The 57,533-nt window shown below is 63.9% G+C and carries 48 protein-coding genes and 3 pseudogenes (1 of these 51 only partly in view); 29 read left to right on the top strand and 22 right to left on the bottom strand.

All coding sequences use genetic code 11. From position 1 onward, the window contains the following. The 5 genes from AB6806_RS05010 to AB6806_RS04990 all read right to left on the bottom strand — a co-directional run. A protein-coding gene (locus AB6806_RS05010; RefSeq protein WP_142020820.1) for an amino acid ABC transporter permease crosses the window boundary here: on the bottom strand, positions 1-299 show its beginning. Its footprint begins 370 nt before the window's first position; the window shows 299 of its 669 coding nt (coding positions 1-299); the start codon lies at positions 297-299; its stop codon lies beyond the left edge, outside the window. A gap of 111 nt (positions 300-410) precedes the next feature. Further along, the gene (locus AB6806_RS05005; RefSeq protein WP_142020819.1) at positions 411-1,172 is read right to left on the bottom strand and encodes a 3-ketoacyl-ACP reductase; all 762 of its coding nucleotides are present in this window, start codon (positions 1,170-1,172) and stop codon (positions 411-413) included. 1 nt (position 1,173) lies between these two features. Then, positions 1,174-1,947: an enoyl-CoA hydratase/isomerase family protein gene (locus AB6806_RS05000; protein WP_142020818.1), complete on the bottom strand. Its 774-nt coding sequence runs from the start codon at positions 1,945-1,947 to the stop codon at positions 1,174-1,176. Beyond that, complete coding sequence (locus AB6806_RS04995) at positions 1,944-3,536, bottom strand: acyl CoA:acetate/3-ketoacid CoA transferase (protein WP_142020817.1); 1,593 nt, start codon at positions 3,534-3,536, stop codon at positions 1,944-1,946. Before AB6806_RS04995 ends, AB6806_RS05000 begins: the two co-directional genes overlap by 4 nt. 21 nt (positions 3,537-3,557) lie before the next feature. After that, complete coding sequence (locus AB6806_RS04990; protein WP_142020816.1) at positions 3,558-4,625, bottom strand: LacI family DNA-binding transcriptional regulator; 1,068 nt, start codon at positions 4,623-4,625, stop codon at positions 3,558-3,560. Between the two features lie 165 nt (positions 4,626-4,790). Here AB6806_RS04990 and AB6806_RS04985 point away from each other — a divergent pair, with 165 nt between their 5' ends. Next, a complete protein-coding gene (locus AB6806_RS04985; RefSeq protein WP_142020815.1) occupies positions 4,791-5,954 on the top strand; it encodes a dihydrodipicolinate synthase family protein in 1,164 nt (387 codons plus the stop codon). A gap of 11 nt (positions 5,955-5,965) precedes the next feature. Next, positions 5,966-7,114, top strand: coding sequence for an acyl-CoA dehydrogenase family protein (locus tag AB6806_RS04980; RefSeq protein ID WP_370954216.1), 1,149 nt, complete (start codon positions 5,966-5,968; stop codon positions 7,112-7,114). Positions 7,115-7,135: 21 nt separating this feature from the next. On the opposite strand, the gene AB6806_RS04975 is transcribed toward AB6806_RS04980, so the two are convergent. Further along, a complete protein-coding gene (locus tag AB6806_RS04975; protein ID WP_142020814.1) occupies positions 7,136-8,494 on the bottom strand; it encodes a sensor histidine kinase in 1,359 nt (452 codons plus the stop codon). Further along, positions 8,487-9,152, bottom strand: a complete 666-nt coding sequence (locus tag AB6806_RS04970) for a response regulator transcription factor (RefSeq protein WP_038367741.1) — start codon at positions 9,150-9,152, stop codon at positions 8,487-8,489. The genes AB6806_RS04975 and AB6806_RS04970 overlap by 8 nt, the downstream gene beginning before the upstream one ends. A gap of 107 nt (positions 9,153-9,259) precedes the next feature. On the opposite strand from AB6806_RS04970, the gene AB6806_RS04965 reads away from it, so the two are divergent. From AB6806_RS04965 to AB6806_RS04950, 4 genes are all read left to right on the top strand, one after another. Beyond that, positions 9,260-10,039, top strand: coding sequence for an ABC transporter ATP-binding protein (locus AB6806_RS04965; protein WP_142020813.1), 780 nt, complete (start codon positions 9,260-9,262; stop codon positions 10,037-10,039). A gap of 16 nt (positions 10,040-10,055) precedes the next feature. After that, positions 10,056-10,922: an ABC transporter permease gene (locus AB6806_RS04960; RefSeq protein WP_142020812.1), complete on the top strand. Its 867-nt coding sequence runs from the start codon at positions 10,056-10,058 to the stop codon at positions 10,920-10,922. A gap of 152 nt (positions 10,923-11,074) precedes the next feature. Next, positions 11,075-12,091 carry an ABC transporter substrate-binding protein gene (locus tag AB6806_RS04955; RefSeq protein ID WP_142020811.1) on the top strand — a complete coding sequence of 339 codons (1,017 nt, stop codon included), beginning with the start codon at positions 11,075-11,077 and terminating at the stop codon, positions 12,089-12,091. A 141-nt stretch (positions 12,092-12,232) separates the two neighbouring features. Beyond that, positions 12,233-14,572, top strand: coding sequence for a xanthine dehydrogenase family protein molybdopterin-binding subunit (locus tag AB6806_RS04950; protein ID WP_370954215.1), 2,340 nt, complete (start codon positions 12,233-12,235; stop codon positions 14,570-14,572). Positions 14,573-14,699: 127 nt separating this feature from the next. Here AB6806_RS04950 and AB6806_RS04945 read toward each other — a convergent pair whose 3' ends face one another. The 6 genes from AB6806_RS04945 to AB6806_RS04920 all read right to left on the bottom strand — a co-directional run bounded on the left by AB6806_RS04945 (position 14,700) and on the right by AB6806_RS04920 (position 22,091). After that, positions 14,700-15,791, bottom strand: a complete 1,092-nt coding sequence (locus AB6806_RS04945) for a hypothetical protein (protein ID WP_370954214.1) — start codon at positions 15,789-15,791, stop codon at positions 14,700-14,702. Position 15,792: 1 nt separating this feature from the next. Continuing rightward, the gene (locus tag AB6806_RS04940; RefSeq protein ID WP_370954213.1) at positions 15,793-17,328 is read right to left on the bottom strand and encodes an AMP-binding protein; all 1,536 of its coding nucleotides are present in this window, start codon (positions 17,326-17,328) and stop codon (positions 15,793-15,795) included. Positions 17,329-17,338: 10 nt separating this feature from the next. Beyond that, positions 17,339-19,102, bottom strand: coding sequence for an ABC transporter permease subunit (locus AB6806_RS04935; RefSeq protein WP_370954212.1), 1,764 nt, complete (start codon positions 19,100-19,102; stop codon positions 17,339-17,341). Next, positions 19,099-20,157, bottom strand: a complete 1,059-nt coding sequence (locus AB6806_RS04930; RefSeq protein ID WP_038368714.1) for an ABC transporter ATP-binding protein — start codon at positions 20,155-20,157, stop codon at positions 19,099-19,101. The genes AB6806_RS04935 and AB6806_RS04930 overlap by 4 nt, the downstream gene beginning before the upstream one ends. A 23-nt stretch (positions 20,158-20,180) precedes the next feature. Next, the gene (locus AB6806_RS04925; protein ID WP_370954211.1) at positions 20,181-21,248 is read right to left on the bottom strand and encodes an ABC transporter substrate-binding protein; all 1,068 of its coding nucleotides are present in this window, start codon (positions 21,246-21,248) and stop codon (positions 20,181-20,183) included. Between the two features lie 69 nt (positions 21,249-21,317). Then, complete coding sequence (locus tag AB6806_RS04920) at positions 21,318-22,091, bottom strand: enoyl-CoA hydratase/isomerase family protein (RefSeq protein WP_112762081.1); 774 nt, start codon at positions 22,089-22,091, stop codon at positions 21,318-21,320. A gap of 120 nt (positions 22,092-22,211) precedes the next feature. On the opposite strand from AB6806_RS04920, the gene AB6806_RS04915 reads away from it, so the two are divergent. From AB6806_RS04915 to AB6806_RS04900, 4 genes are all read left to right on the top strand, one after another. After that, the gene (locus tag AB6806_RS04915; RefSeq protein ID WP_370954210.1) at positions 22,212-23,036 is read left to right on the top strand and encodes an IclR family transcriptional regulator; all 825 of its coding nucleotides are present in this window, start codon (positions 22,212-22,214) and stop codon (positions 23,034-23,036) included. 93 nt (positions 23,037-23,129) lie between these two features. Beyond that, positions 23,130-23,462 carry a (2Fe-2S)-binding protein gene (locus AB6806_RS04910; protein WP_142020804.1) on the top strand — a complete coding sequence of 111 codons (333 nt, stop codon included), beginning with the start codon at positions 23,130-23,132 and terminating at the stop codon, positions 23,460-23,462. Next, positions 23,455-24,819, top strand: coding sequence for an FAD/NAD(P)-dependent oxidoreductase (locus AB6806_RS04905; protein ID WP_142020803.1), 1,365 nt, complete (start codon positions 23,455-23,457; stop codon positions 24,817-24,819). The genes AB6806_RS04910 and AB6806_RS04905 overlap by 8 nt, the downstream gene beginning before the upstream one ends. Next, a complete protein-coding gene (locus AB6806_RS04900; protein WP_142020802.1) occupies positions 24,816-25,970 on the top strand; it encodes an NAD(P)/FAD-dependent oxidoreductase in 1,155 nt (384 codons plus the stop codon). Before AB6806_RS04905 ends, AB6806_RS04900 begins: the two co-directional genes overlap by 4 nt. Before the next feature lie 54 nt (positions 25,971-26,024). Here AB6806_RS04900 and AB6806_RS04895 read toward each other — a convergent pair whose 3' ends face one another. Genes AB6806_RS04895 through AB6806_RS04885 form a run of 3 tightly spaced genes read right to left on the bottom strand, consistent with a single transcriptional unit; the run spans position 26,025 to position 28,900 of the window. Next, entirely contained in the window at positions 26,025-27,329 is a 1,305-nt protein-coding gene (locus tag AB6806_RS04895; RefSeq protein WP_142021066.1) for a TRAP transporter large permease, read from the bottom strand. 9 nt (positions 27,330-27,338) lie between these two features. After that, positions 27,339-27,860, bottom strand: a complete 522-nt coding sequence (locus tag AB6806_RS04890; RefSeq protein ID WP_133564057.1) for a TRAP transporter small permease — start codon at positions 27,858-27,860, stop codon at positions 27,339-27,341. Between the two features lie 53 nt (positions 27,861-27,913). Then, positions 27,914-28,900: a TRAP transporter substrate-binding protein gene (locus AB6806_RS04885; protein WP_113253068.1), complete on the bottom strand. Its 987-nt coding sequence runs from the start codon at positions 28,898-28,900 to the stop codon at positions 27,914-27,916. Positions 28,901-29,103: 203 nt separating this feature from the next. On the opposite strand from AB6806_RS04885, the gene AB6806_RS04880 reads away from it, so the two are divergent. The 8 genes from AB6806_RS04880 to AB6806_RS04845 all read left to right on the top strand — a co-directional run bounded on the left by AB6806_RS04880 (position 29,104) and on the right by AB6806_RS04845 (position 42,906). Then, a complete protein-coding gene (locus AB6806_RS04880) occupies positions 29,104-30,021 on the top strand; it encodes a LysR family transcriptional regulator (protein WP_142020801.1) in 918 nt (305 codons plus the stop codon). Between the two features lie 129 nt (positions 30,022-30,150). After that, positions 30,151-32,277, top strand: a complete 2,127-nt coding sequence (locus tag AB6806_RS04875; protein WP_370954209.1) for a hydantoinase/oxoprolinase family protein — start codon at positions 30,151-30,153, stop codon at positions 32,275-32,277. Beyond that, positions 32,270-33,979 (top strand): hydantoinase B/oxoprolinase family protein, encoded by a 1,710-nt coding sequence (locus AB6806_RS04870; protein WP_191123538.1) that lies wholly within the window; start codon positions 32,270-32,272, stop codon positions 33,977-33,979. Before AB6806_RS04875 ends, AB6806_RS04870 begins: the two co-directional genes overlap by 8 nt. Positions 33,980-34,088: 109 nt before the next feature. After that, positions 34,089-34,853 carry an HpcH/HpaI aldolase family protein gene (locus tag AB6806_RS04865; RefSeq protein ID WP_112762074.1) on the top strand — a complete coding sequence of 255 codons (765 nt, stop codon included), beginning with the start codon at positions 34,089-34,091 and terminating at the stop codon, positions 34,851-34,853. A 1,235-nt stretch (positions 34,854-36,088) separates the two neighbouring features. Next, positions 36,089-36,877 (top strand): ABC transporter permease, encoded by a 789-nt coding sequence (locus AB6806_RS04860; RefSeq protein ID WP_370954208.1) that lies wholly within the window; start codon positions 36,089-36,091, stop codon positions 36,875-36,877. 7 nt (positions 36,878-36,884) lie between these two features. After that, complete coding sequence (locus AB6806_RS04855) at positions 36,885-37,640, top strand: ABC transporter ATP-binding protein (protein WP_370954207.1); 756 nt, start codon at positions 36,885-36,887, stop codon at positions 37,638-37,640. Positions 37,641-37,818: 178 nt separating this feature from the next. Further along, on the top strand, positions 37,819-38,658 hold the full coding sequence (locus AB6806_RS04850) for a rhamnan synthesis F family protein (protein WP_370954206.1): 840 nt from the start codon (positions 37,819-37,821) through the stop codon (positions 38,656-38,658). Positions 38,659-38,901: 243 nt separating this feature from the next. Further along, entirely contained in the window at positions 38,902-42,906 is a 4,005-nt protein-coding gene (locus tag AB6806_RS04845) for a glycosyltransferase (RefSeq protein ID WP_370954205.1), read from the top strand. A 17-nt stretch (positions 42,907-42,923) separates the two neighbouring features. On the opposite strand, the pseudogene AB6806_RS04840 reads toward AB6806_RS04845, so the two are convergent. Beyond that, positions 42,924-43,699: pseudogene (locus AB6806_RS04840) on the bottom strand (IS3 family transposase); the annotation flags it as partial. Positions 43,700-43,757: 58 nt separating this feature from the next. Between AB6806_RS04840 and AB6806_RS04835 the strand changes: the two are divergent. From AB6806_RS04835 to terL, 6 genes and pseudogenes are all read left to right on the top strand, one after another. Further along, positions 43,758-44,156, top strand: a complete 399-nt coding sequence (locus tag AB6806_RS04835; protein ID WP_370954204.1) for a transposase — start codon at positions 43,758-43,760, stop codon at positions 44,154-44,156. Next, positions 44,153-44,500, top strand: coding sequence for an IS66 family insertion sequence element accessory protein TnpB (gene tnpB / locus AB6806_RS04830; protein WP_370954203.1), 348 nt, complete (start codon positions 44,153-44,155; stop codon positions 44,498-44,500). The genes AB6806_RS04835 and tnpB overlap by 4 nt, the downstream gene beginning before the upstream one ends. A 48-nt stretch (positions 44,501-44,548) precedes the next feature. After that, positions 44,549-45,739 (top strand): annotated as a pseudogene (gene tnpC / locus AB6806_RS04825) (IS66 family transposase); the annotation flags it as partial. Continuing rightward, the gene (locus tag AB6806_RS04820; RefSeq protein ID WP_370954310.1) at positions 45,690-45,923 is read left to right on the top strand and encodes an IS66 family transposase; all 234 of its coding nucleotides are present in this window, start codon (positions 45,690-45,692) and stop codon (positions 45,921-45,923) included. The pseudogene tnpC and the gene AB6806_RS04820, both read left to right, overlap by 50 nt. After that, a complete protein-coding gene (locus AB6806_RS04815; RefSeq protein WP_370954202.1) occupies positions 45,913-46,188 on the top strand; it encodes a transposase domain-containing protein in 276 nt (91 codons plus the stop codon). Before AB6806_RS04820 ends, AB6806_RS04815 begins: the two co-directional genes overlap by 11 nt. Before the next feature lie 69 nt (positions 46,189-46,257). Then, a complete protein-coding gene (gene terL / locus AB6806_RS04810; RefSeq protein WP_370954201.1) occupies positions 46,258-46,602 on the top strand; it encodes a phage terminase large subunit in 345 nt (114 codons plus the stop codon). A gap of 29 nt (positions 46,603-46,631) precedes the next feature. Here the strand turns inward: terL and AB6806_RS04805 are convergent, their stop codons facing one another. The 5 genes and pseudogenes from AB6806_RS04805 to AB6806_RS04785 form a co-directional block, all read right to left on the bottom strand. Next, a complete protein-coding gene (locus AB6806_RS04805) occupies positions 46,632-46,793 on the bottom strand; it encodes a peptidoglycan-binding domain-containing protein (RefSeq protein WP_370954200.1) in 162 nt (53 codons plus the stop codon). A 243-nt stretch (positions 46,794-47,036) separates the two neighbouring features. Beyond that, on the bottom strand, positions 47,037-48,230 hold the full coding sequence (locus tag AB6806_RS04800; protein WP_370954199.1) for an acyltransferase family protein: 1,194 nt from the start codon (positions 48,228-48,230) through the stop codon (positions 47,037-47,039). Positions 48,231-48,369: 139 nt separating this feature from the next. After that, positions 48,370-48,657: a hypothetical protein gene (locus AB6806_RS04795; protein ID WP_370954198.1), complete on the bottom strand. Its 288-nt coding sequence runs from the start codon at positions 48,655-48,657 to the stop codon at positions 48,370-48,372. 152 nt (positions 48,658-48,809) lie between these two features. After that, a complete protein-coding gene (locus tag AB6806_RS04790) occupies positions 48,810-48,971 on the bottom strand; it encodes a peptidoglycan-binding domain-containing protein (RefSeq protein ID WP_370954197.1) in 162 nt (53 codons plus the stop codon). After that, a pseudogene (locus tag AB6806_RS04785) lies at positions 48,964-49,268 on the bottom strand (transposase); the annotation flags it as partial. The gene AB6806_RS04790 and the pseudogene AB6806_RS04785, both read right to left, overlap by 8 nt. Before the next feature lie 247 nt (positions 49,269-49,515). On the opposite strand from AB6806_RS04785, the gene AB6806_RS04780 reads away from it, so the two are divergent. The 5 genes from AB6806_RS04780 (at position 49,516) to AB6806_RS04760 (ending at position 57,353) form a co-directional block, all read left to right on the top strand. Beyond that, entirely contained in the window at positions 49,516-50,484 is a 969-nt protein-coding gene (locus AB6806_RS04780; RefSeq protein WP_370954196.1) for a UDP-glucuronic acid decarboxylase family protein, read from the top strand. A gap of 95 nt (positions 50,485-50,579) precedes the next feature. After that, the gene (gene galE, locus AB6806_RS04775) at positions 50,580-51,554 is read left to right on the top strand and encodes a UDP-glucose 4-epimerase GalE (protein ID WP_370954195.1); all 975 of its coding nucleotides are present in this window, start codon (positions 50,580-50,582) and stop codon (positions 51,552-51,554) included. A gap of 85 nt (positions 51,555-51,639) precedes the next feature. Further along, positions 51,640-54,828, top strand: a complete 3,189-nt coding sequence (locus AB6806_RS04770) for a glycosyltransferase (protein ID WP_370954194.1) — start codon at positions 51,640-51,642, stop codon at positions 54,826-54,828. A 218-nt stretch (positions 54,829-55,046) separates the two neighbouring features. Next, complete coding sequence (locus AB6806_RS04765; protein ID WP_370954193.1) at positions 55,047-56,360, top strand: UDP-glucose dehydrogenase family protein; 1,314 nt, start codon at positions 55,047-55,049, stop codon at positions 56,358-56,360. 255 nt (positions 56,361-56,615) lie between these two features. Next, positions 56,616-57,353 (top strand): class I SAM-dependent methyltransferase, encoded by a 738-nt coding sequence (locus AB6806_RS04760; RefSeq protein WP_370954192.1) that lies wholly within the window; start codon positions 56,616-56,618, stop codon positions 57,351-57,353. The last annotated feature ends 180 nt before the right edge of the window (positions 57,354-57,533 follow it).

Here is a 57,533-nt window from a genome sequence, read left to right as displayed (position 1 = left end):
TTGACGACCAGGGCCAGCAGCGCCGCCCCGTTGGAGGAGAACTTCAGGCCCAGGGACGGTAATCCGAAATAGATCATGAAGATCTGGATCAGGAACGGGGTATTGCGGATCAGCTCTATATATTCGTCGATGATCCGGACCAGCCATTTCGGCCCCGAGGTCTTGCCGAGCGCGCCGGCGACCGAAACCACCATGCCGATCGCCATCGCCAGTGCCGACAGCACCAGCGAATTGAGCAGCCCCTGCAGCAGCTCGGGCCATGCCGAGAAGACATCGGCGAAATCGAATTCATAGCTCATGCGGGCCGCCCGTTCCGGGTGGCGAAAGCAGGGCTGCCTTCATATGCCTTCCTCATCAATCCTCCCGGCCGGCCGGGCCGCCGGTTCTCGCCCGGGGCCGCAGCAGAATCCCTACAATCGCGGAATCAGCAAGCCGCCATCGGCGTTGATCACTGTTCCAGTCGCATAGGCGAACTGTCCACCCGTCAGGGCAGCGACGACCGCTGCGACATCTTCGCCCTCGCCCCAGCGGCCGGCGGGAATCAGCCCCTCGGCGATGCGCGCATCGTATTTGGCAGCGACCTTCGCGGTCATCTCGGTGCGGATCACGCCCGGCCTGACCTCGAAGACCGGAATCCCCTCCGGCGCGAGCCTGACGGCGAGCGCCTTCGCCCACATCGAGAGGCCGAGCTTGGAGACGCAGTACTGCGCCCTGTCGATCGAAACCAGCTCGGTCGAGGCCGAGGTGATGAAGACGATGGCCGGGCGCTCCGGCCTGTCGGCGAGCATGGCCTTGGCCACCTCCTGGCTCAGGAAGGCGGCGCCGCGCAGGTTGACGTCCATGACGACGTCGAAACTCTGCGGCGTGATCTCCAGCATGTCACCGCGCACCGGCGCACCGATGCCGGCATTCGAGACGAAAACATCGAGCCGGCCGCATCGCTGTTTGACGTTCGCCACGAGGTCGGCATGGCTCGCGACGGCCGCGACATCGTGCCTGAAGAACCGAGCCGCAGCGCCCGCCGCCTCGAAGAGCTTCAATGCTTCGTTCGCAGCCTCGTCCTCGACGATGTCGGTGAAGGCGATGTCATGGCCCGCCTTGGCGAGCGCGACGCCGATGGCGCGGCCGATGCCGCGCCTTGCGCCGGTGATCAGGGCGACGGGACGGCTCATCTCATTCTCCCCGGTATTGTGGCGTGCGCTTCTGCTGGAAGGCCGCGACGCCCTCCTTCACATCCTCGGTGTAGGAGACGAGTGAACTCGCCAGCGTCTCCATGATCGCAGCGCTGTCCTCGCCCTCGGCCGCATTGATGAGCTGCTTGACGACGAGGTTCGCCACCGGCCCGCGCTGGCAGACGCGCTCGGCCATGGCCTGCGCGGCCGCGAGCGCCCCGCCCTTCTCCACGACCTGATCGACGATCCCAAGCGTCAGCGCCGTCTCAGCCGTGACGATCTCGCCGGTCAGCGCGAGGCGGCGCGCGACCTGCCCGCCGAGCCGCCTGACCAGACGCTGCGTGCCGGACCAGCCGGGAATCATGCCGAGCCCGCTCTCGGGCAGGCCGATCTTGGCCTGCGCCTCGCAGATGCGGATATCGGCGGTAACGGCGAGCTCGAGCCCGCCGCCGAGCGCGTGGCCATTCATCGCGGCAATGACCGGCGGCTTCATCCGCGCGAGCTTGTCGAAGACGCGATGGCCGGAGCGGACCCAGCCCTGCCCCATCTCCAGCGGCGATAACCCGCCCCAGGCGACGATGTCGCCGCCGGCGCAGAAGGCCTTGCCCTCGGCCGTCAGGATGACGGCACGGACCGAGCGGTCGGCGTCAATGGTGTCAGCAAAGCGGCCGAGCAGGCCGACCATGACGTCGTCGAGCGCGTTGAGCTTTTCGGGCCGGGCGAGCGTGATCGTCGCAATGCCCGAGGCGATGTGGAGGCGGACGGGATCGCTCATGCCGCCCTCGCGGGGAGTTCGAGGCCGATCAGCGCCTCGTCGAAGAGCGCGGCGTCCATCAGCTTCGGCGGCTTCGGGACCAGCAGCGGGAATTCGCTCTGAGCGAGAATGTCGCGCTCAAGATCGACGCCGGGCGCGATCTCGGTGACGGCGATGCCGTCCGCCGTCAGCTTCATCACGCAACGCTCGGTGATGTAGGTCACGTCCTGGCCCTGGGCGACGGCACGAGGGCCGGAGAAAGAAATATGCTCAACGGCTTCGACCAGCTTCTTCACCTTGCCCTCCTTCTCGATGACGAGCTTGCCCTCAGTGATGGCAAGCTTGGCCGCAGCGCTGAAATAGCCGGAGAAGACGATGCGCTTGGCCCGGGCGGTGATGTCGATGAAGCCGCCGGCGCCAGCGGTGACATGCGGACGCACGCCAAGCTTGGAGACGTTGACGCAGCCCTGCCTGTCGATCTGCAGGAAGGAGAGCAGCGACATGTCGAAGCCCGCCCCCTGGAAATAGGTAAACTGGTAGGGCGAAGGCACGATCGCCTCGGCATTGGAGGCGCAGCCGAACTGGAATTCGAGCAACGGCACGCCGCCGACGGCGCCCTGCTCGATCACCCAGGTGACGGCGCCGTGCTGGCCTTCCTCAATCAGGATGCGCGGGACATTGGCCGAGATGCCGAAGCCGATATTGACCGCGTCGCCGTAACGCAGTTCCTGCGCGACCCGACGCGCGATCACTTTGGCGACGTCGAAGGCCGGCGTCTCGAAGCTCGACAGCGGCCGGCGCACCTCGCCGGAAATGGCGGGATCGTAGACAGTCTGCGTGGTCTGCATCTGGTCTGGCGCGACCACGATGGCATCGACCAGAATGCCGGGCACGAAGACGGCTTGCGTGTTGAGGCTGCCGGCCTCGACCACGCGCTTCACCTGCGCGATGACGATGCCGCCATTGTTGCGCACGGCCAGTGCCTGATCGAGCGGGCCGAGCAGGCCGCCTTCATGCTCGTAGGAGAGATTGCCGCGCTCATCGGCGGTGGTGGCGCGGATGATCGCGACTTGTGGCACGATGCTGCGGAAATAGAGCCAGTCCTCGCCGTCGAACGCGACGCGGCTGACGATCGGCTCGGCCATGGCGCGCGCGTTCATGGCGCAGCCCTGGTGCTTGGGATCGACGAAGGTGTCCATGCCGATCTTGGTCAGCACGCCCGGCCGCTTGGCGGCGGCTTCGCGGTGCATGTCGAATAGGATGCCGCTCGGGATATTGTAGGCCGGGATCTCATCGCCCGTGACCATCTTCCAGATCGCAGGCGGCTCGGCCGAGGACGGGCCGGAAGGATAAGAACCGCCCATGATCCGGGCGAGCAGGCCGGGCTTGGCGATGTGATCGACGCCCTTGACGCCCCACATGTCGCCGGCCGCGATCGGGTGCAGCGTCGTCAGGTTGCGCGGGTGACCGGAGGCGTCGAAGCGCCGGCCGATGGCTGCAAGCACCGCATCAGGGCAGCCGAGGCCGGAGGAGGAGGAGACCGTGACGATCGCCTCATCCGGGATCAGGGCGGCGGCTTCGTCGGCGGAGAGGATGCGGGGAAAAGCCATGTTTCTTATCTCTTCGAGGTCTCAGCCGGCGGCGGCGAGCGCGCGCTGATAGGCGCCGCAGGATTCACGGATGACGAGGTTGGCGGGGCCGATGAAGCTTTCGGGCTCCGCGGCGGGGTCATTGATCTGCTTCAGCAGCAGCGCGGCGGCGCGCTCGCCCAAGCCCACGGGATCGACGGCGACGGTGGTCAGCGCCGGCGAGACATGGCGCGCCTCGCTAGTGTCGTCGAATCCGACGATGGCGATATCGCGCCCGACGACGAGGCCGTGGCGCGCCACCGCCAGCATCGCGCCGATGGCGGTGACGTCGTTGTAGCAGACCACCGCTGTCGGCCGGTCGGCGAGCGAGAGCACGGCGCTCATCGCGCCGAAGCCGCCATCGCGCGTCGGCATGCTTTCGAGGTTGAGCGCCGGATCGACATTGCGCCCGGTCGCCTCCATCGCAGCGAGGAAGCCGCCATGCCGCTCCTGCCGCACCACCATCGAATGCATGCCGCCGAGAAAGGCGATGCGCTCATGGCCGAGATTGATGAGATGGCGGGTGATGCGGCTCGCCCCCGCCAGATTTTCCGGCACGACATGGCTCACAGCCACATCCGGCAGGCGGCGGATCGCCACCAGCAGGGCGGTACCGGCAGCCCTGACCCAGTCGAGATGCTCAGGCCGCGTATCCAGCGCCGGGCAGAGGATGATGCCGCCGGCGCCGTGCTCGCGCATCATCCGCATCACCTGCTCCTGGCGCACCACGCTTTCGGCGGTGTTGGCCATGAAGGCGACATAGCCCGCCATCTGCAGGACCTTCTCCACGCCGATCGCGAATTCGGCGAAGAACGGGTTGGAGAGATCGTTGAGGACGAGCCCGACGATGCGAGACTGCGCGTTGCGCAGATTGGCGGCGCCGCGATTATAGACATAGCCGAGCCGGTCCATCGTCTCGAGGACGTGCTGGCGCGTCTCGGGCTTGACCGCGCCGCGGCCGGTGAGGACGAGCGAGACCGTCGATTTCGAGACGCCGGCGGCGTCCGCGATCTCGATGATCGTCACCTTCTTCTTGGTATCTTGGCCCTTGCTGCCCTGCGGCTGCGGCATCGTTTCGTCCCGGGGCGCATCGCACTGTTCTTTTCTTGGAACGTTCCATTATCAGTGAATGAGAAGCGAAGCAATATCCCCTTTCAAAGGATTTATGCCGGCTGTATAAGGCTCGAAACACGTTTCTAAAATTGGAACGTTCCAATAAACGATTTGGAGGAAGCGATGGCCGAGATCACCCTGCCCCGCTCGGACGGCAGCAGCGAGCGCTACAGGCTTTCGCCGCCTTCGCCGTTCCCGCAGACGGCAAAGCCCAACGGCATCCGCACCGTCTATGCCGCCGCCCATGTCGTCGCCGCCCCGCTGAAGCAGCAGGAGCCCTGGCGCGTCCCGGCCGTGGATTGGGATGCGACGCTCGCCTTCCGCCGCCATCTCTGGGGCCTCGGCTTCAAGATCGCCGAGGCGATGGACACCTCCCAGCGCGGCATGGGGCTGGACTGGCCCAACGCCGCCGAACTGATCGCCCGCTCGCTGGCCGAGGCCAAGGCGACGCCGGGCGCCGATCTCGCCTGCGGCGCCGGCACCGACCAGCTTGACCCCAACACCGTGCGCAGCCTCGACGACGTGATCCGCGCCTATGAGGAGCAGGTCGGCCATATCGAGAAGCACGGCGGCAAGATCATCCTGATGGCGAGCCGCGCGCTCTGTCGCGTCGCGAAGGGACCGGACGACTATCTCGCCGTCTATGGCCGCCTGATCCGGCAGTGCCGCGGCAAGGTGATCCTGCACTGGCTCGGCGAGATGTTCGACCCGGCGCTCGCCGGCTACTGGGGCAACCGCGATTTCGAGCCGGCGATGGAGACGGTGCTCACCCTGATCCGCGAGCACGCCGACAAGATCGACGGCATCAAGATCTCGCTGCTCGATGCCGGCAAGGAGATCGCGATGCGCCGCCGCCTGCCGGAAGGCGTGGTCATGTATACCGGCGACGACTTCAACTATGCGGAGCTGATCGCCGGTGACGTGCAAGGCTTCTCGCACGGTTTGCTCGGCATCTTCGATCCGATCGCAGCGGCCGCAGCGGCTGCCTTCGCGAAGCTGGAAGCGGGCGACCGCGCCGGCTTCCACGCGATCCTCGATCCCACGGTCGCGCTCTCGCGCCGGCTCTTCGAGGCGCCGACGCAGCATTACAAATGCGGCGTCGTCTTCCTCGCCTGGCTGAACGGCTTCCAGAGCCATTTCCGCATGGTCGGCGGCGCCGAATCCGCGCGCGGCATCCTGCACTATGCCGATCTTTTCCGCCTCGCCGATCAGTCCGGGCTGTTCTTCGAGCCGGAATTGGCAGCGCGCCGCATGGCACATCTTTGCGCCCTCAACGGCGTCGCCTGAGGAGGAAAGCCATGCACGCCCCCTTGCTCGACGCCGAAATCTACGACCAGATCCGTGAGACCGCCCGGCGCTTTGCCGAGGAAGTCGTCAGGCCCGCCGCCAACGATCTCGACCGCGACGAGACCTTTCCCGCCGAGATTTACCGCCAGATGGGCGCGCTCGGCCTGTTCGGCATCACCGTGCCGGAGGCACATGGTGGTGCCGGCCTCGACACCTACGCCTATGCCATCGTGATGGAGGAATTGTCGCGCGGCTATGCCTCCGTCGCCGACCAATGCGGTCTCGTCGAGTTGATCGGCACGCTGCTGACCCGCTACGGCACGCCCGTGCAGCTCAAGCACCTGCCCGACATCCTCGCCGGCAAGACGCGCGTCGCCTATTGCCTGACCGAGGCCGAGGCCGGTTCCGACCTCTCGAACGTCCGCACCACCGCGCGCGAGACCGCAGAGGGCTATGTCATCGACGGCGGCAAGCTCTGGATCCACAACGCTCCCGTCGCCGATCTCGGCTTCGTGCTGGCCTCGACCGATCCGGCCGCCGGCCATCGCGGCATGAGCATCTTCCTGGTCGACCTGCATGCGCCGGGCGTCTCGCGCGGGCCGAAGGAGCACAAGATGGGCCAGCGCGCCAGCCAGGTCGGCGCGCTCAATTTCGACGGCGTCGTGGTGCCGCGCGAAGCCCTGCTCGGCCCCAAGGGGCGCGGCTTCCACATCATGATGAGCGTGCTGGAGAAGGGCCGCGTCGGCATCGCCTCGCTGGCGGTCGGCATCGCGCAGGCGGGGCTGGAGGCCGCTCTCGGTTATGCCCGCGACCGGCGCCAGTTCGGCAAGCCGATCCTCGACAATCAGGGTCTGCAATGGCTGCTGGCCGACATGGCCAAGGACATCGCCGCCGCCCGCGCGCTGGTCGAGCGCGCCGCCTTGCTGATCGATCATGAGAAGCCTGCGACATCTGCCTCCTCGATGGCAAAATGCTTCGCCAGCGACACGGCGGTGGCGCAGACGGCGAACGCCGTGCAGGTCTTCGGCGGCTCCGGCTATATCCGCGGCTTCGAGGTCGAGCGGCTCTATCGCGACGCCAAGATCACGCAGATCTACGAGGGCACCAACCAGATCCAGCGCACCATCATCGCCAAGGAATTGATCAAGAACGGCGCCTGACGCTTCGGCGCCGCGACAGGGTCAGGAACGCGCGAGAATCAGGCGGATGCGCGTCATGGTACTGTCGCGGGACAGCGCCAGCTCGCCCTTGTGAGCCATCGCCACCTCGGCGGCGATGGAGAGGCCGAGCCCCGAGCCGCTCGACTCCGGCCCCTTGGCGAAGGGACGCGTGAACTCGGCCAGCGGCGCGGCAAAGCCGTCGCCGTCATCGGCGACCTCGATCCAGGCGGCGTCCCCATCGGCGCCCACCGTCACGACGAGCCGGCTGCGGGCGCCATGCCGCAAGGCGTTGTCGATCAGGTTGCTCAGCGCCTCGCGCAGGCTGACGGCGTCGCCGGAGACGATCGGCGCCTGCTCCGCCGGCACGAAGGCGATGTCGACCTCGCGCGGCAACGACAGCGGAACCGCCTTTGCCAGAACGCCCTTGGCGAGCTGGTTGAGATCGACGGCGGCCGCAACCGCGACATCCTTGCGGTGGATCACCATCGCATGGTCGAGGAGCTGCCCGGTGAGACGGCCGAGCTCAGCCGTCCGTTCATGGATGCGCTTGACGGTATCCGCCTTGCGCCGCGATGCGGGGGTGCCGATCAGGATTTCGACTTGCGCGTCGAGCGCCGCCAGCGGCGTACGAATCTGATGGGCGGCATCGGCGATGAAGCGCTGCATGATCGCCATCCGCTCTGAGAGGCGCCGCATGAAGTCGTCGATGGCCTGAACGAGATTGCGGATTTCAAGCGGCGGCTCCGCTTCGATCGGGCGCAGGTCGTCGGGGCGCCGGCTCGCGATCTCGCGCTCGATGCGGGTCAGCGGCTTCAGCGCCAGCGTCACCGCATAGGCGGCCGCCAACAGCGCGAGCACGCTCATCACGGCGATGACGCCGAGCGCCTTGAGCGTCAGGTCGCGAGCCAGCGCGCGCCGGGCGTCGGTCGTCTGGGCCACGACGATCGTCGACCAGTTGTTGGTTCCGGGCATGTCGATCTGCCGGGCAAGCGTCGCGATCCGTACCGGCTGGCCCTGATAGGTGCCGTCTTCGAGAACGACGCCAGCGCGGGTCTCCACCGGATCGGCGTCCGATACGAGATCCTCGTAGCCGGCGACGACGATGCCGCGCGGATCGACCACCTTGTAGAAGACGAGATCGTAGTCGGCGAGCGTCGCAATCGTGGAAACCGGCGGTTCGACCGTGACGACCCCGCCCTGGACATAGACGTTCTCGGCGATCTGCACCGCGCCGCCGCGCAGCAAGCGGTCATAGGCCTGCTGGGCCGCGAGCGAGGACGAATGCCAGGCGGCAGCCCCCAGCACGACCGCGCCCGCCGCCAGCACCGCCGTGAGCACGGCAATGATGCGGAAGCGCAGCGACAGGCGAAGGTCAGACAACCGCAAGCTGATAACCCAGTCCGCGCAGGGTCCGGATCTCCACCGGGGCGTCGGCCAGCTTGCGCCGCAGCCTTGCGACGAACTGCTCGACGGCGTTGGGGCTCGCCTCCTGGTCGAAGTTGAAGAGCTGCTCGATCAGCTCCTCCTTGGGCACGATCCGCTCCGGGCGCGCGGCGAGGATCTCGAGCACGGTCAATTCGCGGCGGGTCAGGTTGAGGGGTCTGTCGCCGACGCTCGCGACCCGCCCCGCCCGGTCGATGGCCAGCGGCCCGACGCGCAGCATGTTGTCGGATTGTCCGGCGCTGCGCCGCAACAGCGCCCGCGCGCGGGCTTCGAGCTCGCCATAGTCGAAGGGCTTGACCAGGTAGTCGTCGGCACCGAGGTCGAGCGCCCCGATGCGTTCGTCCACGGCGGAGCGCGCCGTCAGGACCAGCACGGGCGTCGCCAGCCGGCGGGCCCGCATCTGGCGCAGGATGGAGAGGCCATCCTGCCCCGGCAGGCTGAGATCGAGGATGACGAGGTCATAGGCCTGCACCGCCAGCAGCTCGGCGGCGGTGGTGCCGTCCTGCTCCCAGTCGACGGCATGGCCGATCTTCTCGAGCCGCATCACCACGGCTTCGGCGATGTCGGCGGTGTCTTCCACGACGAGCACGCGCAAGCGGATCGGCCTCTGGTTATCGAGTCAGGCTGGAGTCAGTCCCGCAGGCTATCACTGTCGGCAAGCGCCCATAAGTGCGCTCGGGAAACGAAAACAAGGGACGGTGCATGTTAGCCCCATTTGACGCCGCATCCGCGACTCCGCTGCTCTCGGTGGAGGGTGTGACGCTGCAATACAAGACGCCGGACGTGGTGGTGACCGCGACGCGGCGCGTCTCCTTCGACGTCTACCCGTCCGACCGCTTCGTCCTGCTCGGCCCGTCAGGTTGCGGCAAGTCGACCCTGCTCAAGGCGATCGGCGGCTATCTGACGCCGGTCGAGGGAGAGATCAGCCTGAAGGGCCGCAAGATCTCAGGCCCGGGCCCCGACCGGATGATGGTGTTCCAGGAATTCGACCAGCTCCTGCCCTGGAAGACGGTGCGCGAGAACGTGGTCTTCGCGCTGACCGCCTCCGGCCGGGCGATGCCGTCCGAGGCCGGGGAGCGCGCCCGCTCCTATATCGACAAGGTCGGCCTGACCAAGTTCATCGACAGCTATCCGCATATGCTCTCCGGCGGCATGAAGCAGCGCGTCGCCATTGCGCGCGGCATGGCGATGGAGCCCGACGTTCTGCTGATGGACGAGCCTTTCGCCGCGCTCGACGCGCTGACGCGCCGCAAGATGCAGGACGAATTGCTGCGGCTCTGGGACGACACGAAATTCACCGTGCTCTTCGTCACCCATTCGATCGAGGAAGCCATCCGCATCGGGACCCGCATCCTGCTGCTCTCGCCGCATCCCGGCGAGGTCAAGGCCGAGCTCAACAGCGTGCCGGCCGCGGAGATGGGCACGGGCACGCAGGCCGCGCTCGAAACCCGCATCAACGACATGCTCTTCGCGCATCATTGAACCGGAGGTGACCGACATGACCGATCTCGTCAGCTTCCGCCCGGAAATCATCCGCGACGTCCATTCCAGCGACGCGCCGGTCGTCGCCAAGACCATCGGCCTGGCCGAGCGCATCTATCGCCTCGGCTTCGTCCGCAAGGCGGTGATCCTCGCGGTGCTCGCCGTCGCCTGGGAGCTCTATGGCCGCTGGCTCGGCAATCCCCTGCTGTTCCCGACCTTCGGCCAGACGGTCGCGGCCTTCGTCGAGAACATTGTCAGCGGCGTCATCCCGCAGCGCACGCTGGTCTCGCTGCAGACGCTGGTGATCGGCTACGGCATCGGCATCGTGCTGGCGGCCCTGCTCACGACGCTGGCCATCGGCTCGCGCATCGGCGCCGACCTGCTCGAGACCCTGACCTCGATGTTCAACCCCCTGCCCGCCATCGCGCTCCTGCCGCTGGCGCTGATCTGGTTCGGGCTCGGCACCGGCAGCATCATCTTCGTGCTCGTCCACTCGGTGCTCTGGGCGATCGCGCTCAACACCCATGCGGGCTTCCGCTCGGTCTCGAACACGCTGCGCATGGTCGGGCAGAATTACGGGCTGCGCAGCCTGAAGCTGGTGCGGCTCATCCTGATCCCGGCCGCCTTCCCGGCGATCCTGACCGGACTCAAGGTCGGCTGGGCCTTCGCCTGGCGCACGCTGATCGCGGCCGAACTGGTCTTCGGCGTTTCGTCTGGCGCCGGCGGCCTCGGCTGGTTCATCTTCGAGAACCGCAACCAGCTCGAGACGGCCAACGTCTTCGCCGGCCTGTTCACCGTGATCCTGATCGGCCTTTTCGTCGAGAACGTCATCTTCGCCACCATCGAGCGCAAGACGATCCGGCGCTGGGGCATGCAGCACTGACGACCCGGAGCATTTCCGCCTTCTTCTGAAACGCGGGAATGCTCCATTTTCCTGGCTTTATCGCATTTTCTTCACGCGAACCGGCATCCGCTTCGCTCGAAAATGCACTGGTTCCACAAGGCCGAACGGCCGTCACTCGGAGGGAAACACCCATGGCATTCAAGACTTTCCTGCGCACCGCCTTCACGGCCGTGGCACTGGGCGCCGCACTCGCCGCCCCGGCCCGCGCCGAGGTCAGCGAGGTCCGCATCTCCAAGGGCTTCGGCATCCTCTATCTGCCGCTCTTCGTGATGCAGGACCAGCAGTTCCTCGAGAAGCGCGCCAAGGCCGCCGGCCTCGGCGACATCAAGGTGACCTGGCTGATGCTCGACGGCGGCAACGTCATCAACGACGCGATGATGGCCGGGACGCTCGACTTCGCCGGCACCGGCGCGCCGGGCTTCGTCACGCTCTGGGCCAAGGCCAAGGGCATTCCGGGCGTCGAGGTCGTCGGAGTCTCCGGCATGAGCTCGACCTCGCTGTGGCTGATGTCGAACAAGCCGGAGCTGAAGTCGCTCAAGGACTTCACCAGCAGCGACAAGATCGCCCTGCCCGGCATCAAGACCTCGCTCGCCGCCGTCGTGCTGCAGATGATCGCCGCCAAGGAGTTCGGCGACGCGAACTACGCCAAGATGGATCCGATGACGGTGAGCCTGCCGCATCCGGAGGCGCTGGCCGCGCTGATCGGCGGCAAGACCGAGATCAAGGCGCATTTCACCTCGCCGCCCTTCCAGTACATCGAGGCGAAGAGCCCGGGCATCAACCGCGTGCTCAACTCGGTCGACTATCTCGGCAACCTGACGCTCGACGTCACCTTCGCGCCGAAGAAGTTCGTCGATGCCAATCCGAAGATGACCCAGGCCTTCATCGACGCGATGGACGACGCCACCGCCCTGATCGCCAAGGACAAGAAGTTGGCGGCCGAGATCTTCGCCAAGGCCTCGAAGGTGAAGATCGACGCCGCCGAGGTCCAGGAGATGATCGAGGACAAGGACGCCCGCTTCACCGCCACGCCCGAAGGCGTGATGCAGTTCGCCGAATTCATGCACAAGGCCGGGTCGATCAAGGTGAAGCCGACGAAGTGGAGCGACATGTTCGTGCCGCAGCTCGCCGGCCGCTCGGGAAGCTGAGCGCATCCCGAGCCCCAACGGGTTTTCAGATGCAAAAGGGCGCGGTCTCCTCTGGGGCCGCGCCCTTTTGCATGGTAGCCATGGTCGCTGGCTCGAAAATTGAAACCGGGCCTCGATGCGCGACGGAAGAGTGACGGCCTGATGCATGCGAGAATTCCCGGACACCGGGCAGAGACGCTCGGCCCGGCGCTGACACCGACAGATCCGCGCTCGCTGCGCCGTTTCGAGGATGAGCGCTTCCTGACGGGACAGGGCCTTTATCTCGACGACGAAGCCGTCCCCGATGCGCTGCACGCCATGGTGCTGCGCTCGCCGCATGCCCATGCCGCGATCCTCTCCATCGACGCCGAAGCGGCGCGGGGCCTGCCCGGCGTCCACGCCGTCTACACCGCTGCCGAGATCGCCGATCTCGCGCCCCTGCCCTGCTCGCTGGCGATCGCGGGCGAAGCGCCGCTGATCGTGCCGCCCCGATCGCCTCTGGCCGGCGAACGGGTCCGCCATGTCGGCGATCCCGTCGCCTTCATCGTGGCCGAGACGGCTGAGCTTGCCCGCGAGGCCAGCGAGTTGATCGCGGTCGATTACGACATCCTGCCCTCGGTCACCGAGCTTGCCGCCGCCAGCGCCCCCGACGCTCCCGAAATCTGGCCGCAGGCGCCCGGCAACCTCGCCCTGCGCTATCGGCTCGGCGACGGGGCGGCCGTCGCCACCGCCTTTGCGCAGGCCGCCCATGTCGTGACCTGCCGGGTCGTCAACAACCGGATCGCGGCAGCGGCACTCGAACCGCGAGCGGCACTCGGGCGCTTCGACAAGGCGAGCGGCCGCTACCGGCTCTCGCTCAGCGGCGCCTCGGTGCACGACATCCGCCGGGAACTCGCGGCTGTGCTGCGCATCGCACCTGAACGGATCGACGTCGCCTGCCCCGATGTCGGCGGCGGCTTCGGCATGAAGAACGTCACCTATCCGGAATATGCGCTGGTGCTCGTCGCGGCCGAGCGCCTCGGCCGGCCGGTGCGCTGGCTCGCCGAGCGCATCGAGGATTTCTCCGGTGGCGTCCATGCTCGCGACAATCTGACCACCGGCAAGCTCGCCCTCGACGCCAAGGGCCGGTTCCTGGCGCTTCAGGTCGAAACCTCAGCCAATCTCGGCGCCTATGTCTCCTCGCTCGGGCCGGGCAGCGCGACCACCGCGCCGACGCCCGCGATGGGCGGGCTCTACGACATTCCCGCGATGACGATGGATGTCCGCTGCGTCTTCACCAACACCGTCCCGATCGACGCCTATCGCGGCGCCGGCAAGCCGGAAGCGAACTATCTGATCGAAAGGCTCGTGGAGGCGGCGGCCAACCGCTTGCGGATCGACTCCGCCACCTTGCGCAAGCGCAACTTCATCCGCCGCTTCCCCTATCGCAAGCCCTTCGGCGCCGTACTCGATTGCGGCAGCTTCGGCAGCAATCTCGACCAGGTTCTGGCTGCGGCCGACCGCGCCGGCTTCCGGCGCCGCAGGGCGGAATCCCGCCGACGCGGCAAGTTGCGCGGCTTCGGCATCGGCTGCTTCCTGGAAACCTCGCGCGGCGCGCCAAACGAAGATGCCTGGCTGTCGTTCCGCGCCGATGGCGGCATCGACATGACGGTCGGCACCCAATCGAACGGCCAGGGTCACGAGACGAGCTTCGCCCAGCTTCTCGCGAGCCGGTTCGGCCTGCCGGTGGAGCGTTTCCGCCTCATCCAGGGCGATACGGCGCGCGTCCCCAGCGGCGGCGGCCATGGCGGCGCCCGCTCGCTGCATATGGGCGGCGGCGCGCTGGCACTGGCGGCCGATGCGCTGATCGAGAAGGCAAGGCCCGCAGCCGCCGAACTGCTTCAGGCGGCAGCGGAAACCGTCAGCTTCCACAACGGCCGCTTTCTCGCTCCGGGCGCCGGCGAAGTCGATCTCGGCAGCGTCGCGCGCCATGTCGCGGAGACGACCGGCAAACCCCTCGCCAGCCATGGCGCCCGCCGCGATGCGCCGCTCACCTTTCCCAACGGCGCGCAGGCCGCCGAGGTCGAGGTCGACCCGCAAACCGGCGAAGTGACCCTGCTGCGCTATGTCGCCGTCGACGATTACGGCACGCTGATCAACCCCTTGCTGACCGAGGCACAGGTCCATGGCGGGCTGGCGCAGGGCATCGGCCAGGCGCTGATGGAGGAAGCCCGCTACGACCCCGATGGCGGCCAGCTCCTCAGCGCGACCTTCATGGACTACGCCATGCCGCGCGCGATGGACCTGCCGGCTTTCGAATTGTCGATGGTGGAATTGCCGACGCAGGCCAACCCGCTCGGCGCCAAGGGGGCGGGACAGGCCGGCTGCATCGGCGCGCCGCAGACCGTGATCCACGCGATCCTCGATGCGCTGCGGCCCCTCGGCGTCACGCATCTGGACATGCCGGCCACTCCGGCGCGGATCTGGCGCGCGATCCGGGAGGCGCAGCAGGCCAAAGATTGAGGAGTCAGCGCTTTCCCGAGGCCCCGGCTAAAGCCTGCTGACTTTGCGCAGAACCACGTCGTCATCCCGGCTCTCCGCTTCGCTCCGGCCGGGATGGACTCACGTTTCGATGAAAACGCAGCAGGCTCTAACTCTGCGGCTGCCCCATCAACCTATCGCGCAGGCGGAGCAGCTCCTCGCAGACCGCTTCCAGCTCCAGCACCGCGAAGCCCTCGCGCAGAGCGGGAACATGCTCGCCGAGCCTGGCGCCGAGGACGCCGGTGAAGCCGGCCCGGCCCTCGGCCGAAACGACGAGCCCGTTCTGCGCCTCGAAGGAGGCATTCCAGGCGACCGCCTCGGCTTCCGATAATCCGGCGGGAAGGTCGAGTTCGAGGACGCCATCCGTCGTCAGCCGGACCGGGTAGCCGCCCGGCAGGCCGTTCGGCCCCGGTACATGTCCGTGCCAGACGCGGCCGGAAGCCATGGCGAGCAGCATGGGGACGCCGCTCGCTCCCGAGATCTCGATCACCGGCTCGGGCGTGAGCTGGATATCGGCGAAGCGTGCGTAGACATCCCCGACCTCGACGCCGTCGAGCCAGACGCGCGGCGGCCGCCCGCCCCGCTCCTCCGGCCGTCGGCGCCAGGCGGCGAGGTTCTGGTAATGGGCGAGAACCTTGACCTCGGCCCCCAGAGGCGTGGCGGCCGAGCCAGCGAAGACGTTCGACAAGATCGCGACATTGCCCATGCCGCAGACGACGTCATGCCCCAGCGCGCGGATCATGCCGTTGACCACGTCGGGGAAGCCGCAATTGACCAGCGTGACCGCCCTGCCGCTGCGCGTGATCGCCGCGGCGACGCGGGAGGAGAGCAGCGCCTGGAAGACCGCCGTGGCGCTCAGGCCGCCTTCGGCGACAAGCTGCGTCCAGGCGTTGCCGGTCTGGGCGATGACCTGCGAGGTCTGGATCGAGGCGGCCTGCACGACGATGCGCGGGCCGGTCGCCGCGAGCATCTCGTCCGAGGCGTTCGGGGCGAGCAGATCGACCGCATGGGTGGTAAAGCGCGCCTTCTTGCCGAACAAGGCGGCGCGGGCGTTGGCGGCCGTGCGCAGCCAGTTAAGCCGCTCGCGGTTGCGGCCGGCGATGACGACCGCGACGGGCTCCTCCGCCGTCGCGGCGATGTCGAAGGCGATGCGCGCGGCGAAGCCGCCGGTGCCGGAGATGAGGATGTCACAGCCGGCCATGTTAGCGCCCCGTCGCCATCGCCGCGCGGTCCCAGCAATCGTCGAGTCGGGGCGAGAGCTTGTGCTTCATGATGCGCTGGCTCGCGGTGCGCTCGAATTCGTCGACGACGGCGATGTAGCGCGGGTTCTGGTAGGGAGCGAGGCGCTGGCCGAGCCAGCCGGACAAGGCCTGCGGATCGATGATCACGCCATCGCGCGGCTTGACGAAGAGCTTGATGTCCTGCTCGCCGACATCGGCGGCGACGCCGATCATGGCGCAATCCTCGACCGCCTCATGCTCGGCCGCGACATGCTCGACCTCCCAGGCCGAGACGTTCTCGCCCCGGCAGCGCACGCTGTCGGTCATGCGGCCGTGGAAGTAGAGGTTGCCATCAGCGTCGAGGGAGCCGAGATCGCCGGTGTGGAAGCCGTCCGCGCGCAGGGCCTTCGCGGTCGCCTCGGGATTGTCGAGATAGCCCGGGAAGATCGCACCGGGGATGCTGGTCTCGATCACGATCTCGCCGCGCTCGCCGGCCGGCACCGGCCGACCCTCCGTATCCTGGAGCTTCACCGTGAACCAGGGCATCGGCCGGCCCACCGAGCCGACCACGCCGCTGACGTTGCAGGTCGTGAGGCTGGAGGCTTCCGTCATGCCGTAGCATTCGCGGATATCGATGCCGAAGCGGTCGCGGAACTGCGGCCAGATATCCGCCGGGCAGCCTCCACCCCAGGCGATGCGTACGCCGTGCTCGCGATCGCGCGGCGATGGCGGCTGCTTCAGCAGGATCTGGAGGATGCCGCCGAGATAATGGATATGGCTCGCGCCTTCCTCTCTGACCTGATCCCAGAAGCGGCTGGCGCTGAAGCGCTCGACCATGGCGAGCGTGATTCCGCTGATCATCGGCAGGGGCAGAAGCTGCGCGCCGCCGATATGGTAGAGCGGCTCCCAGACGAAGAAGACGTCACCCGGCCCGGCATCGGAGAGCCGCACCACGCTCTCGGCCGCAAGCCGCAGCATGCGGTGCGAGACGATCACCCCCTTGGGCCGCCCGGTCGTGCCGGAGGTGTACATGATCGCGAAGACGGCATCTGGCGACGGAGCCGGTTCTGAAAAGAGCTCCCTGCCTGACAGGATCGCATCGAGTTCCCCGCTCGGTGAATGGGTTAGCAGCGGCAGCTCCGCCCCCTGTCCCATCGCCTCGGCGATCTGCGGCGCAAGCTCCGCGTCGGCCACAACGAGGCGCGGCTGCGAATGGGTCAGCAGGTAGCGCAGCCCTTCGCCGCGCTGCTGCGCGTTAACCGGCACCCAGGCGACACCCGCCCGCGCGAGACCGAAAACCACCGCGATGGTCGCGATCGAATTGCGCATCATCACGGCGACCCGGTCGCCAGCCACGATGCCGTGCGCTCTCAAATGCGCGGCGAAGGCGGCCGAACGCCGCTCGATCTCGGCATAGGTCACGGGCTCGCCGCAGAAGCGCGCATAGACGCGCTCCGGCTCAGCCGCGGCGCGTGTCGTCAGAAGGCTCACGAAGCCAGCGTCGTCGAAGGAGGTCATCGTCGTCGGTTCAGTCGAGTCGGGAAGAGGAGCGGAAACGTTCCGCGATGAGCAGCATCGCCGTCACCACGATGAAGACGACGACCGAGACGGCCGCGAGCGTCGGGTTGAGCTGCAGGATCATGTCGTCCCACATCTGCTTCGGCAGCGTCGTCTTGAGGCCGCCGGAGACGAAGATCGCAATGGTCAATTCGTCGAAGGAGGTGATGAAGGCGAAGAGAAAGGCTGCGACGAGGCCGCCCTTGACCAGCGGGATGGTGACGCCGGTCAGCGTCCGCACCCGGTTGGCGCCGAGGGTCGCCGCCGCCTGGTCGAGGCGCTGGTCATAGGTCTTCAGCACGGCGGCGATGGTGACCAGCGTGAACGGGATCGCCAGCACGGTATGGCCGATGACGAGGCCGAGATCGGTCGCGATCAGCCCCAGCCGGGCGAAGAGATAGAACAGCCCGACCGCGATGACGATGCGCGGCACGATCATCGGCGCGAGGAAGAAGGCGAAGATCAGCCCGGCCCAGCGCGTGCGGCTGTTTGCCAGCGCCAGCGCCGCGAACCCGCCGATCGCCGTCGCCGCAAAGGCGGTGACGAAGGCGACCGCGAAAGAGCGGATCGTCGCCTGGATCCAGAGCGGCGATTCGAAATAGGTGCGGAACCAGCTCAGCCCGTAGCCCGGCGGCGGGAATTCGAGGAACTGCGACGATGTGAAGGCGAGCGGGATGACGAGCAGCGTCGGCAGCACCAGGAAAGCGATGACGAGCCAGCAGAAGCCGGGCAGCAGCAGCGCGCAGACGCGCTTGCCGAGCAGGGATCGCGTGACCGCCCCGAGACGCGCGGCGGCCGCCGCGATGAGGGAGAGGATCGCCAGGCCGAGATCGCGGATACGGCCGGTGCCGACCTGCCCGGAGCCGCCGGCGATGGTCGAGAGCCCGAAGATCCGGTCGTAGACGACGCATGAAACCAGCGCGGCCAACAGCATCATCGCCGACAGGGCTCCCGCGAAGGACCAGTTCAGCAGCTCCTGGACCTGGGTGATGATGAGCTGCGCCAGCATCGTCTCCTGCCGCCCGCCGAGGAAGGCCGGCACGATGAAGAAGCCGAGCGAGGAGATGAAGACGAGCAGGCCCGCCGCCGCGACGCCAGGCAGCGAGAGCTTGAAATAGACCAGCCAGAAGGCGCGCGCGGGCGCTGCACCCAGCGTCTGCGCCGCCTGGACGAGCCGCCGGTCGATGCCGGTCATCACCGGCAGCATGGTCATCACCGCCAGCGGCACCATCGCATGGACCATGCCGACCATGACGCCGAACTGGTTGTTGATCAGCGAAAGCGGCTGGTCGACGACATGCGCGCCGGTCAGCAGGGAATTGATCACGCCGCTGCGGCCGAGGATCAGCATCCAGGCGAAGGTCTTGACGAGATAGCTCGTCCAGAACGGCACCATGACGAAGAGCAGCATCCGGCCGCGGAACAGATCCGGCAGGCGCGCCAGCCAGTAAGCGAGCGGATAGCCGATCAGCAGCGACCACAGCGCCGTCCAGCCGGCGATGCGGAAGGTGATGCCGAGCACGCGCAGATAGACGTCGGTCGCGGCGATGCGCTGGTAGGAACTCGCCGAGAAGGCTCCATTGTCCGGATCGACGACGCTCAGGCCCAGAAGCTGCGCGACCGGCCAGACGAAGAAGACCGCGAGGAACAGGACGCCGGGCACCGCCAGCCAGAGCGCGTTGAGGCGCAGCCTGCCCGCACGCGCCGGCGCGCTCGTGACGCTTACGGCGCTCATGCGACCAGCACCGCCTTGTCGCGCGGCCAGCCGGCGACGATGGCCTCGTCGATGGCCGGCACCGCATCGTCGGGGCCGAGGCGCAGCACGAGCTGGCTGCCATCCTCGAGCGCCGCGATGACGCGCGTCTCCGAGCCGGCATAGACGATTTCGCTGACGCGGCCGTTCACGGCGTTGCCGTCCTGCGCGCCGAGGCGCAGGTTCTCGGGCCGGATCACGAGGGCCGCGTCCCGGCTCTCGCAATGCGCGCCGTGCGGCAGGGCGAAACGGCCATGTGCGGTCTCGAGCGAGCCGTTGCCGTCCCAGCGGCCGCGGAAGATGTTGGAGATGCCGATGAAGTCGGCGGCGAAGGCGGTGCGCGGGCGCTCATAGATCTCGCGCGGCGTGCCAAGCTGCTCGATCTTCGCGTGATTCATCAGGCAGATGCGGTCGGACATGGCGAGCGCCTCCTCCTGGTCATGCGTGACATAGACGATGGTCGAGCCGCTCTCGCGGTGCAGCCGCTTGATCTCGATCTGCATGTGCTCGCGCAGCTTCTTGTCGAGGGCGCCGAGCGGCTCATCCATCAGGATGATCGAGGGCTGGTAGACGAAGCAGCGCGCCAGCGCGACACGCTGCTGCTGGCCGCCGGAGAGTTCGCGCGGGAAACGCCCGGCGAGATGGCCGAGATGCACCATCGCCAGCGCATCGGAGACGCGCTTGGCGACCTCCGCGCCCGGACGACCGCGCATCTTGAGCGGAAAGGCGATGTTCTCCGCCACGGTGAGGTGCGGGAACAGCGCGTAATGCTGGAAGACGAGGCCGATATCGCGCTGGTGGACGGGCGTCGCCGACTGGTCGCGGCCGTCGATGACCACCCTGCCCTCGCTCACCTCGACCAGCCCGCAGATGAGCTGGAGCAAAGTGGTCTTGCCGGAGCCCGAAGGCCCCAGCAAGGTCAGGAACTCGCCCTCGGCAACGCTGAGCGAGCTCGGCTCGAGGGCCGTGGTCGCGCCGTAGCGCTTGCACAGCCCCTCGACCACGAGCTTCGCCGGTTTTGCTTCGGTCACGGTCATCCCGGCGCTCGTCGCCATCGCCATCAGGTCAGGAGCCAGGAATTGAAGCGCTCGGTGACCTTGGCGCGATTCTCGCTCCACCAGCTCTCATTGGCGATCGCCATCTGCTTCAGGTTTTCCGGCGAGGTCGGCAGCAGCTTGGCGCGCTCGGGCGAGATCGTCTGGTAGGCGTCCAGATTGGTCGGGCCATAGGCCAGCGCCTCGGTATAAACCGCCTGCTGCTTCGGGTCGGAGCAGAAGCGGATGAACTGGCGCGCCACCTCGGCCTTCGGACCGCCCTTGGGCAGACCCCAGCCCTCAATAGAGTAGAGTCCCTGATTCCAGATGATCCTGGCCGGCGCGCCGCCGTCGATGGCAGCCTGAAGGCGGGCGTTCCAGCCGGTGGTCATGTCGACCTCGCCGCTTTGCAGAAGCTGCGTCGACTGGGCCCCACCCGTCCACCACACCGAGATATGCGGCTTGATCTTGTCGAGGACCTTGAAGGCACGCTCGACATCGAGCGGGTAAAGCTTGTCGAGCGGCACGCCGTCGGCAAGCAGCGCCTGCTCGATGCTGTCGATCGGGTTCTTGCGCATCGAGCGGCGACCCGGGAACTTCTCGACGTTGAAGAAGTCGGTCCAGCTCTCCGGGGCGTTCTTCACCTTGTCGGTCCGGTAGGCGAAGATCGTCGAATAGACGTCCGTGCCCATGAACTCGGGCGAGATCGCCTCCGGCATCAGCTTGGGCACATCGGCATGCGAAAAGCCGATCGGGTCGAGCAGGCCTTGCGCCTTCAGGATGTCGCGCGCCGACAAGGTCAGCGTGCACACGTCCCAGGTATAGGACTTGGTCTCGACCATCGCCTTGAACTGCGCGGTCGGCTCGGCCTCGCGGGCGACGTTGACGACCTTGTTGCCGGTCGCCTTTTCGAACGGATCGTAGAAGGCCTTGCGGAAGGCGGGGCCGAACGGACCGCCGGGATCGGCGACCGTGATCTGCGTCGCGGCGCGCGCCGTACCGATGAGATAGGGCGCGGCGACCGCTCCGGCGGCGACGCCGCCGGCCAGTTGCAGCAGGGTACGCCTCGTCGGATTCGTGGTTCTGCTCGTCATCGTCTTCTCCCCTTCAAGCGGTTTTCCGCATTTCCCCGTGGGTGATCAGATCGTCAGGCGCTCTGAGTTTCAGGCGCTTTTGCGTGCCGCGCGCTGGGCGAGAAACGCCTCCATCATCCGCGCCGGCTCGCCGGTGGCGTAGGCTTCGCGCTGGGTGCGGATGCCGGCGGCCAGGCACTCGCGGAAGCTCGCCTCGGTCACCTCGCGGAAGCGGGCCTTGTTGAGCCGCATGGCGACGGGCGCCTTGGCGGCGAGCTCTTCCGCCAGGGCGAGCGAGGCTTCCATGACCTTCTCCTTCGGCACGATCCGGTTGATCAGGCCGATGCGGAACGATTCCTCGGCATCCATCATCCGGCCCGTCAGGGTGAGGTCGATGGTGCGGGCGATGCCGATCATCTCCTTCATGATCCAGGGACCGGTCACCGAGGCGATGCCGGAATTGATCTCGGGCTGGCCCATGGTGACGCCGTCATGGCCGATTCGCAGGTCGCAGAGCAGCGCGACCTGGAAGGCCGAGCCCGCCGCGACGCCGTTCAGCGCCGCGATCAACGGCTTCGAGAGCGAACGGATGCGGTCATAGAGACGCTCCCATTCATGCATCCAGGCCTCGGCGCGATCGGGATCGAAGGTCTTGGTCTCGTTGAGGTCCTGGCCGGCGCCGAAGGCGCGTTCGCCTGCCCCGGTGAGGATGATAGCGCGCACCGCCTCGTTCGCCTCCAGCTCGTCGAAGCACTCGACCAGCCGCGCGCGCATCGGCGCGTTCCAGGCATTGAGAACCTGCGGGCGGTTGAGGGTCACGATGCCGACAGCACCGCGCACCTCGATCAGAACTGAATCCTTCATACCGCCCTCCGATGGCTATTTATCACAATGCGATAAATTCTATTGAACATTCTGCGCGAATGGCCCAGCTTGTCAAGGCAGCCGGCCACGGCCATTGATCGAGCGAGGAGAGCAGGTCCGATGACGATGCCCGAGACGCGACAGAACGGCCGCAAGAGCGCGGCACCGCCAGCCGACCGGCCGGGGCGCAAGGACGATGCGCTGATGGTCAATTCCGTCGAAAAGGCGTTCCGGGTGCTGTCCGCCTTCGGCCGCCAGCACCAGACGCTCAACCTGTCGCAGGTGGCGTCCGAGACCGGCATGGATGTCAGCGCTGCGCAGCGCTTCACCCACACCCTCACCAGGCTCGGCTATCTCCACAAGGATGCGCAGACCAAGCGCTTCGAGCTGACCGCGAAGACGCTCGATCTCGGCTACCATTTCGTGCGCAGCAGCCGCCTGCTCGACCGGGCGATGCCCTATCTGATGCATCTGAGCAAGGAGACCGAGGAGACGGTCAACCTGACGGTGCGGGACGGCACGGAGATCATCTTCGTCTCGCGCTTTCTCAGCCGGCATGTGCTGAACACCGACGTCATCATCGGCACGCGGATGCCCGCCTATTGCACGGCGCCGGGCATCGCGATGCTGTCGCGCCTGCCGGAGGAGGAGGCGATGGCAATCATCGACGCCTCGGACCTCAAGGCGCACACCCCCTCGACGACGTGGCAGCGTGACGCGCTGCGCGAGAAGCTGCGCCAGGCCGCGGCGCAAGGCTACGCCACGGCCTTCGAGGAGGTCTATATCGGCGACGCCTCGATCGCCGCGCCGATCGTCGACCATCACGGCCGGCCCGAGGCGGCCGTCAACATCGCCACGTCGACCTCGCGCTTCAGCCATGCCGAGGTGGTCCAGCGCTTTTCCTCGCTCGTCATCGCCACCGCGCACGCCATCTCGCGGGTCTGAGCCGCAAGTGCGCGGCTCGCTTGACAAGCCACGTCGCGCTTTATCAAATTACACGAATAGTTATCGTATAGAGATAAAACTCAGAGAGTGCGCATGGAGCCTCCGAAAGCCCAGTTCCGCCGCGTGGCTGTCCGTACCGGGCAACTGGCGACGCTCAGCTTCGATGGCGCACCCATTCGCGCGACAGCGGGCGACAGCGTTCTCGCTGCGCTCCTGGAAAACGGCGCCCTGCTCCGCCGCCTCGAATTCGGCGGCGAGCCGCGCGCCGGCTTCTGCCTGATGGGTGCCTGCCAGGATTGCTGGGTCTGGAGTGCGGAAGGCGGCCGGATCAGGGCCTGCACCACGCCCGTCGCCGACGGGATGGCGCTGTTCACCGAGCCGCAGCCTCCGATCGACAGCCAGCCCATGGACCGCAATCATGGCTGACATCGTCATCGTCGGCGCCGGCCCGGCCGGCATCGGCGCAGCCGAAGTGCTTTGCGCGGAGGATCTGAAGCCCGTCCTCATCGACGAGGGCGCGCGGGCCGGCGGCCAGGGCTATCGCCGGCCAGCGGAGAATCTCGCCCTCGACATGAACAGGTTGATGGGGTCGGAGGCGACGAAATACGCTTCGCTCCACCGGCGCTTCCAAGCCCTGCTGCCGCGCATCGACTATCGCCCCGGCACGCTGGTCTGGGCGATCGATGGCAACACGCTGCATCTGCTGCGCGACGGGCGGGCGGAGACGCTCGCCTTCGACAAGCTCCTGATCGCCACGGGGGCGATGGACCGCATCGCACCGCTGCCCGGCTGGACCCTGCCCGGCGTGTTCACGCTCGGCGGCGCGCAGGCCGTTCTGAAGGATCAGGGCTGCCTGATCGGGAACCGCGTCGCGTTTCTCGGCTCCTCGCCGCTATTGGCGCTGGCCGCCAAGCAATATCGCGACATGGGCGCCGAGATCGCGGTGATCGCCGATACGACGCCGTTCGCCGCCAAAGCGGCGGCAACGCCTGCGCTGCTGCGGGCGCCGCGCACGCTGTTCCGGGGGCTCTGGTATATGGGCGCCTCGCTGCGGGCTGGAACCGAGATGCTGCACGGGGTGACGCCCGTCGCGGTCGAAGGGAGCACCCATGTCGAGGCGCTGGTCCTGCGCGACGCCCGGGGCCGCGAGCGCCGCTTCGCATGCGACGCGGTGGCGCTCGGCTATGGGCTGAAGCCGGAGACGCAGCTTGCGGACCTCGCCGGGGCCGCCTTTGTCTATGACGCCGACTTCAGGCTGTTCCTGCCCAGGATCGACGGCATGGGCCGGGCGCGGCCGGGGCTCTATCTCGCCGGCGACGGTGTGCGGATCGGCGGCGCCGATGCCGCCGAGGCCAGCGGCGCGCTCGCCGCCCACGCGATCATCGCCGATCTCGGCCGGGCGCAGGACATCGAGGCTACGAGAGCACTGGCCCGGCAGGTCCAGCGCCTGCGCGGCTTCCAGCGCGGGCTGGCGCGCGCCTTCGCCTGGCCGAAGACGCAGATCGCCGCCTTGCCGGATGCGGTGATGCTGTGCCGTTGCGAGAACGTGACGGTCGGCGAAGTCCGCGCCGCGATGGCGAAGGAGCTCGGCCCGGTCGAGGTCAACCGGGTCAAGGCGATGACGCGCTGCGGAATGGGCCGTTGCCAGGGCCGCGTCTGCGGCCCCGCCTTGCAGGAGATCGTCGCGGCAAAGGCCGGGGGCGACGGCGCCGCCGCTGGGCGGTTGCGCGGCCAGGCCCCGGTCAAGCCGATCGCACTCGCGGCAGCCGGGGACGGCGCATGAGCGGCCGCACCACGGATGTCGCCATCGTCGGCGGCGGGCTGATCGGCGCCTGGACCGCCTTCTTCCTCGCCCGGCGCGGCCAGCGCGTCACCCTGATCGAGAAAGGCGTCGTCGGCGCGCAGTCGAGCGGCGTCAATTTCGGCAATCTGCGCCTTCAGGGGCGCTTTCCCGGCCAGTATCCGCTGTCGCTGCGGTCGCAGGCACTCTGGGAGGATTTCGACGCGCTGATCGGCGAGGATTGCGAGTTCGAGCAGACCGGGCACCTCTATCTCGCCTATGACGAAGAGGAGCACGCCAGGCTCGAAGGCTACGCCAAGGTTTCCGAATCCTACGGCCTCGCCATCGAGCGCGTCGGCCCCGCCGATCTCGGGCGGCGCTGGCCCTGGCTCGGCGAGCGGGCCGTCGCCGCGACCTTCTCGGCCCGCGACGCCACCGCCAATCCGCGCCTCGTCACGCCCGCCGTGGCCCGCGCCGCCGCGCGGCTCGGCGTCGATATCCGCGAGAACACGCGCGTCGCCGCGGTCGATCGTTCGGGAGACGGCTTCACGCTGACCCTGGCGGATGGAGTCACACTGAGCTGCGGCACGCTCGTCAACAGCGCCGGCGCCTGGGCGCTGGAGATCGCCGAGCGCTTCGGCGAGACGGCTCCGGTCTTCCCCGCCGGCCCGCCGCAATTCGTGACCGAGCCGTTTCCCTACCTGATCGGCCCGTCCGTGCAGGCCATCGACGGCTCGGTGATCTTCCGCCAGATCCCGCGCGGCAACATCATCCTCGCCGGCTATCCGCGCACGGCGGCCGATGCGCAGGCCAACCGCGCGCCGGTCCCCCCTCTGAAGACCCTGGCGGCGATGAAGGCGCTCGCGCGCGTCGCGCCGATGCTGGCGCAGTGCCATGTCATCCGCGTCTGGTCCGGCATCGAGGCCTATCTGCCCGACATGATCCCGGTCATCGGCCCGAGCGAGACGACGCCCGGGCTCTTCCACGCCTTCGGCTTCTGCGGCCACGGCTTCCAGATCGGGCCCGGCGTGGGCCTATGCCTCAGCGAGATGATCCTCGACGGGGCGACGCCGACACCGCTGGAGCCGTTCGCGATCGGGCGTTTTCGTTCGGCCACGACCGTGAGCGAGAAGTTCCGCAAGGAATTCGATTGAAGGCGCCCAGCGCCGACCGATCCGGCCGGCGCTGGAAGCGGACAGGTCTTGCCCCTACCCCGTCATCATCTTCGGCAGCGCCGTGACGATCTGCGGGAACAGCGTGATCAGCACCAGCAGCAGCATCAGCACGAAGAAATAGGGGATCGCCGCCTTCGTGACCGTCAGGATGTCCTTTCCGGTGATGCTCTGCAGCACAAAGAGGTTGAAGCCCACCGGCGGGGTGATCTGCGCCGCCTCGATCAGAATCACCACGAAGATGCCGAACCAGAGCAGGTCGATGCCGGCCGCCTGCACCATCGGCAGCATCACGGACGAGGTCAGCACGATGATCGAGATGCCTTCGAGGAAGCAGCCGAGGATCAGCATGAAGATCGCGAGCACCGCCAGCAGCGCATAGGGCGACAGATGCATGGCATCGACCCAGCCCGCCAGCGAGCGGGGAATATCGACGAAGGCGACGGCGATGGTCAGGCAGGCGGCGCAGGCGATGATGAAGGAGATCATGCAGGAGGTCCGCATGGCCGCCATCAGCCCGTCCATGAAGCTCGCGCGCGTCAGACCGCCGCCGACCGCCGCCAGGATCAGCGCCCCGATCACGCCGATGGTCGCGGCCTCGGTCGGCGTGGCGATACCGCCATAGATCGAGCCAACGACCGAGCCGATCAGCAGCGCCACGGGGATCAGCCGGCGCGAGCGGTAGACCTTCTCCAGGAACGGCACCGCCGGCTCGGCCGGCGGCATCTTCTCAGGGTTGAGCAGGCTCCAGATCGCCGTATAGCCCATGAACAGCGCCATCAGCAGGATGCCGGGCAGGACTCCCGCAATGAACAGCCGCGCGATCGAGACCTCCGCCGTCACGCCATAGACGATCATGATGATCGAAGGCGGGATCAGCAGGCCGAGCGTGCCGGAGCCGGCGAGCGTGCCGATGGTCATGTTGAGCGGGTAGTTCCGCTTCTCCAGCTCGGGCACGCTGATGCGGCCGATCGTGGCGCAGGTCACCGCCGAGGAGCCGGCGACCGCCGCCATGATGCCGCAGCCGAGCACGTTGACATGGAGCAGCCGGCCCGGCAGCCGCGACACCCAGGGCGCCAGCCCCTGGAACATGTCGGCCGACAATTTCGAGCGGAACAGAATCTCGCCCATCCAGATGAAGAGCGGCAGCGAGGTCAGCGCCCAGCCCCAGCTCGAATCCCAGAGCGTCGAGGCGATGAGCGAGCCCATCGGCGCGGTGGTGAAGAGCCCCATCATCACCATGCCGACGGTGAGGAGCGAGAGCGCCACCCAGACGCCGCTGGCGAGCAGCAGGAGCAGGGTCCCGGCGAGGACCAGCGAGGCGAGAACGATCGTATCCATCATTGGCCCCTATGCCACCGGCCGGTCGAGCTCGACCTCATCGGGCGTCTCGTAACGATGCTCGCCGCCGCCGATGAGCCAGAAGAGTTCGTCGATGAAGGCAATCGCGAGCGCCGTCACGCCCACCGCAACGCCGGCCTGCGGAATCCAGAAGGGCATGGCGAGCAGGCCCGGGCTGACGTCGTTGAATTCGCGCGATTGCAGCGCCAGCGACGCGACATGCCAGGCGAGGAACGACACCACCACCGCGCCGAGCAGGCAGTTGAAAAGCTCGACGCCGCGTCGCCAGCGCTTGGGGAGCCGGTCGACGATCAGGTTGATGCGCACATGCGCGCCGCGCCGGAAGGTATGGGCGAGGCCGAAGAAGGTCGACGCCGCCAGGCACAGGCCCGCAGCCTCGGTGGCGTCGAGCGTGACGCCACGCATGCGACCGACGATCTGCGTGACGATGGCCAGCCCGATGCCGACCAGGAAGGCCGCGGCGAGATAGCCGCATGCCTCATAGAATTTCTCCAGAACTCCACGTATCACCGGTCACTCCGCTGGCCATGGTTCATGTGAAAGGGCGGCGTGCGGAAGGCCGGTTAGTTGAGGCTCTTCTGGTAGGTCTCGTAGACGGCCTTTTCCTCGGCGCTGGCCGTGGCCAGCCAGTCGGCCACCATGCCCTTGCCCGCGGCCTCGATGGCGTCGAGAACGTCCTTCGGCGACTGGGCGATCGTCACGCCGTGGTTCTTGAGCACGGCCTCACGCTCCTCGCCCGCCTTCCTGGAAAGCTCCCAGCCACGCTTCGTCGCGGCCTCGCCGGCTTCCAGCACCACCTTCTGCGTCGCCGGGTCGAGCTGGCGGAAGGCGCGCTCATTGACGAGGATCGCGTTCTTGTTGTGCATCGTGCCGGTATAGGTGAAGTGCTTGACGTAATCCCAGATCTGCACGTCGGTTCCGGTCTGCGCGCTGGTCCAGAGCGACTGGATCATGCCGGTCGAGAAGGCCTGCGGCACCTCGGCGAAGGGCAGGATCAGCGCCTCCATCCCGAGCTTCTCGCCCATGATCTGGGTCTGCTTGGAATAGATGCGCAGCTTCTGGCCCTTGAGGTCGGCAAGCCCCGTCAGCGGCGCCTTCGTGTAGAAGCCCTGGCCCGGCCAGGCGACGTAGCTGATGGCGCGCATGCCGGCCTTCTTGAACATGGCGTCGAAGAACGGCGCCTGAGCCTCAGTCAGCTTGGTCGCCTGCTCGTAATTGCTCGCGACGCCGGGAATGTTGTCGAGATTGTACATCGCGCCTTCGTTGCCATAGACGCCGAGGCGGATCTCGCCGATCTGGATCTGGCCGGACTGGACGGAGCGCTTGACCGCATCGAGTTTGATCAGGCTGTCGTTGGAGCGCAGGTCGATCTTGAGCTTGCCGCCGCTCTTCTCCTCGATCTCCTTGATCATCTGCCGGATGTTCTGGGTGAAGAAGCTGCTCTCCGGATAGCCCGAGGCCATGGTCCAGTTGGTCTGGGCAGCGGCAGGAGCGGCGAGCCCGATGCTCAGGGCAAGGGCGGCGGAGGCGATCAAAGCTCTACGGTTCATGGTTCCCCTCGTTCTTGTCGCGCTGCGGAGAGACCGTGCGCGTTTAGGAGCCGGAGCCGTGCCGAAGCCCGATCGACGGCCAAGGGTCAGTCCATCGCGTTATCGCGATAGCATCCAATTGAATTTATCTGTTGTTGCGATAGATTTTGTTTATCGGCCCGCAAAGCGGCCCAAAAATTGCTTGTCTGAGGGTGCGGGAGCCGATGCCGAACTGGACGCTGAAGCAGCTCGAAAGCTTCGTCTGGGTCGCGAAGCTCGGCAGCTTCCGGGCGACGGCGGAGCGCCTGAATACGACGCAGCCGAATATCTCGGTGCGCATCTCCCAGCTCGAATCCGTCCTCGGCGTGCGGTTGTTCCACCGCGACTCCGGCTCGGTCGCGCTGACACCGATCGGGCATTCGCTGCTGGGGCAGGCCGAGCGGGTGCTGCAAGCGTCCGAGGAATTCTCGCAGCAATCGATCCGCTCGGACCAGCAGGTCGGCGTCCTCAGGCTCGGCGTCGCCGAGCTCATCGCCCAGACCTGGCTGCGCGACTATCTGCTCGACCTGCGACAGGTCTTCCCCAATGTCGATGTCGAACTCAGGGTCGATCTGACGATCAACCTGCGCGAGGAGCTGGTTTCGCGGTCGCTCGACCTATGCCTGCTGAACGGCCCGATCTCCAACTTCAACATCAGCAATGTCGATCTCGGTTCCGTGCCCTATCTCTGGGTGGCCTCGCCTCGGCTTGGGCTCACCGATTCCGACCTTGCGACGATGGCCTCGCATACGATCCTGACCCATGCGCGCAATACGCGCCATTTCGTCGAGCTCTCGGCGCATTTCCGCGACAACTGGGAGAGGCCGGTTCGGATCGTGCCGTCGAGCAGCCTCGCCGCCAGCCTGCAGATGACTCTCGACGGGCTGGGCATCGCACCGATGTCGCGGACGCTGGTGGAAAAGTACCTGGACGCCGGAGAGCTCGTTGAATTCCCCTATGAATGGAAGCCCAGCCCTCTGATTTTCACGGCATCCTACGCCCACACGCCGGCCAGCTTCCTGCTCAAGCGGGCGGCCGAACTGGCGGGGGAGCGGGCCGCGCAACAGCATCGCGGCAACATCGTCGAGCCGATGACACAATAGCCCGGCGGCAGCGTGCAGAAGCGTTGTGTCGATAAACATTCTATATCGAATAGTATTGAAAATAATAATTCGACGACATCGACGCCGCGTTCCATCCTCCGCCTCTCGAACAACGGAGGCGCGTAAGCCATGTCCATTCTCGGGGCCCGCCTGGGCGTCGATATCGGGGGAACCTTTACGGATGTCGTGCTTGAGCAGGGCGGACAACGGTTCTCGACCAAGGTTCTGACGACCTATGCCGCGCCCGAGGATGCGATCATCGAGGGCATGCACCGGGTCTGCGCCAAGGCCGGCATCGCAGCCTCCGCCATCGGGCAGATCATCCATGGCACGACGCTGGCGACCAATGCGCTGATCGAGCGGCGCGGCGCCAAGACCGCGCTCATCACGACCGAGGGTTTTCGCGACGTCATCGAGATGCGGACCGAGAGCCGCTTCGAGCAATACGACCTCAACCTGACGCTGCCGGAACCGCTGCTGCCCCGCAACCGCCGCTACACGGTCAAGGAGCGCATGGATGCGCGCGGCAAGGTCCTGATCCCGCTCGATCGCGCCGCCGTCGAAACCCTGGTCGATGAACTGCGCGAGGCCGGTTACGAGAGCGTCGCGGTCGGCCTGCTGCATTCCTATGTCAACGACGCGCATGAACGCCTGATCCAGGAGGTTCTGGCCGAACGCCTGCCGGGCGCGATGGTCTCGCTCTCCTCGGAAGTCTCGCCGCAGATGCGGGAATACGAGCGCTTCAACACGACGATCGCCAACGCCTATATCAAGCCGCTGATGAAGAGCTATCTCGTCCGGCTGAAGGGAAGGCTCGCGGCCGAGGGCGCCTCCTGCCCGATCTTCCTGATGCATTCGGGCGGCGGCATCATCTCGCTGGAAAGCGCCTCGGAATTCCCCGTTCGCCTCGTCGAATCCGGCCCGGCGGGCGGCGCCGTCTTCGCTGCGGATATCGCCGCGCGGCACGGTCTGAAGAAGGTGCTCTCCTTCGACATGGGCGGCACCACCGCGAAGATCTGCCTGATCAAGAACTACACGCCCAAGACCGCGCGCGTCTTCGAGGTCGCCCGGACCTATCGCTTCAAGAAGGGCTCGGGCATGCCGATCTCGATTCCCGTGATCGACATGGTCGAGATCGGGGCCGGCGGCGGCAGCCTCGCCCATGTCGACTCGATGAACCAGATCCGCGTCGGGCCGGAAAGCGCGGGCTCGGAGCCCGGCCCCGCCTGCTACGGCCGCGGCGGAAAGCGCCCGGCCGTGACCGATGCCGACGTCATCCTCGGCAAGATCGACCCGGACAATTTCGCGGCCGGCACGATCCCGCTCTTCGCTGACCAGTCGGCTGCCGCGCTGACGAGCGAGATCGGCGGCAGGCTCGGCATGGACGCCTTGGAAAGCGCCTGGGGCGTGGCCGAGGTCGTCGACGAGAACATGGCCAATGCCGCCCGTGTCCATGCCGTCGAGAACGGCGAGGACCTCTCGGAATACACGATGATCGCCTTCGGCGGCGCCGCGCCCCTCCATGCCGGCCGCCTCTGCGAGAAGCTCGGCATCGCCCGCTGCCTCGTGCCGCCCGGTGCCGGCGTCGGCTCGGCCATCGGCTTCCTGCGGGCACCGTTCAGCTTCGAGGCCAACCGCACCCTGTTCATGCGGCTCGCCCAGTTCGACACGAGCCGCGTCACGAAGCTCTTCGACGAGATGGAGGAAGAGGCGACGCGGGTGGTGCGCTCCTGCGGCTGGTCGGGCGCGATCGAGGCCGAATACAAGATCTACATGCGCTATGCCGGCCAGGGCTGGGAAATTCCGGTCACGCTGACGCCGGAGGAAGCCCGCGCCGCCGATCCCGCCGTCATCCTCAAGCGCTTCGAGCACGAATACGCCAATCTCTTCGGCCGCACCGTGAAGGGCCTCGCCGCCGAGATCACCGTCTGGTCGGTCAATGCCCATACGCCGCAGGAAGCGGTTACCCCGGTTGCGGCGGTCTCTCAGATGCGCGACGCGCCGGCCGAAGGTAGCCGCTCCGTCTTCGATGCCGGGCTCGGCCGCCGGGTGGAAGCGCAAGCCCATAGCCGCGACGCCCTGCCGGCCGGCAGCCGGATCGCAGGCCCCGGCATCGTCACCGAGGACGAGACCACCATCGTCCTGCCCTCGAGCCGCTTCGCCGTCACGCTGAACGACGGCTGCATCGACATCCGCCTCACCGAAGCCGCACCCGCCGCTGCCGTCGCCGCGCGGAAGGAGCCCGCCCATGTCTGAGATCTCCAAGGTCGCCTATCAGGTCATGTGGAATCGCCTGATCTCGGTCGTCGAGGAGCAGGCGCAAGCGCTGATCCGCACCTCCTTCTCGACCTCGGTGCGCGAGGCCGGCGATCTTTCGGCCGGCGTCTATAACGAGAAGGGCGAGATGCTGGCGCAGGCAGTGACCGGCACGCCCGGCCACGTCAACGCCATGGCCGATGCCGTCGCCCATTTCATCCGCCGGATCGGGCGCGAGAACATCGCCGAGGGCGACGTCTACATCACCAACAATCCCTGGGAGGGCACCGGCCATCTGCACGACATCACCGTCGTCAGCCCCTCCTTCCACAAGGGCCGCCATGTCGGCTTCTTCGCCTGCACGGCGCATATCGTCGACATCGGCGGGCGCGGCTTCGGTGCCGACGCCAACTCGGTCTACGAAGAGGGATTGCACATCCCGATCATGAAGTTCGTCGACCGCGGCACGGTCAACGAGACACTGGTCACGATCATCCGCGGCAATGTCCGCGAGCCCGACCAGCTCGTCGGCGACATCTACGCGCTTGCGACCTGCAACGAGATCGGCCATCGCCGGCTGGTCGACATGATGGTCGAGTTCAAGCTCGCCGACCTCGCCGGCATCTCCGATTTCATCCTCACGAATTCCCGCCAGGCGACGCTCGACAAGATCGCCGCCCTGCCCCGCGGTGAAGCGGAAGGTCATATGCGGATCGACGGCTATAGCCGGCCGATCGACCTCAAGGTGAAGATCTCGATCGAGCCGGACGGCGTGCTCTGCGACTGGGCCGGCACCTCCGGCGTCGACAAGAACGGCATCAACGTGCCGCTGGTCTATACGAAGGCCTATACCTGCTATGCGCTGAAATGCGCGATCGCGCCGGAAATCCCGAACAACGCGGCCTCGCTGGAGCCCTTCCGCATCACGGCGCCCGAGCATACCATCGTCAACGCGGTCTGGCCGGCGCCGGTGGCCCTGCGCCACATCATCGGCCACATGGTGCCGGACACGATCTACGACGCGCTCGACAAGCTGCTGCCCGGCCTGGTGCCCGCTGAGGGCGCCGGCAGCCTCTGCAACTTCCAGGTCTCGCTGCGGCCACGCAGCGACGGACCCTGGCCAGCCGATCCCGTGCGCGCCGAGGTTCTGACCTTCAACTCCGGCGGCTCGGGCGCACGGCCGGCGCTCGACGGCATGAATGCGACCGCCTTCCCCTCCGGCGTGATGACGATGCCGGTCGAGGCGACCGAGCAGGTCGGCCCAGTCATCGTCTGGCGCAAGGAGCTTCGGCCCGATTCCGGCGGCAAGGGCCAGCATCGCGGCGGGCTCGGCCAGCATATGGAGGTCGGCGCCTGGGAAGGCTACGAATTCGACATCCAGGCGATGTTCGATCGCGTCCATCACCCCGCCCGTGGCCGCCGCGGCGGCGGCGGCGGCGCGCCGACGACGATCGCGCTCGACGACGGCACCGCGATGAAGGGCAAGGGCAAGCAGTTCGTGCCGCATGGCCGCAAGGTCGTCATGGCCTTCCCGGGCGGTGCCGGCTACGGCGCGCCTGCAGAGCGGGGGCAAGCCAGCATCGAGCGTGACCTGGCGCTGGGCTACATCTCGGCCGATGCCGCCCGCGTCGATTATGGCCTGACCGAGAGCCGCGCGGCGGATGTCCTTGCGACATCGCGCCGAGGTGAGCTGCCTCGCTAGAGCATGCGCGATCCGATCAGGTTGGTTCAGCCTGATCGGACCCGGCTTCAGGCCCGCTCGGGGAACGCTCCGGCGGGATGGTCTCCACCTTCTTCATGAAAGCCGAGCGATGAAACTGCCTTCCAACAGATTCCTGGCGTCGATCCGCAGCGGGCAGCCGCAGATCGGGCTTTGGCTCAGCCTTGCCAGCGGGTACGCGACCGAGGCCGTCGCAGGCGCCGGCTTCGACTGGCTCCTGATCGATACCGAGCATTCGCCCAACGACCTGAGCTCCGTCCTGACCCAGCTTCAGGTTCTCGCCGCTCATCCGGTGACCCCGATCGTGCGCCCGGACTGGAACGACCCGGTCCTCGTCAAGCGACTGCTCGATATCGGGGCGCCCGGCCTGCTCTTCCCGATGGTCCAGTCGCCCGAGGAGGCTGCGCGAGCCGTCGCAGCAACGCGCTACCCGCCGCACGGCATCCGCGGCGTCAGCGGCTGCACCCGCGCCAATGGCTTCGCGCGCATGAGCGACTATTTCAGCCGGATCGAGGAAGAAACGGCCGTGCTCGTCCAGGTCGAGACACGGGCGGCGATCGCGCAGGTGCTGGAGATCGGGCGCGTCGAGGGCGTCGACGGCGTCTTCTTCGGGCCCGCCGACATCGCCGCCGATATCGGCCTGCTGGGGAAGCCGAGCGATCCGGCGGTCTGGGATGTCATCCGCCCGGCCGCGCGGAAACTGATCGAGGCCGGCATCCCGGTCGGCACCCTCGTATTCGATCCCGCCTTCGCGAGGAGCCTCGTCGCCGAGGGCTTCTCCTTCGTCGCCTGCGGATCGGACGCCGTGCTCCTGGCCCGTGGTGCCGACAGCCTTTCAAGGACGATGAGAGGCTGAGCTCCAGCTCGCCTCGCCTTCTCACATGACCTTGCCACGGCGAGGTCGTCGCCTGATGGCGCCAGTCGGATCGCCGGCCTTATCGGGCCGGCACCGTCGGTCGAGATCGCCAATTTTTGGAGCTTGCTCCATTCGAGCGTGCTCCAACATGGCGTCCGGATCGAGATCGGAACGACCGGGCGGCGGCGCTCGAGATCGGCAAGCCCGCGCGCCGACGCGATGAGCCCTCCTCCGCGCAAGCCGACGATTCTCACTTCTTGGGCTCGGATGGGCGGCGGTCGGACGACCAGACGAGCTTCAAAGTCGGCGTTTTGCTCTCTGTGGTCGGTTTGGTGAGGCGGCGCCTCTTGCGGGCCAGAGCCAAGCGCGAAATGAAACGAAGATGATTCCGTGGATCCTGCATCATGTGCCCCGGGTGATCTGGTTTGTTTCGATTTGGCCGGCACAGGCGTAGCGAGACAACAAACCGCAAGATCGAGGCCAGCACCTCATTCGATCGATGGAGGCAAGCGGGAAGCCGGATTCAACAGAGTCATTGCCCGATCGACACCGCCGTGATCCGCGACGTCGATACCTATCGACCAGCGGACCGGGCGACGCTCGGACAGAATAAATCGAAGCGAGGAGGGTAAGGGCCACGCGCAAGACGATGCGACAAGCGGCAGGGTTCCCGAGTTAAACCCTTGATTTAAATGGCACGGGCGACGGGGCTCGAACCCGCGACCTCCGGCGTGACAGGCCGGAAATATCTGAGCCTTTTCAATGATACGTTACAAGATTCTAAGTCTGAAAGGGCCGGAAGAAGGCGTAATTTGTAACGCCGGGCGGTTTCGACGCACCCGCAGAATTAGGTACCTGATGCAGCTGCTGGACGACCTCTTCCGCGACGCAGCTTTGCCCGTCAGCGATATCCTCCCCTGCCTTCGGTCAATCGGCCAATATCCGGCCCCGCGTTGCAAGCGGATCGTCGCACCGCCGCCACAGAACGGGCATGGTCAACTTATTCGGCGGCAGCTGCGGTGCTTGGGCTCAGGACTCAAGCCGGGCCATCTGCTCATCCGTCAGCCAGCAAAGGGCGCTCATGCCCAGTCTCCCCAAGGAGCCTGAATCACATCACGCCTTTCACATCAATAGATCCTGAGGCTAACTCAATCTTGCCATTCTCACGAGGTCCATGCATTGGGGTGGCTCGAACAGAAGGCTCTGCGCTGGCAGGGCTCCGGGAAAGTGCTGGTATGAGTTTGATCGCGACGGGCGCAACCGACGTGCTCAGCGGCTTTGGCCGTTGGCGCATGTGGTGGATGCTGGCCAAGAACGACGTCGTCCGCCGCTACAGGCGCTCGCGACTCGGCCAGCTATGGTTGACGCTCAGCATGGCGGTGATGATCTTTGGTATGGGCGGGATCTATGCATCGCTGTTCGGTACCTCTTTCGCCGATTACATTCCGCATCTGGGAACGGGTCTTGTATTATGGGGCCTTATATCCTCGACTATCAACGAAAGCTGCTTGAGTTTCACTGAAAACGAAAGCATCATTCGTCAAATTGCGTTGCCTCGTTTTACCTATTTGCTGCGCACAATTGTGCGCAACATCATTGTTTTCGCTCACAATCTGATCATTCTTCCAGTAGTTTATCTAGCTGCGGGAACGCCGCTCAGCTGGCATATTATTCTCTTTATACCAGGACTGGCGATTGTTTTGGCCAATCTCTCCTGGATTGGATATATACTGGCCATCTTATCGACCCGATTTCGCGATATACCACAGATCGTCCAGAGTATCGTTCAAGTCGCGTTCTTCATATCGCCGGTCGTGTTCAAGCCGTCGCAATTGCGGGTTGATCACCCCATCCTCATCTTCAATCCTTTTGCCAGCATGCTCGACGTGATGCGCGAGCCCTTGCTCGGCCAACTGCCGAGCGCAACCTCCTATCTGATCCTGCTGGGGCTTTTGGTGTTCGGATGGCTGCTTGGCCTCGCGTTCGCGGGCAAATACTCGCACCGCGTCGTCTACTGGCTCTGAGGACATCATGGCTCAAATCGTTCTGGACAAGGCCGGCGTCGAGCTCGCCATCTACAATTCGCGCGGCCGGGCGCTGAAGAGCGAGATCCTCCGCCGGACCGTTGGTGGTGGCTTGCAAGATGACCGCGATCACAGCGTCCAGGTGGTTAAGGCTCTCAACGAGGTGAGCTTCGAGGCGCGGGACGGTGACCGGATCGGGCTTGTCGGTGGAAACGGCGCAGGTAAGACGACCCTGCTGCGCGTCCTCAGCCGCGTCTATCCGCCGACCTCGGGCCATGCGTCGATCAAGGGCCGCATTTCATCGCTGATCGATCTCTCGATGGGTATGGATGCCGACGCTACCGGCTACGACAACATCGAGATGCGCGGAATCATGCTCGGCCTTGACCGCAAGCAAGCGCAGGCGCTTGTTCCCGACATCGAGGAGTTCAGCGAACTTGGGGAGTTCCTCTCGCTTCCGATTCGGACCTATTCGAGCGGCATGATGCTACGTCTGGCTTTCGCGGTTTCAACAGCCGTCCATCCCGATATTCTCATCCTGGATGAAGTCATCGGTGTTGGCGATGCCGCCTTCGCGGAGAAAGCGGAGAAGCGGCTTCGGTCCATGATCGAAAAGGCGAGCATCATGTTTCTCGCTTCACACAGCAACGACATGATCCGCCGTTTTTGCAACCGCACGCTCTGGATGAAGGGCGGCAGGTTGGTGATGGATGGAACACCGGATGAGGTCTTGAACGCTTACGCCGCCGACATATCGGCGTGAGCGAAACGGTGGGCCGCGGCAAACAGAAAACCAAGGCGAGTGACCGCCCAAGACGTCCAAACTGCGACAAACCTGTCGTCAACCTGATGGTTTTGCCCTACAACGTAAAATCAAATCCACACTGTCAATTCAATTCATGCGGAACAATACCAGACTAGCGTTCGGCGCGGATCTCGCGATGTCCGACCGTCTCCGTGCGATCGCCCGCCATTATTGGCAGAAGCTTAAGGCGAACACCATGGGGCGCCTTTTCATTTCGGAGCTGGGTCGGACGCTTCGTCGCCGAGTCGCAGCGGTGGGCCCGCAGCCGTCGCGCCCAGATGTCCGCATCGCGATCACCGCGCATGTTTTCTATCTCGATCTCGCCGAGGAAATTATCGCTCTCCGCAACATCTTCCCCGATCTTGTGCCGATTTATTTCACGGTTCCGTTTGACCGGGCGGAAGAGTTGTCCAAAATGGTCGCTGATGTACCCGGTATCGTGGTCTTTCCGTGCGAGAACCGTGGCCGCGATATCGCGCCTTTCCTCGCGCTCTTGCAATCCGGCGCGTTGGACGATTTCGACGCCGTTTTGAAATTGCACTCCAAGCGCAGTCCTCACCTCATCGACGGGAACCTTCGCCGCAAGCTACTTTTTGCCATGCTGTGCGGGGAACGGTCCGCCACTTATCGAATGCTAAAATCCTTCGAACAGCCCGATACCGGATTGGTGGGATGGGGCGACAGTTATCGATCCGATCCCGTATTCTGGATGGCCAATCGGGAGCAGGTTCGACAGATCGCCGAGAGGATGCAGGCCTCCGACTTCATGAAGCTCGGCTTTTTCGAAGGTTCGATGTTCTGGTTCAGGCCGAAGGCGCTCGATGCGTTGCGGGAGCTCGACCTGACATCGGAGGCGTTCGAGCCGGAGAGCGGGCAACTCGACGGGACGTTGCACCACGCGATCGAACGCTGCTTCACGATCGCGGCCTGGTCGCGAGGATACGCCGTCCGCGACCTTCACGGGCGGATATTATAAAGTTCATGCAATGATGGCTAATAGGCGTCGGTCCTCCTCAAATACAATTGCCGTCGCACGGGTAAGGTGCGGTGGGTATCACGCGACGCTGTCCACTCGCATTGTAGCGTGCTTGGCCAAAGCGGAAAGAACAGGTATGAGGACACGAGAAGGCGTAGCGGCCGTGACCGTTTATTTCTTAAACTCTACAGCACGGTAGCTTGCGCTTATGCCTTCGCAAATTGCAAAGGACATGACTTTCTTATGAAGCACCGTTCAGAGCCGGGGTCGAGTGATTCTGGTGGTAAAATTCATACCTTATTCCCCTCATGGCTGAACGAGGCATCTTTCTGGAAGCCGCGCCATATTGCGGAGTCTGCATGGCTGGAGCATGGTCCTTTCGCGTTCTGGTTGATTGACGCGGTTCGCCCGAAAACCCTTGTCGAGCTGGGAACACATAACGGCTTCTCGTATTTTTCGTTCTGTCAAGCCGTGCAACAGATCGGGCTTTCGACCGCCTGTTATGCTGTCGATACATGGCTAGGAGACGAGCATACCGGAGTCTATGGCAGCGAGATTTACAAGCGGGTTTCGAGGATAAACGACCAGGAATATTCGCGTTTTTCCAGACTGCTGCGTTGCCGGTTTGACGATGCTTTGCCCAATTTTGCCGATGGCAGCGTCGATATGCTCCATATCGATGGACGGCACGGCTACAATGATGTTCGGATTGATTTCGAAAGCTGGCTACCGAAGCTGTCCTCGAGCGCGGTCGTCCTGTTTCACGATACCAATGTCCGCGAGCGTGACTTCGGGGTTTGGCGTCTGTGGCGGGAGCTTGTGGATCGATACCCCTCGTTCGAGTTCATCCATGGTCACGGATTAGGCGTTCTAGCGGTTGGGCCCGACATTCCATCCGGGTTGCGGCCGTTGATGAATTTGCCCGCCGAACATGTCGACTCGATTAGGGCTGTCTACGCGAGCCTGGGACGAGCCGTCGGCCTGCAACATCAATGTGATATGGTGCAGCACGACCTCGCGTTGCTTCTGTCAGAGTGCCGAGAGATGAAGGCAGAGCGAGATCGCTCGACTTCCGAGATCGGGGTTGCTCAGGAGGAGATCGAAGCGGCCTCAAAAGAGACCCGGCAGTTGAGCGCGGATCATCAGGCCGCGTTGGCGATAATCGCTCGATTGAAATCCGAAAATGCCGCACTGGTGGCTCTCAATAACCGGGACCGGGTCGCCTGCGAGTCGGCCCTTGCGCAAAGCGGCCAGTTGCGTGGGGAGCTTGCAGCGCAAGCTGCAGCGACCCACACCGCGCTCGCTCGCATCCAGCAGCTCGAGCAGAGCGCCGTTTGGCGCGCATCGACTCCGCTGCGCGGGGTTTTGGATCGCATGCCCCCATCCGTGAAGTTGTCGCTTCGCCGCGCGGCCAAGACGGTCTGGTGGGCTGTAACTCCCCATCGCATGCCGGAACGCATCGCCTTTCTGCGCGATCAGCGGAAGCTACTGCCGCCATCCGATGCGGAGGATATTGCGCGCGAGATCTTTGCCGAGCAGCAGTCGGAACTATCTCCTGAGGCTGCAGCTCAAGCGATTTCGTCCTTCGCGCGCCGGCCCTTAATCTCAGTCATCATGCCTGTCTACAAGACGCCCATTCAATGGCTTCGCCGGGCCGTCGAGTCTCTGCAAGAGCAATATTATCCTGACTGGGAACTCTGCGTCGTGGACGATTTTTCGCCGACGGACGCCCAGCGGGTCCTTTTACAGAAGCTTGCTGCGGCCGACCCGCGGATCAAGTTGAAGGTCATGGAGCATAACGGCGGCATCTCTGCAGCATCGAACGCGGGTCTGCGGATAGCGCAGGGCGAGTATATTGCCCTTCTTGACCATGACGACGAGCTGACACCCGATGCACTTTTCCGGATCGCCGAAACAATTAACAGTCAGCCGGATGCCGACTTCATTTACAGCGACGAGTGCAAGATAGACGATACGCCGGCTAGGCGTCTGTTTGATTTTATTTTCAAGCCGGATTGGTCTCCAGAAATCATGTTCAACGGCATGATCACCGGGCACCTCACCGTCTATAGCAAAAAGCTCGTTGAAAATGCGGGCGGGTTCCGCAGCGACTATGATTTTTCGCAAGATTACGACCTTGCGCTGCGCGCATCCGAGCTAGCTGTGAATATCGTACATGTCGAGCGCCTGTTGTATCTGTGGCGGTCTATCCCCGGGTCGGCGGCGGGCGGCGGCAAGGATTTCGCGCGGGAAAGCAATATAGCGGCACTCAATGATGCCCTACGGCGCAGAGGAATCGTCGGCCGGGCATCTCCGCTCCCACACGCGAATTATGTACGCATTACAGAGCGGCTGGAGGAGACGAGGGTTTCCCTCGTCATTCCCTCTGATTCTCATAAGAATCTCGAGAAAGTACTGTCGTCGATTCGAAGCGGGACCGACTATGACAACTATGAAGTCGTTGTTGTCTGCAATGGTCCGCTTGCTGATCGCCTTTCTGACGAGTTCCGGGATTGGGAAAAAGCTAGGTTCGTCAAATACGATAAGAAATATAATTTCTCCGACAAATGTAACGAAGGTGCTCGGGCGGCCAACGGTGACATCGTCATTTTCTATAATGACGATGTTTTCCCGATTGAGCGGGACTGGGTGGAGCGTTTGATCGAATATCTCTGGGTTCCCGGAGTTGGAGGTGTTTCGCCAAAGCTCCTTTATGCTAGCGATACGATCCAGTATGCCGGCATGATCTCGGGCACGCCCGGACTGTGCGGTACGGCTTACAATAATTTACCTTGGAACGGAGATAGCGGTTTCCTGACGATGCACAAATACGTCAGGAACGTCTCTATCCTTTCCGGCGCCTGCTGCGCTCTGAAAAAAGATGTCTTCTTCGCCGTTGGCGGTTTTGATGCCATCAATACCCCTGACGGCCATTCCGACATGGACCTCAGCTACAAGCTGATCGAGGCAGGTTATCGTTGCGTCTATACGCCCTATTCGCTGCTGCACCACATTGGAAATCACTCATGGGGTGCGAAGAAAACCAAATACAAAGCGGATATGTTTGCTCTGAGCCGTTGGGGAAAATACGTTTCCAAGGATCCGTATTTCACCGATTCTATGAAGCGGGTTCTGTATCACGACTTCAGGTTCACCTATAAAATTTATGCAGACAACAGCAACGCGCGATGCGAATCGTCCGGCCCTGATGTTTTGCTGGTATCGCATGAGTTAACCCAGACTGGCGCGCCGCGGATGCTTTTTTATGCTGCCCTGGCGATCAAACAAGCTGGAGGATTCCCCGTTGTCGTGGCTCCGGAAGACGGCCCTTTGCGCAACGAGTTAGTGCGGTCAGGTATTGTCGTGATCATTGACGAGTCGATCCGCTACAATCATTTCCTGTTCGAACGCTTTGCAAGAAATTTCGATCTAGCTATCGTCAACACGATAGCCCTGAGCGGCGTCACTAAGATGCTATCCGCTATAGATATTCTTGAGACGATCTGGTGGCTCCATGAGGCCCAGGAAATACAGAATCGCTGGCACGAGACTCAGGGCATTCATTGGGAGCGTGTTCGCACTTTAGCTGTCAGCAATTATGCTAGACAATTTATACCCGAAAATATTCCTGCAAAAGTTCTGTACAACGGGGTGCCGGACGAGAGCGCCGACGAAATCGCCTTACAGAGCAAGCTGACATTTGTCCTTGCGGGGACTATAGAACCACGAAAAGGACAGGACATTCTCGTTGACGCCATTGCATTGTTGCCTGAACAAGTTAGGCGTCAATGTCGATTTATAATTGTTGGTAAGTTGTGGCAAAGTCACCAATCCTATTGGGAGGCGATCAGGGCACGGTTAAGGCGCCTACCGGAAGTTGAATATCTCGGTTCGTTGAATCATTCTGAAACGCTTAATCTATTATCTTCTTGTGACGTACTAGTCTGTCCATCAAGGGACGAATCGTTTTCGCTGGTCGCAGCTGAGGCGGCGATGCTGTCAAAGCCATGCATCTTGAGCGATCACGTCGGCGTCCATGAGGCGTTCGATGAAAGATCCTGTTTCGTCTTCGAATCCGGAAAAGCGGAAGCTCTCACAGCTCGACTTCTTGCCGCCTATGAAAGCCGCGTGGACCTTCCGGAGATGGGTCGGGCCGCGCGGGCCGTGTTCGAGCAGAGGTTGTCGCTTGGAAGCTTCAACGAGCGCTTTCTCGCGTTCGTTTTGGAGCGGGCGGGACTTGATCCTTGAATCGTTCGGGCTCACACCTAACTTATGGTTCCCCGGTGCCAGTGATCCGCCCCCGTCGCTTGGTCCAAAGCGATTGTTAGTGGGGCGGTTGGCCTCGACGCCAGCGCGGGCGGCGTAGCTGGTCTGGATTGCGCAGTCGCCCGTGCGGTCATGGCGGGGATGAAGACCTCTGGAGCCGGCGGCTTGTAGCCGAGCGAGCCGTGCGGGCGCACCGTGTTGAAGTGGCGCCGCCAGCTTTCGACGACTATCTTCGCTTCAGCGAGGGTGTAGAAGATCTCGCCATCGTGGAGTTCGTCTCGGAGCCTGGCGTTGAACGACTCGATGAAGCCGTTGTCCCAAGGGCTGCCGGGCGCGATGTAGGCGGTCTTGGCGCCGACCGCGCCGATCCAGCCCTGCACGGCCTTGGCGACGAACTCGAGGCCGTTGTCTGAACGAATATGCTCCGGCACACCGCGCAGGATGAAGAGGTCCGAGAGCACATCGATGACGTCGATCGCCTTCAGCCTCCGGTCGATGCGGATCGCCAGGCATTCATGGGTGAACTCGTCGATCACGTTGAGCATGCGATACTTTCTCCCGTCATGGGTGCGGTCCTCGACAAGTCGTAGGACCAGACATGGTTGGGCCGCTCGGCGCGAAGGCGGATGCAGGATCCGTCCGCGAGCCAGAGCCGACCTCGTTTGGGTTGTCGGGCTGGAACCTTCAGCCCCTCGCGTCGCCAGATCCGCTCGACCCGCTTGTCGTTGACCACCCAGCCTGCCGTCGAGCGCAGCAGCGCGGCGATCTTGCGATGTATCCGTCCGAGGGCGGCCGTCTTGATCCATGAGGATTTGCGGTAAGAAAACGTCTGTATGGACGTCTATACAGATACACCGATCAGTCGGCTTGAGATCGTTGAGAGAGGCAGTCGGCGGCGCTTCAGCGATGAAGTGAAGCTGCGGGTCGTCGAGGAGAGTTATTCGGGTCAGCGCCTGGGCTCGGCGACGGCTCGCAAGTACGGGATCACACGCGCGCAGCTGAACGACAGGCGTGATGCTGCGCGCGCCGGGCGGTTCGGCCCGACTTCGAGCTCAGGATTTGTTCCGGCGGTCATCGTGCCGGAGGTCACGGCGACGAGCGGCCCGCTGATGGTAGAGGGCCGCGGTCGGATTGAGATCGTGACGGCGAACGAGCGGCGGGTGATCGTGGACCGCGATGTCGACGTCGAAGCTCTGCTGCGGATCGTGCAAGCGCTGGAGCGGCTTGCGTGATCCCGGTTCCGACGGGCGTGCGGGTTTGGCTGGCGACGGGCTACACGGATATGCGCCGCGGCTTTCCGGGCCTGTCGTTGCAGGTGCAGGAAGTGCTTCGCCGGGATCCGCTGAGCGGGCATCTGTTCTCCTTCCGGGGACATCGAGGCGACCTTTTGAAGGTGATCTGGCATGACGGCCACGGCGCCTGCCTGTTCACGAAACGGCTGGAACGGGGCCGGTTCCTTTGGCCGTCTCCGGCGGACGGGGCGGTGACGATCTCGACGGCGCAGATGAGTTATCTTCTGTCCGGAATCGACTGGCGAAATCCGCAGGAAACCTGGCGTCCGACGCGGGTCGGCTAGCATTTACCTTTTGAAATCGCAGGCTAAATCTGATTCACTGGCTTCGTGATGGTGAAGCCGGACGATCTTCCTTCGGACCTCGCGAGTGCCCTGGTGGCGCTGCGGGCCGAACGCGAGGCACGGCTGGAAGCCGAGGCGGTGGCCGCGAGCGCGCAGGCGAAACTCTCGGACACCGAGGCGCTGATCGCGCATCTCCAACTGATGATCGAGAAGCTGAAGCGCGAGAAATACGGCCAGCGTTCCGAACGCACAGCACGGCTGATCGAGCAGATGGAGCTTCAGCTCGACGAGCTCGTAACCGCGGCGAGCGAGGACGAGCTTGCCGCGTCTGTCGCGGCGGCGAAGAGCGGGAACGTACGCGCCTTCACGCGCAAGCGGCCTGTGCGCAAGCCCTGGCCAGAGGATATCGAGCGCGAGCGGGTCGTCGTCGCGCCGCCCACGGCCTGCGCCTGCTGCGGCGGATCGCGGCTGTCGAAGCTGGGTGAGGACGTGACCGAGACGCTGGAAGCGATCCCGCGCCGCTTCAAGGTGATCGAGACGGTCCGCGAGAAGTTCAGTTGCCGCGATTGCGGCAAGGTCAGCCAGCCGCCGGCGCCGTTCCATGCCACGCCGCGCGGCTTCATCGGTTCGCAACTGCTAGCGACGATCATCTTCGACAAGTTCGGGCAGCACATCCCCCTGAACCGCCAGAGCGCGCGCTTCAAAGCCGAGGGGATCGACCTGCCGCTGTCGACACTGGCGGACCAGGTCGGCCATGGAACCTTCGCCCTGAAGCCGGTCTTCGACCTGATCGAGGCCCATGTGCTTGCGGCCGAGGGCCTTCATGGCGACGACACGACGGTCCCGATCCTGGCGAAGGGAAAATGTGCGACCGGGCGGATCTGGAGCTATGTGCGCGATGATGGCCCCTTCGCTGGCCCCGCGCCGCCGGCGGCGGTGTATTACGCTTCAGGCGACCGGCGCGGCGAGCACCCGCAGAAGCATCTAGCCGGGTTCACCGGCATCCTTCAGTGCGACTGTTACGGTGGCTTCGAGCCGCTGTTTGACCCGCAACGGAAGGAACAGCCGATCACACCGGCGTTCTGCTTCGCCCATGCCCAGCGCGGTTTCTTCGAACTGGCCGATATCTCGAAGAAGGCCCGCGACGGCGTGAAGGGCAAACCGATCTCCCCGATCGGCCGTCAGGCGCCTGGACGCACTGTTCGAGATCGAGCGCGCCATCAACGGCAAGTCCGCCACCGAACGGTGGGCCGTGCGCCAGGAGCAGAGCAAGCCGCTTCTCGACGACATGCACGCCTGGCTGTTGCGCGAGCGCGAGACCCTCTCCCGCTCCGCCGAGGTCCTGAAGCCGATCAACTACATGATCCGTCTGGGGCGACTTTGCCCGCTTCCTCGACGATGGCAGGATCTGCTTGAGCAATAACGCTGCCGAAAGAGCGCTGCGCGGCATCGCCCTCGGGCGACGCAACTGGACCTTCGCCGGTTCGCAGCGCGGCGCCGATCGCGCCGCCGTCATGCTCACGCTGATCACTACGGCCCGCCTCAACGACATCGACCCAAAGGCCTGGCTGGCCGACGTTCTCGCCCGCATCGCCGATCTGCCCGTCTCGCGCCTGCCAGAACTGCTGCCGTGGGAGTGGAAACGCCTGCGCGATGCCGAAAAGCCTGCGGATCAGCAGGCCGCCTGACCCTCGCGATCCACCATCATAGCCCCGGCATCGCACGCGCGCGGGCATCTATCCCGCGGTCCTCAGCGTATGCGTACTCTGATGCAGCAGCTTCGTCAGGAAGACGCCCGTCACTGGCGCTACCACGCTCCTCGCCCTCGCCCTCGCCCTCGCCTTGATAAGCTCCTACGCGTCGAGGCGCAAACGGCGCGGCTTGAGACCGGTGCATATTTGCTTCCTACGGAGGCACGCTGGCTTCCTGAGTTCCGACGCGAACTTCTGGCGTTTCCGATGGGCAAATATGACGACCAGGTCGACAGCATGATCCAGTTTGTCGAGTGGTCCACCTCCCCAAGAGCCAGCGGAATGTTGATCGAGCGGCATCCGGTCACAGGCCGCCCCATGCGTGTCAATCGACCTCAACGCCGGGCATGAAGACACATGAGCGAGACTGCAAATCATCGTCAAGTCAGCGGACATTCGCCAAGCAACTGAATGTTCGCCGCCCGTGGTCGCGATTTCTGGAAGGCCTCCATCGCCGCCTTTGTCTTCGGGCCCGGCTTGCCGTCCACGACAAGCGAATAGCCGAGCGCGACCAGCGCCCGCTGGATAGCGGTCGTGTCCATGGGTGCTCCGGATATGGAAAAGTCCGCTCTCGCAGCGGGCGGGTCAGTCAGACTGTTGTCTAGATCGGATGGTCAGAAGACGGCCGAGATCGCGGTGGTCCACAATGCAGCCGCCGACAGAGTTCCCGCCGCGTTCGAAATGCCTGCAAGGAAGCAGAAGGCCTTGCCAAGCGGATAGCCCGCTTTCTCACGGGCACCAAACTGACGCCGCCCCCCGAAGAACAGCGGCGAGGACGACGAGGGCTACAGCCGCGGCCTCATCCGCAAGATCGGTTGCTCGAACCATCTCCACGAAGCCTCCGCGATGAGAAGCGAAGCGATGAGGGAGAGCGCGACCGCTGCTTGCAATGACCATCCTTGCGAATAGAAGGTTGATCCAAAGAGATGGATCAATGAGAAGTGCACAATATAAAGTCCATAGGACCGCACACTCAGCCACGTCACCGCACTTTTAATAAGCGAATCTTTTATATTTAGGTGGTACGCGGCCGGAATGCAGAGCGCGCAACCCAAAGACGTCAATGGAGCGTATAGACTGTCGCGAAACCACCGCGTAAATTCATAATCTTCGAAGAAATTTACCCACAGAATAAGTAAGATCGATACTCCGCAACTGAACATGATCCAACGCAGCCTCTTCAGCAGCGCTGGGAAGCCCGCTTGCAGCCAAGCGACGGCCACGCCATAGGCTATTGCGTCGAGGCGAATGATGACAATTTTGCGGACTGCTTCGTCCCATGTCCCCTGCGGGGTCGTTCCAGTTAAACGAAACCAAACAGTCGCCCAGAGCGGGGACAGCAGAAAAAGCAACAATATTATCGGAATGGCAAATCGTGGTCGCTTTGCCGCAATTGCTAGAAGTGATGCACTAAATAATAGATAGAACCATTCTTCCACCATCAGAGACCAGGCGACTGGGAACCATGTCCCGCCGATCATAGTCCACGCCAAGTTCGGCAATAGAGCAGTGTATATCCAGACAATGCGCGCCCCATCGGGCGGAGGTGTCACCACGCAAAGGACGAGGATCCACAAGAAGTAAACCGGTAGCGTTCGCATCCAGCGACGAACCATGAACACGCCCCAGGCAGATGCCGTGGGCTGTTCTGCGAGCATCCTCAGCAAAATCCCGCCAATCAGAAACCCGCTGAGAGCGAAGAAGATTTCAACTCCGAAGTAGCCTGCGGCCGAGATCGGCTTGGGTAGTCGAACGTGGGAAACCCATGCGGCGGCTTCTCCGAAATGTGCAATCAGCACCAGCGTGATCGCAAGCGTTCTTACGGCGTCGAGACCGGGATTGCGAGCGGCTCGGACACGGTCGATCGAAGCGGCGCTGGAAGTGATGGATCCGAATGACATCAGTTCGTGAAGATAGCTAAATTCAAGGCTGGCCAGGCTTATCGAAACAGATGCATCGAAGGCAAGGACATCGAGCATTCACTGATTGTCGCCACCTGCCGGCCAAGCATGCCTCGATCGCGCTAGCGCGCGCTAAAGCTCACGTTTGTCATGAGTATTGCTCCTTGCACAAAACGCCGCCCGAAGGCTGCTATGCGGCTAGGGCTGAATGGCTAGATCAGGCCGGCCATACCATCGCCGGCAGCTCACCGATGAAGGCGTTTACGCTCGGCTGTGCGCGCTCGCCGGCCTCGACCTTGGCAAGCTCGGCATAGGTATAGGTCCAGACCTGATCGCGCCAGGCAATAAGGGCTGCCGCCTGTGCCGCCCAGGTCGGGACGGTCGAGCTGGCGTAGGACGAGCAGGTCGCGCCGCTGTCATAACCGCGCTGGCGCGCCGTCGCGTCGAAATGATCCTGGATCGCGTAGCGGTAGTCGTCGATCGAGGGCGGAACCGGCGGCGGCACATGGACGACGACCGCGCCGCCCTGCTAGCGCCGCTGGCCCGGGTGATCGATCAGCTCCTGCCACTGCGCCTCACTAATCTCGGTCACGGTGGCGAGCGTCAGGTCAGCGCGATCGGCCATCGCAGCCTGCACCGCCTTCGCCGTCTCGGTCGTCAGCCCCCCGTCGCGGTGAGCCCTCGACCCCGCTGGAAGGCCGCGCAGGCAGTGCGGGACAGGCTGCCCCAGACTCCGTCATCGCCGTTTCCGCTCGGCCCGCCCTTGCCAAGATTGTAGCCGAGCGCGACCAGCGCGGCTTGCGCCTCGCGAGTGTTCATGGATGTTTCCGAATGTGGGCGCGTCGATCATCTGGATGTCTCCATCGTAAGTGGCTGATACGGCTTGCAGAATGCGCGCCCAATGGTGGGCCTCGCGCCACCGGTTGAAGCGATTCACGCAGTCGTGTGTGGGCGGGAGCGTGAAGGGATATCGGCCCATGGCGCCCCCGTGCGCAACCGCCAGAAGATGCCGTTCAGAACACGACGGTCATCGACCCGCGCCACGCCGCGCACCTTTGTCGGCAGAAGTGGCTCGATCGCAGACCACTCGAAATCCGTCAGATCAAAGCGAGCCATCTCAACCTCCCGGTTGAGATCAATGAATCAGAACACCTTCGCGCAGGGAATCCCGTCTACGGGTATTTAACCTAGCCTCCGGCGATCCAGCAAACGGTCTCGGATAAAACCAACCCTGGACCCCAGTCATGACTGGTAGAACTTTGGGGATCACGTCACACTGGCTGGTTGTGTGCTGTTCGGATTTTCGCTAAGTGATTGACCCAAATCGTCCAGAACACAACTCCCGTAGGCAGTGAAGAGACCCATGTCGCAACGCCCGCTTAGAAAAAGAGTAATGGTGACCGGCGGCGCGGGATTTTTGGGATCGCACTTGTGCGATCGCCTCATTGCTGCGGGAAACGACGTCCTCTGTGTCGACAATTATTTTACGGGCCGAAAAGATAACATTTCTCATTTGCTTTTGAACCCCAGATTCGAAGCAATGCGACATGACATTACATTTCCTCTGTATGTCGAGGTAGACGAGATATACAATTTGGCCTGCCCCGCGTCGCCTGTACATTATCAGTACGACCCGGTTCAAACGACGAAGACCAGCGTGATCGGGGCGATCAACGTGCTAGGCCTCGCCAAACGCACTGGCGCCAAAGTTTTTCAAGCATCTACGAGCGAAGTGTATGGCGACCCCGAGGTTCATCCTCAGACGGAGGACTACCGCGGCAATGTCAATCCCCTAGGTATCCGCGCATGCTACGACGAGGGCAAGCGTTCGGCCGAAACGCTATTCTTCGATTACTTCCGTCAGCATAAGGTAAAGATTAAGGTCGCGCGGATATTTAATACATATGGGCCGAGAATGCACCCGAATGACGGTCGGGTCGTGTCGAACTTCATCGTACAGGCTCTGCGCGGCGAGAACATCACGCTTTACGGCGACGGTATGCAGACGCGAGCGTTCTGCTTCGTGGACGATCTGGTCGAGGGCTTCATCCGCTTGATGGCGACCGATGGCGACGTGACGGGTCCGGTCAATCTCGGGAACCCGTACGAGATCACGGTTCACGAACTCGCCACGCGTGTGATTCGCCTCACTGAGTCGTCCTCGGAAATCGTGTACCGGCCCCTGCCTCAGGACGATCCGATGCAGCGGTGTCCCGACATTTCGCTGGCGAAGAAACTTCTGGAGTGGGAGCCGAAGGTCGAGCTCGACGCTGGGCTCGGTGCAACGATCGCATACTTCCGGCGACTGCTCGATGACCAGTCACGCGCCTAAGCGCTGGCTCTGGCGCTATTCCGACCATCAGAACGGCACCACGTTCGACGACCGTGCGTTTCGAGCGCACGCTATCTGAGAGGCTCGGCTGATTGATGAAAAGTGTGTTGGTGACGGGTGGCGCCGGTTACATCGGCAGTCACGTGTGCAAGCAATTGTCACTGCGCGGCTTCGAGCCGGTCGCGTTCGACAACCTGGTTCACGGTCACGCCGATTGCGTGAAATGGGGTCCCCTTATCGAGGGTGATATTCATGACCGTGACGCCTTGTCGGATACCTTGGCGAGATATCGTCCGGCAGCGGTCGTCCATCTCGCAGCTTATGCCTATGTCGGAGAATCGGTTTCCGACCCGCTGAAGTATTACAGTAACAATGTGTCTGGAACGATATCGCTTCTGGGCTCTCTTCAATCCCACGGCGTAAGCAAGTTCGTGTTCTCGAGCACCTGCGCCACTTATGGCATTCCAGATGTGATCCCAATCAGCGAGGATACGCGTCAGGAGCCGATCAATCCGTACGGTCAGTCCAAACTGATGATCGAGAAAATCCTGGCCGATCTCGCCAGAGCCTCGGATTTTTCGTACGTCGCACTCAGGTATTTCAATGCGAGTGGCGCGGATCCCGATGGAGAGCTCGCGGAGAGGCACGACCCCGAGACGCATCTGATCCCGCGAGCGCTGATGGCGGCCGGCGGGACCATTCCGGAACTACAGGTGTTTGGAGACGACTATCCCACACCGGACGGAACCTGCCTGCGGGACTACATCCATGTCACGGATCTGGCCGAGGCGCACGTGCGCGCGCTCGATTATCTCGAGAACGGTGGCGCGAACATCTGTTTGAACCTAGGAACGGGCAAGCCCCTCTCGGTTAATGAGATCATGACCGCGATCGAGCGCGTCACCGGCCGTCGGGTGCCGGTGGCAATCCAGCCCCGTCGCACCGGGGATCCGGCTGCTCTGAGTGCTGAGGGTGCGCTCGCCGAGCGCGTCTTAGGGTTCTCACCGACACATTCCGATATCGATACAATCGTGAAGACGGCGTGGGCGAGCTTCAAGCCTGCGACCTGAGAGTTTGGTCTTTGATGCGCTCCCGGGCAGAGAGGAAAATCTTGTGACAAATTCCGAAGGCGCATCCCATCGCGATGAGCACAGGATGCTCGCGAAGGCAAACCGGTACGCCGCGAACGTCGTCTTCAACATCATCGAGCCCTACGTTCCGTTCAAGTCGCTCCTCGACCTGGGATGCGGAACAGGGCTCTGGATGCAGGCGGCGCTCAGGCAGAGCGACAGGAAGGTTTTCGGCGTTGAGCTGGAAGAGTTCGAGCCGGACGAATTGCTGGTACCGGCCAACCTGGTGTTGAATGCGAGCCTCGCGAACCCGATCGATCTTAGGGAGCAGTTCGATCTGGTGATCTGCCTCGAAACGGCCGAGCATATCGATGCGGATCACGCGCGCACGGTGGTTGAGAACTGCACGCGCCATTCCAGCGTCGTCCTGTTTTCGGCCGCCATTCCCGGACAGGAAGGCATCCACCATGTCAACGAGCAAAATCCGGAATACTGGATCGGGCTCTTCGACGAGTTCGATTTCGAGGTCGTCGATTTCATCCGGCCCCAAATCTGGCTCGATGCGTCCGTTCCGGTCTGGTACCGGCAGAATATGCTGCTGTTCGTCCGGCGTGACCGCGCCGAGCTGATCCACACGTTGAAATCCACAGTTACGAGTTTTGAGACGCCCATGTCGCGCGTCCATCCCGATCTCTTCCGGGCAAATCAGGACCGGGCCCGAAATCGAGAGCAGTCTCTGTCCGGCCAGGTGAGTGCTCTCCAAGCCGAGTTCAATCAACTGCGAGGGGCGCTGGCCGATAGCCAGCGCCTAGCGGCCGACCGGGTTGCGGAAGCGCAGCAACTGAAGGTGGCCGTCGATCAACTCAATGCGCAACTGTCGTCTGCGGAGCAGCGTCTGGAAGCTGAGCGAGCGCAGGCGAAGACTACGGAGCGACTGTTGGCGTCGGCCGTCCAGTCTCGCCTCGACACTGAGAGGCAACTCGACAAGGCTCGAAATACCACCCACGAGGTGAGAGCAGAGCTCGCAGCGCTCGAGGGACATTGGACACGCAGCCTAAATTACTTCGAACGGCTACGTTTGGCCGCGAGCGAGATTGCCACGCGCTATGAGGAGGCGCAGCTGTTTTCGCAGGATGCGGGCCAGCAGTTGCATGCGATCCACAAGAGCACCTCGTGGCGCCTCACCGCCTTAGCGCGGTGGACGTCGTCGGGGCTGAAGCGCGCGGCGGGTCGAGCCTCGACATCCGGTTTTAGCCCACCGAGCTTGCCGGAGCATCAGGGAGAAATGACGCTTCGTGGTCTTGTCGACATGCTCGAAGATGCCGAAACGCTCAGGCCCGCCGCCACGAACCGGCTTTCGAAGGATGACCGTATTCGCATAACATTCGTTTCGGGGGAGCCGAATACACCAGGCCACGCGTATCGCATCCACAATATGGCCAAGGCTCTCCCCGATGAGCACTACGACGTCGTGGTTATCGGCGCATCCGAATTGGCCGAATTTGCAGAGACGATCGAGCGCTCGGCGGTCTTGTGGATTTGGCGAGCGCCCTGGTCCGCGGATCTGAGTGCTGCGATCGAGAGTGCGCGCATGGCCGGCGCAAAGATCGTATTCGATGTCGATGATCTGATGTTCAGGCCCGATCTCGCGACGAGCAAGGTCATCGACGGCATCCGAAGCCAGGGTTTCTCGGAAGGAGAGATCGCCGCGTTCTACGAGCGCATTCGCGCGACGATGGTCGAGGCCGACCTGTGTGTGACGACAACGCTTCGGCTCGCTCGGGAGATCATAAGCGCAGGAAAGCCCGCGGCGGTGATACCGAATGGTTATGCGTTCGGTGCCCAACAGGCCGCGGCCGAGGCGGTCTCGCTGGCTGCCGCAGTGCAGGCGGACGGCCTGTTCAGGATCGGATACGCAGCAGGCACGCGAACCCACCAGCGGGACTTTTCGCTGATCGTTCCCGCTCTTTCCAAGGTTCTCGCATCTCACACCAACGTTCGTCTCGTGCTGACCCATGGCACGATAGACGTCTCTGAGTTTCCCACGCTCCTACCCTTCGGCCATCAGATCGAGTGGAGGGAATTTGTCCCGCTTGAGCGGATGCTGTCCGAATACGCGCGGTATGATATCAATGTCGTGCCGCTCGAGGTCGGGAATCGCTTTTGCGAAGCGAAAAGCGAACTCAAGTTCTTCGAGGCGGCGCTTGTCGGCGTACCGACGATCGCCTCGCCGACCGAGCCCTATGCGGCCGCGATGCGTCACGGTGAGACCGGCCTCCTCGCTGACGGTGATGAGGCGTGGTACGATGCGATCATGTCGCTGGTCGACGACGCCGGTCTCGGGCAGCGTATCGCGGCGGCGGCTCGCCGTGAGGTGCTGTGGAACTACGGGCCGGAGCGCCGGGCCTATTCGGTTCGCAGAACGATTGGCAGGCTTCTGTCCGAGCCCGTCGTGGCGGCGGGGCTGTTTCAGGCTCAGTTGGCGGACGACGTCTGTCAGCCTCTGGCATCAATTCAGGTTCCTGAATACGATATCGTCTATCAGCGAAAGTCGGGATCTTACAGCAGGGTGGCGGTTATTATGCCCTGCTACAATTATGCCAATTACATCGAGGAAGCACTCAATTCCGTGCTGATGCAGACCTACAAAGAGATTGACATCGTCATCGTCGACGACTGCTCGACGGATAACTCGGTCGAGGTCGCACGGAACTGGCTCAAGGAGCACGGCTCCGAATTCAATAAAGTGACCCTGCTGAAGAATCGTGTCAACTCAAAGTTAGGCGCAAGCAGGAACGCGGCGATCAGTTTTGCCGAGACCGAGCTGTTTCTACCTCTCGATCCCGATAATGTTCTGATGCCCGACTGCATTGAATCGTGTCTTGACGCTATCGATTCGAGCGGAGCTGCGGTCGCTTATCCAAAAATCGAGAGCTTTGGCGATACCGACGGCCAAACCTGGTATCTCAGCGAGCCGCCATGGCAGCCAGACCGCTTCCGATCGGGGAACTATATCGACGCGATGGCGCTCATCCGCACGAACTGCTGGGCGGCGGTTGGTGGTTACGAGCCGTTTCTTTACGGCTGGGAAGATTACGAACTCTGGTGTCGGTTCGTCGAGCGCGGCTTTTTTGGCGTCAACGTCGCGCACGTGACTGCGATGTATCGCTATCACGGTAATCAGATGATCAAGACCTTGACCCAGAAAAGTACCAAGCCACTGCTCGATGAGATGAGGTCGAGGCATCCTTGGACCTACCCGAATTCCGACTAAGATGCTGCAGAAGAGATCGTGTTGGGGAAGAGCCGTTCTGGCCGGCGATTGTCGAGCAGAGCACGCTTTCTTTCGGTGCCGAATCAATGCGCGCGAGCCATCGGCGGGGCTGGGGGCTCGGCATCGGCCCTCGGGGTTTGCACGAGCCGTCGTTGATGCTAGACGGCGCCAGCGCGCGAGCATGGAAAGCTCCTCGCGGTATCCGGGAGATTTGGTTAATGCGGCTCGTAATGGTTGGGTCCGGCTATGTCGGGCTCGTGTCCGGCCTATGCTTCGCTGATTTCGGCCATGACGTGGTCTGCGTGGACATGGATCCTGCCAAGATCGCCCGTCTGAAGGCGGGGCAGGTCCCCATTTTCGAACCGGGCCTCGAGACGCTCCTCGCTGAGAACACGGCTGCTGGACGGCTGTCGTTCACGACGGATCTGAGCGAGGCGGTGCGGGAGGCGGACGCGATTTTCATCGCGGTTGGCACGCCGACCCGCCGCGGCGACGGGCACGCCGACCTGAGCTATGTCCACGCCGCCACCCGCGAGATCGCGGCCGTGGCGGCGGACGGCGCCGTGATCGTCACCAAATCGACTGTACCGGTCGGAACCGGCGACGAGGTCGAGCGTATCGTAGCCGAAGTCAGGCCCGGCCTTTCGATCCCGGTGGTGTCCAATCCCGAATTCCTGAGGGAAGGCGCCGCGATCGAGGATTTCAAGCGGCCCGATCGAATCGTTGTCGGCACCGATGACGAGCGTGCGCGCAAGGTCATGACGGAAATTTATCGGCCGCTCTTCATCAACCAAGGGCCTCTGGTATTCGTCTCGCGGCGAACCTCCGAGCTGATCAAATACGCCGCGAACGCCTTCCTCGCCATGAAGATCACGTTCATCAACGAGATGGCCGATCTGTGCGAAGCCGTCGGTGCCGACGTCCAGGACGTGGCGCGCGGCGTGGGTCTCGACAACCGCATCGGTCCGAAATTTCTTCACGCCGGCCCGGGCTACGGCGGATCCTGCTTTCCAAAGGATACGCTTGCGCTGGTTCGGACGGCCCAGGAGAAGAATTGCCCTGTGCGCCTGATCGAGACGGTGGTCTCCGTCAACGAAACACGCAAGAAGCAGATGGCCGAGCGCGTGATCGCCGCCTGCGGCGGGTCGGTCGCCGGCAAGCGTATCGCCGTCCTCGGGCTGGCGTTCAAGCCAAACACCGACGACATGCGCGACGCGCCCTCCCTCGTCATCGTGCCGGCACTGCAGGCTGCGGGAGCCGAGATCGTCGCCTACGATCCCGAAGCGATAGGGCAGGCCCGGCCTTTGCTCGCCGGCGTCCGCTTTGCCGCCGGCCCATACGACTGCATCGAGCAGGCCGACGCGCTGCTGATCATCACTGAATGGAACGCGTTCCGCGCCCTCGATCTCGATCGGATCAAGTCCTCAATGAAAACGCCGATTGTGATCGACCTGCGTAACATCTATAGGCCCGCAGACATGAAGGCGGCCGGGTTCTCCTACACCGGGATCGGGGCGGGCAGCGCAGTCTGAGCCGATCGGCGAACCCGCCCGGAGCGTTGCGGCCTTCGTCGAGAAGCCGACAGAGATCGTCGCCGCCCAGTATCTGCTCCACGGATACCTGGAACCGCTCTATCTCACGCTTTCGGCGCAGTTGTCGCTACGCGGCTGATTAGTCGATGAAATTCAATAGGTTGGGCGCTTTCTATGAAATCTGTTGAACTCCTTAAGACGCTTGTCGAATGCCCCTATTCGCGCGGACCTCTGATCCCCTCCGATGGACGCTGGATGGCTGCTGCCTCTAGTCGAAGGTACGATGTCCTGAAAGGAGTGCCTGTGCTGCGTGATGGCCCGGCGCCGGTCATACAGCCGGTCGATCATGTCTCGAACGCGATCGATCCCACAATCTGGAACTGGATGATGGAGTGCGACGGGCCGGTCCTGTTTCTTGGAGCAGGGGCAACAGATGTTCGCGCTGACCACATCGTCGAAGTAGAGTATAATCTCTTTCGCAACACGGACATCATCGCAGATGCTCACTTCCTGCCGTTAAAAAATAATTCTTTTAAGGCAGCAGTAGCATTGAACGTATTCGAACATTTGTCAGATCCGGCCAGAGCTGCAGAAGAGATAAAAAGAGTGCTGCAACCCAATGGAGAGGTGCTGATTCACACAGCCTTTATGCAGCCTCTCCACGAAGCCCCTCATCATTATTACAATGCTACTGAATTTGGCGTCAGGAACTGGTTTAAGGGGTACGAATCAGTCGAAGCATCTGTGACAGCGAATTTCAACCCTGCTTACGGTGTCAGTTGGTTGATGAACGAGCTCTTAATCGGAGTTGAGAACTCGCTCGGAGCAGACGCTCGACACCAACTTGAGCGGATGACGCTCAACGAAGTCTCAGCGTTCTGGTCGACGCGCCAAGAATCGAGTTTTTCAAGAATATTGACCTCTATGCCAGAAACCGATGTGAGAAAATTTGCAGCAGGGTTTCAGTTGAGGGCTCGCAAAGGCAACCATTGATCAGATTGCGTCCACTAGCTTCGTCAGGGGGCTTCATCGCGCCATAACTCCGCTTCCGCCGCACTCATACGCTCAATCGTTTCACCATGAGCTGAATTGACATGCTCCCCTGAAACTCCGCCAGTTTGAGCTAGAGCGTTAGCGTCGTCCTCAGGCCACGTCCCTGAGAGCGGCCTGAAC

Origin of the sequence: Allobosea sp. RCC_152_1, assembly GCF_041360765.1 — a bacterium.
GTDB classification, from domain to species: domain Bacteria; phylum Pseudomonadota; class Alphaproteobacteria; order Rhizobiales; family Beijerinckiaceae; genus Allobosea; species Allobosea spartocytisi.
Note: the sequence above shows the minus strand (reverse complement) of the source record. Positions and strands in the feature narration are given on the sequence as shown.

Excerpts from the sequence above, each read along its gene's own strand:
- AB6806_RS04800 (WP_370954199.1), bottom strand. The coding sequence starts at position 48,230 with ATGCTCGATGTCCTTGCCTTCGATGCATCTGTTTCGATAAGCCTGGCC.
- AB6806_RS04860 (WP_370954208.1), top strand. The coding sequence starts at position 36,089 with ATGAGTTTGATCGCGACGGGCGCAACCGACGTGCTCAGCGGCTTTGGC.
- AB6806_RS04985 (WP_142020815.1), top strand. The coding sequence starts at position 4,791 with ATGGCCGAGATCACCCTGCCCCGCTCGGACGGCAGCAGCGAGCGCTAC.
- AB6806_RS04950 (WP_370954215.1), top strand. The coding sequence starts at position 12,233 with ATGCATGCGAGAATTCCCGGACACCGGGCAGAGACGCTCGGCCCGGCG.
- AB6806_RS04805 (WP_370954200.1), bottom strand. The coding sequence starts at position 46,793 with ATGGACACGACCGCTATCCAGCGGGCGCTGGTCGCGCTCGGCTATTCG.
- AB6806_RS04990 (WP_142020816.1), bottom strand. The coding sequence starts at position 4,625 with ATGCCGCAGCCGCAGGGCAGCAAGGGCCAAGATACCAAGAAGAAGGTG.
- AB6806_RS04910 (WP_142020804.1), top strand. The coding sequence starts at position 23,130 with ATGGAGCCTCCGAAAGCCCAGTTCCGCCGCGTGGCTGTCCGTACCGGG.
- AB6806_RS04855 (WP_370954207.1), top strand. The coding sequence starts at position 36,885 with ATGGCTCAAATCGTTCTGGACAAGGCCGGCGTCGAGCTCGCCATCTAC.
- AB6806_RS04880 (WP_142020801.1), top strand. The coding sequence starts at position 29,104 with ATGCCGAACTGGACGCTGAAGCAGCTCGAAAGCTTCGTCTGGGTCGCG.
- AB6806_RS04935 (WP_370954212.1), bottom strand. The coding sequence starts at position 19,102 with ATGAGCGCCGTAAGCGTCACGAGCGCGCCGGCGCGTGCGGGCAGGCTG.
- AB6806_RS04895 (WP_142021066.1), bottom strand. The coding sequence starts at position 27,329 with ATGGATACGATCGTTCTCGCCTCGCTGGTCCTCGCCGGGACCCTGCTC.
- terL (WP_370954201.1), top strand. The coding sequence starts at position 46,258 with ATGCGTACTCTGATGCAGCAGCTTCGTCAGGAAGACGCCCGTCACTGG.
- AB6806_RS04850 (WP_370954206.1), top strand. The coding sequence starts at position 37,819 with ATGTCCGACCGTCTCCGTGCGATCGCCCGCCATTATTGGCAGAAGCTT.
- AB6806_RS04780 (WP_370954196.1), top strand. The coding sequence starts at position 49,516 with ATGTCGCAACGCCCGCTTAGAAAAAGAGTAATGGTGACCGGCGGCGCG.
- AB6806_RS04905 (WP_142020803.1), top strand. The coding sequence starts at position 23,455 with ATGGCTGACATCGTCATCGTCGGCGCCGGCCCGGCCGGCATCGGCGCA.
- AB6806_RS04790 (WP_370954197.1), bottom strand. The coding sequence starts at position 48,971 with ATGAACACTCGCGAGGCGCAAGCCGCGCTGGTCGCGCTCGGCTACAAT.
- AB6806_RS04960 (WP_142020812.1), top strand. The coding sequence starts at position 10,056 with ATGACCGATCTCGTCAGCTTCCGCCCGGAAATCATCCGCGACGTCCAT.
- AB6806_RS05000 (WP_142020818.1), bottom strand. The coding sequence starts at position 1,947 with ATGAGCGATCCCGTCCGCCTCCACATCGCCTCGGGCATTGCGACGATC.
- AB6806_RS04995 (WP_142020817.1), bottom strand. The coding sequence starts at position 3,536 with ATGGCTTTTCCCCGCATCCTCTCCGCCGACGAAGCCGCCGCCCTGATC.
- AB6806_RS04930 (WP_038368714.1), bottom strand. The coding sequence starts at position 20,157 with ATGACCGTGACCGAAGCAAAACCGGCGAAGCTCGTGGTCGAGGGGCTG.
- AB6806_RS04760 (WP_370954192.1), top strand. The coding sequence starts at position 56,616 with ATGGCTGCTGCCTCTAGTCGAAGGTACGATGTCCTGAAAGGAGTGCCT.
- AB6806_RS04900 (WP_142020802.1), top strand. The coding sequence starts at position 24,816 with ATGAGCGGCCGCACCACGGATGTCGCCATCGTCGGCGGCGGGCTGATC.
- AB6806_RS05005 (WP_142020819.1), bottom strand. The coding sequence starts at position 1,172 with ATGAGCCGTCCCGTCGCCCTGATCACCGGCGCAAGGCGCGGCATCGGC.
- galE (WP_370954195.1), top strand. The coding sequence starts at position 50,580 with ATGAAAAGTGTGTTGGTGACGGGTGGCGCCGGTTACATCGGCAGTCAC.
- AB6806_RS04965 (WP_142020813.1), top strand. The coding sequence starts at position 9,260 with ATGTTAGCCCCATTTGACGCCGCATCCGCGACTCCGCTGCTCTCGGTG.
- AB6806_RS04835 (WP_370954204.1), top strand. The coding sequence starts at position 43,758 with ATGGACGTCTATACAGATACACCGATCAGTCGGCTTGAGATCGTTGAG.
- AB6806_RS04925 (WP_370954211.1), bottom strand. The coding sequence starts at position 21,248 with ATGACGAGCAGAACCACGAATCCGACGAGGCGTACCCTGCTGCAACTG.
- AB6806_RS04875 (WP_370954209.1), top strand. The coding sequence starts at position 30,151 with ATGTCCATTCTCGGGGCCCGCCTGGGCGTCGATATCGGGGGAACCTTT.
- AB6806_RS04980 (WP_370954216.1), top strand. The coding sequence starts at position 5,966 with ATGCACGCCCCCTTGCTCGACGCCGAAATCTACGACCAGATCCGTGAG.
- AB6806_RS04940 (WP_370954213.1), bottom strand. The coding sequence starts at position 17,328 with ATGACCTCCTTCGACGACGCTGGCTTCGTGAGCCTTCTGACGACACGC.
- AB6806_RS04885 (WP_113253068.1), bottom strand. The coding sequence starts at position 28,900 with ATGAACCGTAGAGCTTTGATCGCCTCCGCCGCCCTTGCCCTGAGCATC.
- AB6806_RS04945 (WP_370954214.1), bottom strand. The coding sequence starts at position 15,791 with ATGGCCGGCTGTGACATCCTCATCTCCGGCACCGGCGGCTTCGCCGCG.
- AB6806_RS04845 (WP_370954205.1), top strand. The coding sequence starts at position 38,902 with ATGAAGCACCGTTCAGAGCCGGGGTCGAGTGATTCTGGTGGTAAAATT.
- AB6806_RS04915 (WP_370954210.1), top strand. The coding sequence starts at position 22,212 with ATGACGATGCCCGAGACGCGACAGAACGGCCGCAAGAGCGCGGCACCG.
- AB6806_RS04765 (WP_370954193.1), top strand. The coding sequence starts at position 55,047 with ATGCGGCTCGTAATGGTTGGGTCCGGCTATGTCGGGCTCGTGTCCGGC.
- AB6806_RS04955 (WP_142020811.1), top strand. The coding sequence starts at position 11,075 with ATGGCATTCAAGACTTTCCTGCGCACCGCCTTCACGGCCGTGGCACTG.
- AB6806_RS04870 (WP_191123538.1), top strand. The coding sequence starts at position 32,270 with ATGTCTGAGATCTCCAAGGTCGCCTATCAGGTCATGTGGAATCGCCTG.
- AB6806_RS04920 (WP_112762081.1), bottom strand. The coding sequence starts at position 22,091 with ATGAAGGATTCAGTTCTGATCGAGGTGCGCGGTGCTGTCGGCATCGTG.
- AB6806_RS04865 (WP_112762074.1), top strand. The coding sequence starts at position 34,089 with ATGAAACTGCCTTCCAACAGATTCCTGGCGTCGATCCGCAGCGGGCAG.
- AB6806_RS04770 (WP_370954194.1), top strand. The coding sequence starts at position 51,640 with ATGCTCGCGAAGGCAAACCGGTACGCCGCGAACGTCGTCTTCAACATC.